The sequence below is a fragment of the Sphingobacterium sp. LRF_L2 genome (assembly GCF_965644235.1).
GTDB lineage: Bacteria > Bacteroidota > Bacteroidia > Sphingobacteriales > Sphingobacteriaceae > Sphingobacterium.
In genome coordinates this window covers 115,343-173,013 of record NZ_CBFFRI010000012.1, presented here as the reverse complement: position 1 = coordinate 173,013, position 57,671 = coordinate 115,343, and the positions used below count along the sequence as shown (strand labels likewise).

General features: G+C 40.5%; 45 protein-coding genes (1 of these 45 cut by a window edge). 6 read left to right on the top strand and 39 right to left on the bottom strand.

What is annotated here, in order from left to right; all coding sequences use genetic code 11:
- On the bottom strand, positions 1-477 hold the 5' portion of the coding sequence (locus ACSZOX_RS21230; RefSeq protein WP_437922218.1) for a hypothetical protein. It extends 705 nt beyond the left edge of the window; only the first 477 of its 1,182 coding nucleotides appear in the window; it begins with the start codon at positions 475-477; its stop codon lies beyond the left edge, outside the window.
- A gap of 432 nt (positions 478-909) precedes the next feature.
- Here ACSZOX_RS21230 and ACSZOX_RS21225 point away from each other — a divergent pair, with 432 nt between their 5' ends.
- Positions 910-1,206 carry an HU family DNA-binding protein gene (locus tag ACSZOX_RS21225; RefSeq protein WP_437922217.1) on the top strand — a complete coding sequence of 99 codons (297 nt, stop codon included), beginning with the start codon at positions 910-912 and terminating at the stop codon, positions 1,204-1,206.
- 94 nt (positions 1,207-1,300) lie between these two features.
- Here the strand turns inward: ACSZOX_RS21225 and ACSZOX_RS21220 are convergent, their stop codons facing one another.
- From ACSZOX_RS21220 to ACSZOX_RS21195, 6 genes are all read right to left on the bottom strand, one after another.
- Positions 1,301-2,155, bottom strand: a complete 855-nt coding sequence (locus ACSZOX_RS21220) for an SDR family oxidoreductase (RefSeq protein WP_437922216.1) — start codon at positions 2,153-2,155, stop codon at positions 1,301-1,303.
- Positions 2,156-2,223: 68 nt separating this feature from the next.
- Positions 2,224-2,634, bottom strand: a complete 411-nt coding sequence (locus ACSZOX_RS21215) for an Rrf2 family transcriptional regulator (RefSeq protein WP_437922215.1) — start codon at positions 2,632-2,634, stop codon at positions 2,224-2,226.
- Positions 2,635-2,799: 165 nt separating this feature from the next.
- Positions 2,800-3,744, bottom strand: coding sequence for an endonuclease/exonuclease/phosphatase family protein (locus tag ACSZOX_RS21210; RefSeq protein WP_437922214.1), 945 nt, complete (start codon positions 3,742-3,744; stop codon positions 2,800-2,802).
- Between the two features lie 8 nt (positions 3,745-3,752).
- On the bottom strand, positions 3,753-6,077 hold the full coding sequence (locus tag ACSZOX_RS21205) for a GH92 family glycosyl hydrolase (protein WP_437922213.1): 2,325 nt from the start codon (positions 6,075-6,077) through the stop codon (positions 3,753-3,755).
- A 189-nt stretch (positions 6,078-6,266) separates the two neighbouring features.
- On the bottom strand, positions 6,267-8,534 hold the full coding sequence (locus ACSZOX_RS21200; protein WP_437922212.1) for an alpha/beta hydrolase family protein: 2,268 nt from the start codon (positions 8,532-8,534) through the stop codon (positions 6,267-6,269).
- A 592-nt stretch (positions 8,535-9,126) separates the two neighbouring features.
- Positions 9,127-11,385 carry a GH92 family glycosyl hydrolase gene (locus tag ACSZOX_RS21195; RefSeq protein ID WP_437922211.1) on the bottom strand — a complete coding sequence of 753 codons (2,259 nt, stop codon included), beginning with the start codon at positions 11,383-11,385 and terminating at the stop codon, positions 9,127-9,129.
- 434 nt (positions 11,386-11,819) lie between these two features.
- Here ACSZOX_RS21195 and ACSZOX_RS21190 point away from each other — a divergent pair, with 434 nt between their 5' ends.
- Positions 11,820-12,872, top strand: coding sequence for a saccharopine dehydrogenase NADP-binding domain-containing protein (locus ACSZOX_RS21190; protein ID WP_437922210.1), 1,053 nt, complete (start codon positions 11,820-11,822; stop codon positions 12,870-12,872).
- Here the strand turns inward: ACSZOX_RS21190 and ACSZOX_RS21185 are convergent.
- Both ACSZOX_RS21185 and ACSZOX_RS21180 read right to left on the bottom strand, forming a co-directional pair.
- Positions 12,869-14,290: an RtcB family protein gene (locus ACSZOX_RS21185; protein ID WP_437922209.1), complete on the bottom strand. Its 1,422-nt coding sequence runs from the start codon at positions 14,288-14,290 to the stop codon at positions 12,869-12,871. The two genes, ACSZOX_RS21190 and ACSZOX_RS21185, sit on opposite strands and share 4 nt — an antisense overlap.
- A gap of 219 nt (positions 14,291-14,509) precedes the next feature.
- Entirely contained in the window at positions 14,510-15,733 is a 1,224-nt protein-coding gene (locus ACSZOX_RS21180) for a DEAD/DEAH box helicase (RefSeq protein WP_437922222.1), read from the bottom strand.
- 153 nt (positions 15,734-15,886) lie between these two features.
- On the opposite strand from ACSZOX_RS21180, the gene ACSZOX_RS21175 reads away from it, so the two are divergent.
- Positions 15,887-16,966: a mechanosensitive ion channel family protein gene (locus ACSZOX_RS21175; protein ID WP_437922208.1), complete on the top strand. Its 1,080-nt coding sequence runs from the start codon at positions 15,887-15,889 to the stop codon at positions 16,964-16,966.
- Between the two features lie 94 nt (positions 16,967-17,060).
- Here the strand turns inward: ACSZOX_RS21175 and ACSZOX_RS21170 are convergent, their stop codons facing one another.
- From ACSZOX_RS21170 to ACSZOX_RS21140, 7 genes are all read right to left on the bottom strand, one after another.
- Entirely contained in the window at positions 17,061-17,930 is an 870-nt protein-coding gene (locus tag ACSZOX_RS21170; protein WP_437922207.1) for a hypothetical protein, read from the bottom strand.
- Between the two features lies 1 nt (position 17,931).
- Entirely contained in the window at positions 17,932-18,309 is a 378-nt protein-coding gene (locus ACSZOX_RS21165) for a GntR family transcriptional regulator (protein WP_437922206.1), read from the bottom strand.
- Position 18,310: 1 nt separating this feature from the next.
- Positions 18,311-19,051 carry a hypothetical protein gene (locus ACSZOX_RS21160; protein WP_437922205.1) on the bottom strand — a complete coding sequence of 247 codons (741 nt, stop codon included), beginning with the start codon at positions 19,049-19,051 and terminating at the stop codon, positions 18,311-18,313.
- A 70-nt stretch (positions 19,052-19,121) separates the two neighbouring features.
- Positions 19,122-19,964, bottom strand: coding sequence for an ABC transporter ATP-binding protein (locus ACSZOX_RS21155; protein WP_437922204.1), 843 nt, complete (start codon positions 19,962-19,964; stop codon positions 19,122-19,124).
- A gap of 209 nt (positions 19,965-20,173) precedes the next feature.
- On the bottom strand, positions 20,174-20,518 hold the full coding sequence (locus ACSZOX_RS21150; protein ID WP_437922203.1) for a hypothetical protein: 345 nt from the start codon (positions 20,516-20,518) through the stop codon (positions 20,174-20,176).
- A gap of 378 nt (positions 20,519-20,896) precedes the next feature.
- Complete coding sequence (locus ACSZOX_RS21145) at positions 20,897-21,952, bottom strand: NAD(P)-dependent alcohol dehydrogenase (RefSeq protein ID WP_437922202.1); 1,056 nt, start codon at positions 21,950-21,952, stop codon at positions 20,897-20,899.
- Between the two features lie 241 nt (positions 21,953-22,193).
- Positions 22,194-22,667: an LIC11966 family surface protein gene (locus ACSZOX_RS21140; RefSeq protein WP_437922201.1), complete on the bottom strand. Its 474-nt coding sequence runs from the start codon at positions 22,665-22,667 to the stop codon at positions 22,194-22,196.
- A gap of 400 nt (positions 22,668-23,067) precedes the next feature.
- Here ACSZOX_RS21140 and ACSZOX_RS21135 point away from each other — a divergent pair, with 400 nt between their 5' ends.
- Together ACSZOX_RS21135 and ACSZOX_RS21130 are read left to right on the top strand one after the other, a co-directional pair.
- On the top strand, positions 23,068-24,036 hold the full coding sequence (locus tag ACSZOX_RS21135) for a lipid A deacylase LpxR family protein (protein ID WP_437922200.1): 969 nt from the start codon (positions 23,068-23,070) through the stop codon (positions 24,034-24,036).
- A 184-nt stretch (positions 24,037-24,220) separates the two neighbouring features.
- Positions 24,221-24,727, top strand: a complete 507-nt coding sequence (locus tag ACSZOX_RS21130; RefSeq protein ID WP_437922199.1) for an RNA polymerase sigma-70 factor — start codon at positions 24,221-24,223, stop codon at positions 24,725-24,727.
- A gap of 31 nt (positions 24,728-24,758) precedes the next feature.
- On the opposite strand, the gene ACSZOX_RS21125 is transcribed toward ACSZOX_RS21130, so the two are convergent.
- The 15 genes from ACSZOX_RS21125 to ACSZOX_RS21055 all read right to left on the bottom strand — a co-directional run bounded on the left by ACSZOX_RS21125 (position 24,759) and on the right by ACSZOX_RS21055 (position 45,725).
- The gene (locus ACSZOX_RS21125; RefSeq protein WP_437922198.1) at positions 24,759-25,910 is read right to left on the bottom strand and encodes a cytochrome-c peroxidase; all 1,152 of its coding nucleotides are present in this window, start codon (positions 25,908-25,910) and stop codon (positions 24,759-24,761) included.
- A 29-nt stretch (positions 25,911-25,939) separates the two neighbouring features.
- Complete coding sequence (locus tag ACSZOX_RS21120; RefSeq protein ID WP_437922197.1) at positions 25,940-26,959, bottom strand: clostripain-related cysteine peptidase; 1,020 nt, start codon at positions 26,957-26,959, stop codon at positions 25,940-25,942.
- Positions 26,960-27,097: 138 nt separating this feature from the next.
- Entirely contained in the window at positions 27,098-28,099 is a 1,002-nt protein-coding gene (locus ACSZOX_RS21115; RefSeq protein WP_437922196.1) for a DUF4302 domain-containing protein, read from the bottom strand.
- 15 nt (positions 28,100-28,114) lie between these two features.
- A complete protein-coding gene (locus ACSZOX_RS21110) occupies positions 28,115-29,005 on the bottom strand; it encodes a substrate import-associated zinc metallohydrolase lipoprotein (protein ID WP_437922195.1) in 891 nt (296 codons plus the stop codon).
- Positions 29,006-29,016: 11 nt separating this feature from the next.
- On the bottom strand, positions 29,017-30,468 hold the full coding sequence (locus tag ACSZOX_RS21105) for a RagB/SusD family nutrient uptake outer membrane protein (RefSeq protein ID WP_437922194.1): 1,452 nt from the start codon (positions 30,466-30,468) through the stop codon (positions 29,017-29,019).
- Between the two features lie 13 nt (positions 30,469-30,481).
- Positions 30,482-33,838: a SusC/RagA family TonB-linked outer membrane protein gene (locus tag ACSZOX_RS21100; RefSeq protein WP_437922193.1), complete on the bottom strand. Its 3,357-nt coding sequence runs from the start codon at positions 33,836-33,838 to the stop codon at positions 30,482-30,484.
- A gap of 900 nt (positions 33,839-34,738) precedes the next feature.
- Positions 34,739-35,011, bottom strand: a complete 273-nt coding sequence (locus tag ACSZOX_RS21095) for a hypothetical protein (protein WP_437922192.1) — start codon at positions 35,009-35,011, stop codon at positions 34,739-34,741.
- A 182-nt stretch (positions 35,012-35,193) separates the two neighbouring features.
- Entirely contained in the window at positions 35,194-35,838 is a 645-nt protein-coding gene (locus ACSZOX_RS21090; protein WP_437922191.1) for an Ig-like domain-containing protein, read from the bottom strand.
- A gap of 162 nt (positions 35,839-36,000) precedes the next feature.
- Positions 36,001-36,516: a hypothetical protein gene (locus ACSZOX_RS21085; RefSeq protein WP_437922190.1), complete on the bottom strand. Its 516-nt coding sequence runs from the start codon at positions 36,514-36,516 to the stop codon at positions 36,001-36,003.
- A 98-nt stretch (positions 36,517-36,614) separates the two neighbouring features.
- Positions 36,615-37,802 carry a DUF4876 domain-containing protein gene (locus ACSZOX_RS21080; RefSeq protein ID WP_437922189.1) on the bottom strand — a complete coding sequence of 396 codons (1,188 nt, stop codon included), beginning with the start codon at positions 37,800-37,802 and terminating at the stop codon, positions 36,615-36,617.
- 87 nt (positions 37,803-37,889) lie between these two features.
- Positions 37,890-39,449 (bottom strand): fimbrillin family protein, encoded by a 1,560-nt coding sequence (locus tag ACSZOX_RS21075; RefSeq protein ID WP_437922188.1) that lies wholly within the window; start codon positions 39,447-39,449, stop codon positions 37,890-37,892.
- A 109-nt stretch (positions 39,450-39,558) separates the two neighbouring features.
- Positions 39,559-41,154: a DUF6850 family outer membrane beta-barrel protein gene (locus ACSZOX_RS21070; RefSeq protein ID WP_437922187.1), complete on the bottom strand. Its 1,596-nt coding sequence runs from the start codon at positions 41,152-41,154 to the stop codon at positions 39,559-39,561.
- Positions 41,151-41,591, bottom strand: a complete 441-nt coding sequence (locus ACSZOX_RS21065) for a hypothetical protein (RefSeq protein ID WP_437922186.1) — start codon at positions 41,589-41,591, stop codon at positions 41,151-41,153. The genes ACSZOX_RS21070 and ACSZOX_RS21065 overlap by 4 nt, the downstream gene beginning before the upstream one ends.
- 8 nt (positions 41,592-41,599) lie before the next feature.
- Complete coding sequence (locus ACSZOX_RS21060; protein ID WP_437922185.1) at positions 41,600-44,680, bottom strand: TonB-dependent receptor plug domain-containing protein; 3,081 nt, start codon at positions 44,678-44,680, stop codon at positions 41,600-41,602.
- 76 nt (positions 44,681-44,756) lie between these two features.
- Positions 44,757-45,725, bottom strand: a complete 969-nt coding sequence (locus ACSZOX_RS21055) for a FecR family protein (RefSeq protein WP_437922184.1) — start codon at positions 45,723-45,725, stop codon at positions 44,757-44,759.
- Between the two features lie 355 nt (positions 45,726-46,080).
- Between ACSZOX_RS21055 and ACSZOX_RS21050 the strand changes: the two genes are divergently transcribed.
- Positions 46,081-47,406 (top strand): sensor histidine kinase, encoded by a 1,326-nt coding sequence (locus tag ACSZOX_RS21050; RefSeq protein ID WP_437922183.1) that lies wholly within the window; start codon positions 46,081-46,083, stop codon positions 47,404-47,406.
- Between the two features lie 55 nt (positions 47,407-47,461).
- Here the strand turns inward: ACSZOX_RS21050 and iolG are convergent, their stop codons facing one another.
- From iolG to ACSZOX_RS21010, 8 genes are all read right to left on the bottom strand, one after another.
- Positions 47,462-48,439 (bottom strand): inositol 2-dehydrogenase, encoded by a 978-nt coding sequence (gene iolG, locus ACSZOX_RS21045; protein ID WP_437922182.1) that lies wholly within the window; start codon positions 48,437-48,439, stop codon positions 47,462-47,464.
- A gap of 11 nt (positions 48,440-48,450) precedes the next feature.
- Positions 48,451-49,359 (bottom strand): TIM barrel protein, encoded by a 909-nt coding sequence (locus tag ACSZOX_RS21040; RefSeq protein WP_437922181.1) that lies wholly within the window; start codon positions 49,357-49,359, stop codon positions 48,451-48,453.
- Complete coding sequence (locus ACSZOX_RS21035) at positions 49,360-50,835, bottom strand: CoA-acylating methylmalonate-semialdehyde dehydrogenase (protein ID WP_437922180.1); 1,476 nt, start codon at positions 50,833-50,835, stop codon at positions 49,360-49,362. It abuts the gene before it with no gap.
- An 80-nt stretch (positions 50,836-50,915) separates the two neighbouring features.
- Positions 50,916-52,496, bottom strand: a complete 1,581-nt coding sequence (locus tag ACSZOX_RS21030; protein WP_437922179.1) for a solute:sodium symporter family transporter — start codon at positions 52,494-52,496, stop codon at positions 50,916-50,918.
- Positions 52,497-52,507: 11 nt separating this feature from the next.
- Positions 52,508-54,379 (bottom strand): 3D-(3,5/4)-trihydroxycyclohexane-1,2-dione acylhydrolase (decyclizing), encoded by a 1,872-nt coding sequence (iolD, locus tag ACSZOX_RS21025; RefSeq protein ID WP_437922178.1) that lies wholly within the window; start codon positions 54,377-54,379, stop codon positions 52,508-52,510.
- 158 nt (positions 54,380-54,537) lie between these two features.
- Complete coding sequence (iolC, locus tag ACSZOX_RS21020) at positions 54,538-55,545, bottom strand: 5-dehydro-2-deoxygluconokinase (RefSeq protein ID WP_437922177.1); 1,008 nt, start codon at positions 55,543-55,545, stop codon at positions 54,538-54,540.
- 67 nt (positions 55,546-55,612) lie between these two features.
- Entirely contained in the window at positions 55,613-56,494 is an 882-nt protein-coding gene (gene iolB / locus ACSZOX_RS21015) for a 5-deoxy-glucuronate isomerase (protein ID WP_437922176.1), read from the bottom strand.
- A gap of 68 nt (positions 56,495-56,562) precedes the next feature.
- Entirely contained in the window at positions 56,563-57,495 is a 933-nt protein-coding gene (locus ACSZOX_RS21010) for a class II fructose-bisphosphate aldolase (RefSeq protein ID WP_437922175.1), read from the bottom strand.
- Positions 57,496-57,671: the final 176 nt, after the last annotated feature.

Below are 57,671 nucleotides of genomic sequence, written 5' to 3'. Positions count from 1 at the left end.
GAGATAAGATTGCCACAGTTCCGTGAAGCCAATATCCTCCCTCTGCACAAATTCCGGTTGAAAAAAATTAGCAATTAACAAGGCTATACTTAAAGGCTTAAACGATTGAACCAGGGTAATTGTCGAATATTTGGCGTCCGCAAACATGCCTAACAATACACTACCACTCACCTCTTCCATTTGAAGTTCTTTTAAACCAGATGGTGGAGCAGGCAATTCTTTGAAATATCTTTTTCTTATTTCTGTAAATACTTTCCGATTTTCCTGTGCATAGACATATATTGGATCAAACAGGGCTTGTTGTTCTTTCGTTGACAATGTGGTATCCATTAACTGTGGTCCAATAGCCGACAAAAGATGCTGTAGAGAATCACGCGTTCGCAATCGCAAATTTTCTATCGACAGGTCGTATACCTGCGCCTTTGAAAGCAACACAGTTATAGATAATAAAAAAAAGATTAAGCTCTTTTGTACCATACCACTATTTAATTTGATCCCATTATGTATAGACAAAATTCTACTTTTTCTTATAACGATATAGAATCCTGTTTCTGCGAGTCTCGTTTTCACAACAAACAAGATGCCAACTGATGCGGCTTTTAAAGGATGGAGACTACGGAAGCACGTAGGTACCGAGCTTCATGTATCTGAAAAAGAATACAGTTTGCACAAAAAATTGAAATTAAATTTAAAATTACATACACTTTAATATTTTTTTTCTATTTTAGAACTCGCTAACGATAGGTAAAAATCTAATCACTAAAAGTAAATACGGTATCCTAAGGGGATTATTTAACGTTATTTTAAACAAAAAATCAAAAAAAACAAAAATCATTGTGTTAAAGATGTCTATGCGGTAATTATGGCACAAAATTAGTACAGGTACTATCAATCTTAAATTTAAATATAATGAACAAAGCAGACTTGATCAAGCATATTGCCAGCGAGGCTGGAATTACGCAATCACAAGCAGAGAAAGCAGTGAACAGTTTTACAGGAGCCGTTTCATCCTCTTTATCAAAAGGTGAAACTGTTACCCTTATTGGATTTGGTACATTTGGTATCTCTGACCGTGCTGCGCGTAATGGTAGAAATCCGCAAACAGGTGCAACTATCAAAATTGCGGCAAAAAAACTTCCTAAATTTACTGCTGGAAAAGCGTTAAAAGAAGCTGTAGATGCTCCTAAAAAAGGAAAGAAAAAGTAAACATAATTGTAAGAGGGTTTTTTAACCCTCTTACTTTTTATCTATTCTCAAACGAGCTATTCAAAACATTAAAATCCAAAATCTTCAGTCAGGCTTAAGACAAGTTCTCTATTGTTTGTTTGACTGTTTCAGAAAACGGCGTTGTAGGGCGTCCCAACAATGTCGACAACACATGATTATCATCAAATAAATCGCCCTTTGATGCGCTGACATCCCAACCAGCTATAGCTGCAGCAAAATGTTCTGGCACACCTAAATTCTTCAAGACTTCTGCATACTCCTCTTCACCCAAATTGTTATAAGGCAAGTCTTTTCCTGTTTGTAGGCTAATTTCCGCGGCCAAGTCCGCTAAGGTATAAGCTGTATCTCCGGCGAGCTCATAAATCTTTCCTTCTTGCGAAGCGGAAGTTAATACGATAGCAGCAGCCTCTGCATAATCTTCACGTGAAGCGGAGGCAATTAATCCTTCCCCTGCACTACCTATAAAAGCCCCTGCAGCCAGTGCACCGCCAATGGAGGCCGTATAGTTTTCTGTATACCAGCCGTTTCTTAAGATCGTATAATCAATCCCAGATTTTTTCAGTGCCTGTTCTGTAGCCACATGTTCAGCTGCCAAACTTAAAGTAGAACTATCTGCACGTAATAGACTTGTGTACACGATATGCTTTACACCTGCCTTTTTTGCTGCTTCAATAACGTTTTCATGTTGTGTTTTACGTTGCCCTATCTCGTTACCTGAAATTAACAACAACTGGTCGATACCGCCTAAAGAATCTACCAATACCTCAGCGTTGTTGTAGTCGAAATGACGTGATTCGACACCAAGGTGTTCTGCCTTCTCCGGCGTGCGAACCAACGCTACAATATTTTCTACCGAAGTTTTTTCTTTTAATTTTTCAACGACTAAACTACCTAGTTGTCCAGTCGCGCCAGAAATACCTGTCTTCATAGTATTTAAATAATTTATTGAGTGATTTATTTTGTAATAAAAAAAGTTACAATTAAAAATAAAAAAAATTAAACAAACTGTCCAGAAAAATCTTTCAAGGTCTTTCCTGCAAGAAACTTAAGCACAACTGCATCGACTTCTTCAAAAAGCGTCTCTAATTCTACATTAATTCTTTTTCCTACCGGACATTGCGGATTCGTATGCAAGTTCTTCTTTCCAAGAACGTCTGCCTTACGTACTATACGATAAATATCTGCCAAAAGTATTTCACTACTTTTTTTGCCAAGCATAGATCCTCCTACTTTTCCTTTCTTACTCGTAACCAATCCAGCTTCCTGTAGAATGCTAAGTTCCTTACGAACAACTACAGGGTTAATATTGATACTTCCTGCAATCCAATCTGAAGTAGACCACTCACTAGCGTTATGGTCTAAGAGGGTTAAAATATGCATTACCGTAGCAAATCTCGTATTATTCATTTCGATACAAATGTATAGCTAATTTTAAATGTAACAAATTTAATTGCAATTAAATTTATATCGAATACTATTTAGACCTTTTTTATGACTTTCAACACACAATTTTACATCCCCCCTCTTATTATACTCTCTATATTTTCTATCTGCAGCACCTGACTGTACTATTTACCATTCCAAATCGACGACCACTGGATAATGATCTGAAGGGATACGTACTGTATATTCTTTGAAAGACAATTCTTTCGGAAAATCTCCTTTTTTAATTTCCTTGTCTGAGTCCTTTGATTTTGGACTCCGATAAGTATCCGTCATGACCGCATACTTCTTAACCTTTAAATCGGAGGTCACGAAGATGTGATCTATTCGACTATTCGTAAATAAATTTACATCGAAAGCATTGAACGTCCCATTTAAGGCATATCGATGATCAGCAAGCACATAGCTATCTCCAACAAAATTCGATTTGGCCAAAATAGCATACATTGGGTTCTCTTGATCCACATTAAAATCTCCGGTTAAAATTGCGGTTTCATCACCAGCTATCTCTTTCATCTTTTTCAAAACCAGTTTACAGCTTTCCTCTCGAGCTACTTTCCCCACATGATCCATATGTAGATTAAAAAACCAAACCATTTTGTGCGTACGTTTATCTTCTAGTTGAACCCAGGTACAAATACGACGCAAGGCTGCATCCCAACCTTTTGAGGGCACCTCAGGTGTCTCCGACAGCCAAAAAACACCTTTATCTCTAAGATCAAATCGAGTTTTCTTATAGAAAATAGGCGCATACTCTCCTTTTCTTTTACCGTCATCTCGTCCTACTCCAACTGCAGCATATGACTCATCTAAGAGGGTATCTAATTGCTGATACTGGTGATGTAACGCTTCTTGTATTCCGATAATATCGAAATCCACATAAGAAATTAAAGAAGCAATGACGGGTGATCGGCTAGACCAGCCATTTCCCTTCTGACGATCGCTGTGGTTGTCGTATCTGATATTATAGCTGCCGACCTTCAAATGCTGGGTGACGCTTTCCTGCGCAAAAGAGAAGCTATTTACCAAAATAAGGCAAAAAGTCGCTACTGAAATATAGGTTATCTTTTTCATACTGCGTTCTATAATTTATCTTGTACCTCGTTCGAAAAAGAATAAGGTACGTCTTCCTTATTTACTCCACGTTTGTAGTTAGGCTTATCTAACATTTTAAAATTAAGATTTGCACCTTTTACAAGGTCTTCAATCCGCAAATAATTATGGCGATAAGTTTTTTTATTCCAAGTCATATCTTGAATATAATAAGCATTTTGTTGTTGATTATCTGTGGTAATCAACACTTTCTTCCCGTTCTCTAAATGTAGGGTAGCTTTTTTGAAAAGAGGCGAACCAATTACATATTCGTTCGAGCCAGGAGATACAGGATAAAATCCCAAAGAAGAGAAAACAAACCAAGCAGAAGTTTGCCCATTATCTTCGTCACCACAGTAGCCGTCGGGTGTTGCGGCATATAACTTATCCATAATCTGACGAACCCAGTATTGGGTTTTCCAAGGAGCTGCCGCATAATTATAGAGGTAAGGCATATGCTGAATAGGCTGATTACCATGTGCGTATTGCCCCATATTCATCACTTGCATTTCACGCATTTCGTGAATCATGCTACGGCTGTTCATTCCCTCGGTGCTGGGGATCACAAATACGGTATCTAACATCTGGATAAATTTTTCCTCTCCCCCCATCAAGTTGATTAGGCCTTTCGGATCGTGAAAGACACAGAAACTCCAATGCCATGCGTTACCTTCCGTGTACTCTCTCGTCCATCCGCTAGGGTCGAACGGTTGAATAAACTCCCCCTTATCATTCTTCGCACGCATTAAACGAGTTTCTTTGTCATAAAGATTTCGGTAATTTAAGGCTCCTTTTCTAAAAGGCTCCAACTCTTGTGATGACTTCTGTAATTTTTGACCAAATCTATAAATACACCAATCTGAATAAGCGTACTCCAAGGTTCGCGCGACGTTTTGATTCACATCCTTACCAAAAGGAATGTAGCCCAACTCCTTATACCAATCAACTCCAGCTCTTCCTGTAGAAGAATTGCTTGGATGCACATGATTCGCACCATGTACAACTGCCTCCCAGAGCAGTTCAGCGTCATACCCCTTTAAACCTTGCAGATAGGCGTCCGAAACGACAGAGGCCGAGTTATTTCCAATCATTGAAGCTCGATGCCCAGGACTAGCCCATTCTGGGAGGAACCCGCTTTCTTTATAAGCGTTGACTAATCCCTCTTGCATCGCTACATTCATGGAAGGATACAAGAGATTAAGCAATGGAAACAAACTACGGAAAGTATCCCAAAATCCGGTATCAGTAAACATGTACCCAGGTAGAACTTGTCCGTTATAAGGGCTGTAATGTATACGGTTCCCAGCAGCATCAACTTCTGAAATATCCCGAGGAAACAATGTGGATCGATAAAGACAAGAGTAAAAAGTTTTCAATCTTTCTAGGTTATTATCCTCTATCTCTACCTTACCCAATACTTCATTCCAATGCTCTCGTCCTTCCCGAACCACATGATCAAAACTTTTCCCCTTAACCTCCATAAGATTGATTTCGGCCTGCTCATAACTAATAAATGAAGACGCCACACGTACATGAACCGTTTCTCCCTTCTTTGTCTTGAACTGTACACTCGCACCAGCGTGATCTGTCTTTAGCTCTAGAACTCCTTCCTTTACTCTTTCTTCTGCAAATAACAAAAATGAAGAAAATGGTTTATCAAACTCAATGACAAAGTAATTTTTGAAATTTGAGGGTACACCGCCACTATTTTTAGTAGAATAACCAAAAATTTTATTTTCTGAAGGAACAACCTTAATATAAGAACCTTTATCAAAAGCATCAATGATAATCGCAGCACTATCTGTCGCCGGAAATTTCACTCTAAAAATGGCCGCTCGAGAAGAAGGGCTTAGTTCGGTTACGATATCATAATCGGCCAAGTAGGCACTATAATAATATGGTTTTGCGACCTCTGCCTTGTGCGAAAACCAACTTGCTCGATCGTCTTGATTAAATTTAACTGTTCCGACAACAGGCATCAATGCGAATTGTCCATAATCGTTGTTCCAAGGACTGGGTTGATGCGTTTGGCGAAATCCTTTGATCTTGTCCGCCGTATAAGTATAAATCCACCCGTTCCCCATATTTCCCGTTTGTGCTGTCCAGAAATGCATACCCCAAGGCCGTGCTATTGCAGGGTAAGTGTTACCATGAGACAACTCATATTTAGACAAAGTACCTACCAATGGATCTGCATAATCAGCAGGATCCATTACTTGTGCTACTCCCGAATAATTGAGCAATAATGCACTACATAAAACTACTAAAGTTTGCCAGAGGCTTCTGGATCTACAAATTGTGATAGTATCTATCATAGTTTATTATGCGTTTTAATAAATTGATTAAACGTTTTAGTTTATTAAAAGTACATTAAACTATTGGATTCCGGGTCTTGTTTCATTAAAAAAGAACACGCACTTTGTAAAAACTTTAATACGTGTAAAAAAGAAAAGCTGCCCATCTTTTTCAGACCGACAGCTTTTCCTATTAAACAATAAAGATCTTTAATTCAAATGTTTGCTAAAGAAACCCATCATCGCTTTATAGAATTCAATTTGATTTTCCTCTTTCCCAAATCCATGGCCCTCATCATACTTTACCATATAAGGCACATCCACGCCTTTTTCACGCAAAGCCTTTACAATCTGATCTGCTTCAGCAATTTTTACGCGAGGATCATTTGCACCTTGTACAACAAATAAAGGCGCTTTTATTTGATCAATATGGAAAAGAGGGGAAACATCTTTTGCAATTGCAGCTTCATCTTCATTATCCAAATCATACCAAATTTCATACAACATATCCTTGTAAGGCTTCCAATATTCTGGAATTGAACTCATCAGGGTAAAGATATTAGAAACACCAACATAGTCTACACCGGCCTTATAGAGGTCTGGAGTCTTCGTCAAACCACGAAGCACCGCATAGCCACCATGACTTGCACCATAAATCGCAATATTATTTTTATCCACCCAACCTTGTTCGATCACATATTGGATACCATCTTCCACATCGTCCATTGCTTTACGTCCAATTTGTTTAAAACCCGCGCGAAGAAATTCCTTTCCATATCCACCTGAAATACGGAAGTTTACTTGTAAAGTTGCATACCCACGGCTCGCAAAAAGTTGCGTCTCAGGATTAAATCCCCAACTATCCCGAATACCTTGCGGCCCACCATGCGGGTTCACTATAAGTGGCACTTTTTCGCCATTCAACGCTGCTTTTGGAAGCGTAATATATCCATGCAATGTTAAGCCGTCTCGTGATTTGAACGTGATAGGAAGCATTTCGGCCATATCTTCCTCCTTCAATTGAGGCATTAGATCAACGAGTAAAGTCGCCTTACCTGTTTTTGTATCGTAATGATAGTACTTTCCATACAACTTGTCGCTCTGTACAACCACCAAAAGCTGATCCTCATTATCAGTCTTTCCTGCGATAGAAAATTCATATCCCCCGAATTGCTTTTCTAAATTCTTGTAAATTTTAGTGAAGGTTTCGCTAATAGGCTTGATAACAACTTTTTCACCTTCATAACCTACAAAATCAATTTCCCAGTTTCTTTTTCTAGACAGTGAAATTAGGTTTGCATCGTATTCACTGTTTGCATAAATTTCTTTTACTATTTTCTTGGTTTTCAAATCGCACAGTACTATACTGGTTTTATCTGACTCTAAGTTCGTCAAGACATAAGCTTCATCAGGATTGCTAGAGGCATAGTTAAAGGAAATTATACTAAAGGTTTCATCCCATTTCGTTGTGTGAAAAAGTTCAAACTTGTCCGCTCCACTTGGCTTATAAAAGTACTGCGTATTAATTCCGTTGAGCATTTTGGCATAGCCTCTCAGGTTACCATCTTTATCAAACTCGTATCCGACAATAGCATTCGCAGGATCTTCGTTGGTAAACAATTTCTCCATCGCTCCAGTATTCACATTTACCTTGTAGGGTTCAAAGACCTGCTTATTATCTTTATTCATCTGGATGATGATAAAATCCTTCTGCTCTTTTAACATATTTACTATAGAAGCCTGAATATCGTCAAAGGGCGTAAGGTCAATATTACTCGATCCGTCAATATTGATAGCATATAAATGGTAATTTTCGTTTCCGCCTTGGTCCATCACATACACCAATCGTGCATCATTAATCCATCCCATTCCACGAATCAGTTCCTCTTTTTCTTCAATGGCACGAACCACTTTCCCCGTGGCAACTTCTTTGACCATGACATGGCGTTTGTTCTTCTCATCTTTCTCCCGGTAGGAAATGTATTTACCGTTAGGCGATAGTTGAAAGCCTGAAGTTTTAGGTCTTGCAAAGTAATCTTCAACTTGGTAACTAAAATTACCTTTATCTAACGCTATTAAGTCTTGTAGTTGTGTTTTGGTGGAGACCAGCGAAGTGTCGCCCGGCTTGGTGATTTGTGTCTTTTCCAACAGCAGGGGAAATTCCATGCCACCTTGACTGTATGTTCCTGAAATTTTATTTTTCTCGAGTGTACCGGTATATTTAATGCCTGCTTGGTCAATTGATAAAGACAACTGGTTCGCGTCCAGACTTACTGTCGATAAGGGGATTCCGATCGCCCCCTGAAGGGGAACATCTAATGTTCCTTCTATCTTTTCGTCGTTTTGGGTAAAGTGAAAGATCAGTTCCAAACTTGTTCCTTGGACATCCATCTTCCCCTTCCAATCCCCTTTGATTTGTGCAATAGTATTTGACATTCCCAAAATTACAAATACCATCGAATAAAGAATGTTTCTCATAGTTGATTCTATTGTTTTTTTTATAATGTACGCATTAGTCTCTGTCCAATAACCAACCGGACAGGCATCCCTTTATGTATAAATAAGATAAAGTAACATTTAGTTAGTCTACCAATTCGGCAATTTGTTACAGTTTTTTACCTATATTTTTGAATTAAAAACTACATAAAAACAAATAAACACATAAACATATATAAATGAAAAACTTACAATGATAAATTAAACATAAAATACAATAAAATCAAATCGTTTTCCATTCCAATATCTGGCTTAAAAAATAGGGTATGAGATAAAAAGAGTGCAAAGTCTCCTCTTATTTAGCTATAATTAACTCTTTTACATTTATGCAAGTGTTTTCCTTTTATCGCACCTAATCTGACAGCAAAAATTTTAAGTTCAATAAATATTAGCATTTACATACACAAAATGTTAATATAAATCTAATAAAACAATGATTTACTACACATTACAATAAAATATGGATAAAATTTTATCCAATAAAAAAAGAAAATATTCTCAAAAAAAAGCGTCCCAAACAATCTTTCTTAGATTCGGGACGCTCTTATGTGATAATCAAATTTATCGCCAGTTTCTATTCGTGCATTTCGAATGAAGGCGGTGGATTTTCAATAGCCCATTCCTTTTGAGGTCTATCCCCCATTCGCAGCAGCAGCTCTCCACCACTGCTAATTTCCTCATGTGTCAACCACGCTCTATGCAATGGCTTGCCGTTTAAAGACGCAGATTGGATATACTTATTCAATTCTCCAAAATTTTCCGCTTTAACCCGGAAGATTTCACCGGTAGAAAGTTCTACACTTGCTTCTTCAAAAAAGGGACTACCTATCGTGTAAGCAGGTAACCCCGGCGTTACAGGATAAAACCCAAGCATAGAGAATACGACAAAAGCAGACATACCTCCGCCATCCTCGTCTCCTGGAATCCCCATCAAATCATTTCGAAACCATTGACGAATGAGCTCATGAATCCGTTTTTGGGTCATCCAAGGTTGGCCTGCATAAACATATAGATAGGGAATATGTAAGCTAGGTTCATTGGCCATGGAGAATTGCCCAACATTCCCTGTATGATCAGGCAACTGGCTATAAAAATCAAACTTACTCTTACCTAAAGGCTCCCTAAATGTCTGATTTAAATTATTGATAAAATTCTCTTTACCCCCCATCAACTCAATTAAATCTGCAACATGATGTGGTACATCCCACCGATAGACCCATCCGTTATTTTCCCCATAGTAGGCCCTTGCTCCTTGTCCTCCGGCGTAACGATAATCAAATGGTTCAATGAAATTACCCTCTTTATCTTTGGGATGGAAAAAAGCGGTCTTCGGGTTAAATAAATTTCTATAATTCTTTGCATTCTTTAAGAACAAGGCCGCGTCAGTTGACTTATGAAGTGCATTTGCAAGTTGCCCTAGTGCCCATTCATCATATGAAGTTCCTAAAGTTACAGCAACAGGTTGTCTTTTTTCAAAACCATGCACTTCAGGCACGACTTCTTGCTCTCCAGGATATAAAGCGGGGATATATCCTTTCTCTTTATAGAAAGCATCTAACCATCCCGCAGGAGCCGATGACCATGGGGCCAGCGTTTTCTCCTGCACAGCACGCTTTCCGCTTTCATAGGCTTTCTCTACATTAAAACTTCGCAATCCTTTTGCATAAGCATCAGCAATAGTTACCACACCGTGATTCGAATTCATTCGTCTGGAGTCCCCCGTAATTTCGGGAAAAGTCGGCATCCAAAAGTTATCCATCTGCTCCGACATCCGCACAAAGGAATTTAACACATCCGATTCCGTAGATTCATCAATTAATAAACGGAGCGGATGCGTAGCCCGATAGGTATCCCAAATCCAATCATCTGTATAAAATGATTTTTTATCCTCATGTACTTTTCCGTCAAAAGCACTGTAATATCGTCCGTCCTCCGTAATATTGACAGGACGTTCGAAACAGCGGTATAACGAAGTATAAAACAAAACTTTATCAACATCAATCGGCGTTTCAACTTTAACGGTAGAAAGTGCTTTATTCCAAGCATTCTTGCCGGCATCTGCTACCTTTTCTAAATCAAAATTTCTAATTTCTCTTTTCAAATTTTTCTGGGCCTGCTCTATACTGATAAAGGAAATACCGTATCGAAAAGACAACTTAGGTTTATCGGTTTTAAACTGTAAAGCTACGGCGACATCTTTTCCTTCAGCCGAAACCTGTAATGGATCAATTTTTCCGCTGGCCAATCCTCCCCATTTTACTGCAACTTCATCGAACTCTCCATAAAGATAAACCACCGTATTATTTGCAAGCTGTTGAGTTGCCGTTATGCTACTTTCCTTCACCTGAACGGTTCCAGAAACTGAATTAAATACCACCAGCTTATCTTTGTTGTTCTGAAAATTTATCTTATATATCGCAGATTGGTGGGCAGGTGCGAAATCGACATCAATATTTTGATCCAATAAAGTGACTTGATAATGATAGGGTTTAATCTGTTCTCGGTCGTATGCATAATGATACACATGCTGCAAAGATCCATCCTTATTTCCACTTAATACACTTAAGTTGAAGGCCGAACGGCCACGATGGCTCGTCACGATGAGTGGCAGTCCCTTTATCTGGTCAGCCGTAAAATCGGCTCTTTCTGGATAAACGCGAAGCATACTATTTGGCAGATGTATCGTGGGAAAAGTAGGAACAAGTAAATGACTGATATTTCCGATATACGGATTTACGTATTCCACAGGCGTCTTCACTACCTGTGCTATCGTGTAGCTATGTTCCAGCTGAAAAGCCCATATACAATAAAAAATAATAAGTATTTTTTTCATATGAATATTATTTGTTTTTTAATGGCCATATGGAATATTCATGCGTGTTTGTGTTTTGTCTAACATGAATATTTCATATTTTATATTTTAGTAAATATCAAAAAGATTATCCTCTAGCCTAAAACAGGCTAAACAACCTTATAGCTAATTTTAATTTCTTCACAAAAGTATACCTTTTAGTTTTCAGGCTAAATAGACATATCTATAGTTATTTACGATCTTGTCTACTGGCCTTCCATCAGGTAAATTCGTGATACAAGATATAAATTTTCGATGTTTTGTTTTATGCTAATACGTTTTTATATGTAACAAATGTAGTAGAATTGAAATCTGTACATCATAACAAAACGATAAACTTTATAAGATTATACAGAAATTATGTAAGGTATAGTTCTGTAGGTTTTTGTTGTTTTGCTCTGTATAAAATAGTACATATGGACAACCGAAATAAAGTAATGGTTATCGGAGGGTATGGTGCTGTTGGCAAACAGATATGCCAATTTCTTTCCTCCAAGATAAAAGAGCAAATTGTTGTTGCAGGCCGCGACATTAAGCAAGCAGAAGCACTCTGCACTTCTTTACCTGGGAGTGAAGCGCGTGCATTTGACTGTTCGGATCCGAACTTCGGAAAGCTGGCGGACGTTAGCGTCGTTATGATGTGCGTTGAACTCGCTGACACGGCTATTGTAGCCTATTGTATTCGTCAGCACATCCATTATATCGACATAACTGCTAACCCAAACCTTACCAATCGCATAGAAGCCCTGGAAATGGAATTCCCGCCAATCCAGTCGTTGATACTTCTTAGTATAGGCTTAGCACCAGGTGTAAGCAACCTCCTCACCAAAAACAATATACAACAACAGCCATTAAGCACTTGGGCAGATATCAACATCCTTCTAGGTCTAGGAGAAAAGCATGGTCAAGCAGCTTTTGAATGGACATTTAACAATTTCCATCAAGAATACCGAGTACAACAAGCAGGAAAACAAAATCGATTGCTATCTTTTACGAATCCTAAAGCAGCTATTGTAGACATCAAGAGAAGGTTTTTTCTTTTCAACTTTTCCGACCAGCACGTTCTTTCTAAGGAATGGCCAGATAAACAAATCACGACACGCATGGCTTTCGATTCTCGTCTAATCACCGAACTCATACATCTTTGTAGAAAGCTTGGGGTTACAAAAATTTTCCGCTTTAAAAAGATTCAACGGTTATTATTCCATCTATTTCATCGTTACAGTTTTGGAAGTGATATCTTTTATGTGCAAGCGAAATGTGGGACCGAGCAACAACTGCTGCATACCTCCTCCTTTTCCGGCTACTCCGAAGGAACTATTACAGCAGCTGTTGCTGCAGAAATTGTTGGTGCCAGCTTAATCTCAACGAAAAAGGGAATTATGCATATTCACAATTTTATCGATGACGTCCCTTCATTTTTAAAACAAGTATCTTCTTACGACAACAGTTTTAAAATCGAACTTTAATCTTCGCGGCTACCATCATCCGCCATTCGAACTATTTTTGGAAAAAAGGTTCCCACAATATCGACTAAATCAGACTGCGCAGCCATAACGGCATGTATATCTTTGTAAGCCATGGGCGCTTCATCCATTCCGGCACCAAGTAAAGTGATGCCGTTATCTGCCAGCATTTTAACAAGATCCTTCTTAACCAATGTTTTTATGGCTTGTGTTCGGCTCATCAGTCGACCCGCTCCGTGCGAGGCCGAGTTTATGGATGCCTCAACACCTCTCCCGCGTACCAAGAAGCCCGGTGTAGCCATCGACCCTGGGATAATCCCCATTGTTCCGCTTGCAGCCGGCGTCGCTCCTTTTCTATGCACCAGCACCTCTTTTCCTTCCCACTGTTCTTTCCAAGCAAAATTGTGATGATTTTCAATTTTTGCCAGTGTATCTACTTGAAGCGCATGTTTGACCTTGGCATGAATGATCTCGTGGCAAGCCGAAGCATAATCACCGGCCAAGTTCATGGCAATCCAATACTCCTGCCCTTCAGCCGTATTAAGATCTAAGTATGCCAAATTCTTCGCCAAATAAGGAAGTTTACAATGATCTTTAGCCAATTTCGTATAGTAGTCCGCAATCGTTGCACCAAGACCTCTCGAACCGGAATGTGTCAACAAAGCTAAATAACGTCCTTTCTCAATATTCAGCAGTTTATCAGCATGTTCAAATTCCATAATTCCAAACTCGACAAAGTGATTCCCTCCACCAGACGAACCTAATTGTGCCCAAGCCTTCTCTTTTAAACCACGTAGCAAGTCATTCATTTGAAAAGCAGGATTTTCCAGCACGGCATGATCAGCTCTTTCATGTCGTAAAAATCCATGTCCAGCTCCAAATTTTGTATGGTTAGAAAGGATCTTTTTCAAGAAATCATCTTTTTCCTCTAAATAAGAAATCGGCAGATCAAAAATAGAAAGAGCCATCCGACAACCGATATCTACCCCAACACCATAGGGAATCACCGCATTATCCGTCGCCAAAACACCACCTATGGGCAGTCCATACCCTTGATGTGCATCTGCCATCAATGCCCCTGCAATCGTAACAGGTAATTTCATAGCCAGGGCCATCTGTTGTTTAGCACCGTCTTCTATTTGTTCAGCTCCATACAGTTCGTAAGGAATAATTTCTTCCTTTAATGCTATTTCATTTTTCTCAACATGTTCTTGATTTTGTAACGCACTAGCTAAGGGTTCGAATATCTTATCCGTTATGTAAGCTTCCGGGTTTTCCAATACCTTTTTAAAAAGATCAAGCATCTGCTCTCTGGTAAATCCCAAACGTTTCTTATTGATTTGCAGGGCAACACCCAACGTATAATTTTCTTTAAAGCCTAATGCAAGTAAATCGTTTCCATTGATTCTCTTATTTTCCATTTTCTTTCAATTATAGACAACTCCTTTCTATAAAAAGGGAATGTCTTGTTCAACAACACAAAGATGAGACAAGTACTGCGCAACACTTTTGCGCAATACATAAAAAAAAATAAAATATCTTAAATAAGTTGATTAAATAAACAAAAAGGCAGGACATTAGCTTCAACAGCTTTAACATTTTCCTTTTTACGCAGCTAGACTGCGTAAAAAGGATCAGCTCTAATTTGTTTTCGGTTTGTTGGGTTTGTTAAATTTTTTCTTTCTGTTGAAAGGCTTTTTTTTCTTATTTTTCGATTTAGGATCATATGCTGGTCCTTCAGGAAACCCTTCCGGCAGATCGATCTTCTTGATTTCTTGTTCAATCAGCCTTTCAATACGTGCAAATCGGTTTTGGTCCTTATCGTTGATAAAGGTGATAGCCGTACCCGTAGTTGCTGCCCGTGCCGTACGACCAATACGATGGACATAGTCCTCTGGATCAGGGGGCACATCAAAATTAACAACTAAGCTAATGCCCACAATATCGATGCCTCTAGAAATCACATCCGTTCCCACTAATACTCGTAAACGTTTCGCTTTAAAACGATGCATAACTTCTTCGCGCTGACTTTGTTCCAAATCTGAATGAAAGCCTTCCACCGAGACGCCCATTTTCAGAAGTTCTCTGGTCAACTGCTTTACAATATCTTTCTTAGAAGCGAAAATAATGACACTTTCATACGATGGATTTTCCAAAATATGTTTAATCAACGGGATCTTGCTATCATCGTAAAGCAGATAAGCCTGTTGATCTATACCTTCGCTAGGCTTAGAAATAGCGACATTGATTTCTTCAGGTCCTTGTAGAATCTTCTTAGCAAGTGTTCTTATTTTTGAAGGCATTGTGGCCGAAAAAAGCAAACTTTGTCTTTTTTGCGGAACGTGGCTAATGATACGCATAATATCGTCATGAAAGCCCATGTCCAACATGCGATCAGCTTCATCAAGAACTAAAAACTGTAAATGGCTGAAATCAAATTTTCCGGAAGATAAATGTGCCAACAAACGTCCCGGAGTCGCAACAATAATATTAACACCTTCCCGTATAGCTCGCTTCTGCTGCTCATAGCCCATGCCGTCCCCTCCTCCATATACACAAATAGACGTAGCTCCTGTAAAATAACCAAAGCCCATCACCTGTTGGTCAATTTGCAACGCTAATTCACGTGTCGGCACGAGAATAATCGTGTGAACAGATTCTCGGGGATTTTCGGCTATTTGGTTGAGGATTGGGAGCAGATAGGATGCTGTTTTACCCGTACCTGTTTGCGCGCAGGCAATAAGATCTTTTCCATTTAATATAACAGGTATCGCCTGTTCCTGTATAGGGGTTGCTTCTATGAAGCCCATGCTGTCTAGTCCTTCCTCCAACGTTTCGGAAAAACCAAATTCGGTAAATTTCAAATTCTTAATCTTGTTTTCTCTAAAAATAAGGTAATATTTTAACATTCGCAACTTGCATTAATTATCAAGAACTGCAATCGTGTACGGAATCGAATAGAGATTTTTCCAAACGGTAAGGCGATCCAACTGTTATTCCTAAAAAACAATTTGAAAATGAACGATATCACAGCACATCTAACAAGACTAGCCGATCAAATGCCATCTTGGGTCTGGAACCTGATGATCATCCTTTTCTCGATCCTTTTAGGGATTATCATCAAAGCAATCTTGGTCCCCCTTGTTCGAAAACAATCCGAATCCCAAAACATCTATTCCCTTATACGTTCCATTATTAGACATTTTAACAAAATACTAAGTTTCTTTATCCCTTTATTAGTTTTCAGCTCCCTACTCCGTTTTACGAAATTCAATACGGCGACGTTACAGGTTGTTACAAAAATAACCGAAATACTATTTATTGGTTGCTTTGCTATTCTCCTTATTCGAGTCATCCGCGTATTCGAAGATTACCTGTATTACAGATTCGACGTCAGTAAAGAGAATAATCTCCGGGAGCGAAAAATTCGAACACAAATCGTCTTCATCCGGAAATTATTGGTCAGTATCATTATATTGGTTGCTATCGCCATTATACTTTTGAGTTTTGAGAACATGCGTAAAATTGGCGCGGGACTACTTACTGGCGTGGGTATTGGTGGAATTATAATCGGATTTGCCGCCCAAAAATCATTAGGAAATCTATTGGCAGGTTTCCAGATTGCCTTTACGCAACCCATACGTATGGATGACGTCCTCGTTGTTGAAGGCGAATGGGGACGCGTAGAGGAAATCAATCTTACGTATGTTGTCGTCGCTATATGGGATAAAAGGCGATTGGTTTTACCGATTAACTATTTCATCGAAAAACCATTTCAAAACTGGACACGAACTACCGCGGAGATACTCGGAACCGTTTTTTTATATACCGATTATACCATTCCCATTGATAAGCTCCGAGACAAACTGAGCATGCTGCTTCAAGCCAACAAGCTTTGGGATGGAAAAGTCAATGTACTACAAGTTACAGATTACAAAGAGCAGACCATGGAGATACGCTGCCTGATGAGCTGTAGAAATTCAGGTCAAGCTTTCGATCTCCGATGCTACATCCGGGAAGAAATGATTAAATATATTCATCAAAATTTTCCAGATGCCCTTTCTAAAACACGTGTCAGTGTATCGAATAGTTTTTAAATAAAGCCTAGTATCACTAGTATATATGTTGTCGGAACCTCAACATGTGGTTTCCAACAACATATATTTCAAGTTTCTATCTACATCCCCTTCACTATTTCTTTCGAACTAAGCGGATTACACGTTTCAATGGTAGATCTATTGACGTTTCTTCCGAAAGACTACCACTTAATTTATGGATATCGACCACATCTAAACGTAAATCGTTACTCCCTTTGGTGTAAATTTCAAGGTCATTAATGTGTTCTTTATTTTCTTTGTTTTTATCTACGAAATTGACACTCGAATTTTCACTCTTTATCTTCAACCGATTAAAATGTGGGTTTATTAAACTGCAGGTAGCACTATCTAACTCAAGAAATAGATCGGGAACTTGCCACTGGCTAGCCGCATCTGCTCGTTCTTTATTCTCCATATTTAATATGGAATTCCGAATATTTAAATGTAGCTTATCCATTGTTGAACCAGGCGAAAAATTAAAACCTTTCAATCGATCAGCACGAACGATCAAACTGTCCGTATGTATATCAACATCACCAATAGTTACATTCGATAGATCCAATTCATCTATCTTCGGTGCAAAAATATAAAGATTATTTTGTCCATAATTTAAGGTATTTACCGGAGCATCTATTCTCAACAAGCCGCTTTCATCTACAGTCACATCTTTTGACATTTCTCCATCTCTAGCTATTTTAAGTGCATATTGCTCACTTTTAACAATATATACATTAATAGAGGATTCTTCCCCAGTCCCCACTATTTGAAGTTTCTTAAAAGGTTTTACCCGAATCGTTTTTAGATAAAAATCAGCTGCCTCACTATTTGAGGCTTCCTCTTCTATCGCTTTTCTATACTCAACTTCGTTTACCCTACCTTTAGTAACAGAAAAAGAGAGGATAAGAAGGGGAACAATGAATACCAATAGCCCCAATCCTATACTATATTTTGAACTTGTTTTCATTTTAGTTTTGATTAAAATTTTCTTGGATAAATTTATGGTATCGCTCTTTAAGCTCATCCAAACCGATATCTAATACGTAAATATTACGAAATAGCAGAGGCAACTCTTCTTCAAGAAAAATTGTTTTGCGATAAGCCTTTACCTGACTAACAGACTCCCCTGTTAGAAAAAAACCAACACCTCTTTTATTGACAATGATGGATTTCTGTTGCAGTAAATCGTAAGTTCGCATCACCGTATTGGGGTTGACCTCTAATTGCACTGCCAAGTCGCGTACAGAAGGCAATCTTTCATCCTCCTTCCAAGTACCCAACACAATATGTTCGCATACATGCTCAGCAATCTGCAAGTAGATTGCTTTATTGGTATTAAAATCCATCCTAAACCTCCTTTTCCTTTAACTTCAGAAAACCTATTCCCCAGACCAGTAAGGTGACTACTATCCCTGACAAGCATACATACTTTAGTATCGTAAACTCATCCGCTGGGTAATTTCCATATTTCACAGAAATTGTTCCTGCCGTTAAAAACTTAGCCAAATAAACGACACAGAAAAACCAAAAAGCTACATAAATAACGAGCAATATTGCCGTTTTCACATATTGAAAATTTCTAAAACCAATAGATCCTAACAGAAACAGCGCATTAAAAAGCAACGGTAAAAAGTAGAAGTACTTCATCTTTTCATTGATTTCCATTTTACAAAAATAAGCCCAGTTATCTCGTTTGAATTCCTCTCCCGTTGCTTCCGATATCCAAGAAGTCACCGAATGACCACGGTCTCTAAAGTACGTTACAAACCCGTAATCGATTACGAGAAAAACCAAAATAAAGGAGACAATTGCGACAGGCACAGAATAGAATAAAGCTGTCAAAAATTTTTCGATACGAGAAGCAGGGATCAACAACTCAAAGATCGCCTTCGGTTTCTGTCCTAAATCCGAAAAATAAGTTCCTGAGATAATTGTTCCAAAAATTAACCCCGAAATAACAAACAGCGGAAATCTAAAATCCAATAGATCAGAGAAATCACTTGCTCCAATAGATAATCCCTGATAATATTCTTTTACAGCGTAGCCATAAAATGCCGCAACGACTCCTGCCAAAATACCGAGAGACATTAAGTAAATTTTTCCAAAACTAATCCACTGTCGTTTTATAAGGAGAAATAATCTTTTCGAACTAAATGTGTTAGACATAAGCTGGGATGTTTAATAGGTTTGTTATATTTTCTTTCTTTTGAAGAACGGCATTAAAGAGCAATTCCAAATCTAATTTTGAATCATCGCCCTCTCGATTGGGTAAAATTGCATGGTATCCGCCAAGGCTCTGTTCCGCGTATATAACCTCAGCAGACAACTCTCGTACTTTTCTAAAGTCAAGTTGCGCTGTAATATGTGCAACTGCAGCATTAACTACGACACGATTGTCATCCAAAATAATAATAGCATCTATAAGGTTATCCAAGTCACGTACCTGATGAGTAGAGATGAGAATACAGCGTTCTTCGGTCAAAGCCGAAGCCATAATTTTTCTAAACTGCGCTTTCGACGGAATATCAAGGCCATTTGTTGGTTCATCCATGATAATAATACGGGTATTAGTGGCTAATCCAAAAGAAATCAGGTATTTTTTCTTTTGCCCGTAACTCATATCGGCTAACTTCTGACGTTCAGGAATTTCAAACTCTCGGATTAGCTCCGCAAAATACTGCTGATCAAATTTCGGATAAAATGGTGCGTTTGCCCGCACAAATTGCTCAGAACGGACCGACGGTAAATAAAACTCTTCAGGAATAAAGCTGATATCGGCGAGTAAAGCCGGTTGACGATTCTTGGGATTGTAACCAAGTACATCGACGTTGCCAGCATGCGGATACACCAAGCCTGCTATATTTTTCAACAAACTAGATTTGCCGGCACCATTCTTTCCTAAAAGCCCATAAATGTGTCCCTGTTTCAAACAGAGATCCATGTCTTTGAATAAAGGCCTTCCTTTATTGTAGCTAAAACTTAGGTTCTGGATAGTTATCATATTAGTGTACTATTAAATTAATACACTAATATACAAACTATTTTTAAATACCTGTATTTTTTATTGAAAACGTTTTATCGATTTTTCATGGTTAGCTCAATTTACAGAAGCGCCACTAAACGAATCAAGCCAGGATTGATTATCGTTTAGAAATTCATAAAAAAAAGCCCCCTAAAAAGGGGACTTCCTACTCATTATATTTATTGGTATTAGTTTTTCTTCGCATTGCGTTCTTCTATCCACTGGATATAAATCGGCTTCTGTTCTTCAGTAAGCTTTTCTACAATCTTCGCATCGGCGGTTGATGTTAACGCATCGACCTGTTGTTTAGCTACATCCGGTGATATCGTAGTATCTGCCTTCAGCGCCCATTTTGCTTTCGTATGCTCCAACACGATGTCATAAACCGCGGTTTGCTGTTCTGGTGTCAGTGTTAACTTTTCACTTAGCTTTTCTACTTTTTCTTTTGCTTTTGTTTCAGGTGTTCCTTCCTGTGCGAAGGTTAATGTTAATGCAAATAATAAACTTAAACCTGTAAGAATTAGCTTTTTCATAGTTTTCTATTTTTAGTTTACGATATATTTATTTTTGTCCTTTTTCTTTTGAACAACGAAATACTTACAAAAGTTCAACCAAAGTATCATTTCTGTTACATTTTAACATCCTTTAACAAAAGTATATCGAAAATCGGCTATTTCTTCGGGTTGATGATCTAATTGTATCATCTCTTTTTAAGTCTTCGTTGAGCTCCGATTAAAAAGAGAAAGGTTTCCATCCGGGCGAATGAAAACCTTTCAAAAACCAATTATAACTTGCCGCCATGCTCACAGCGGTCTGAATTATGAAGTGTTAATTTCGGAAGTTTATTCGGTAATTGCAAATTTTATTTACAATAATTTGAACAAATTTTCCGCAAAAAACGAAATCCGTTATTATTTTTCAATTGACGCCATATCAATTACAAATCTATATTTAACATCACTATCCAACACACGTTGGTATGCTTCATTAACATAATCAATATCTATAAGTTCCGTTTCAGGGAGGATATTATGTTCTGCACAAAAATTAAGCATGTCTTGCGTTTCCTGAATACCTCCTATGCTCGAAGCGGTCAATATTTTATTTCCACCCATAATCGAACGACCATTAATTTCCATTGGAGCAGCAGGAATACCCACACAAATATGTACACCGCGCGTTTTCAATAGCCCTAAATACAGATTATAATCATGGGGTACAGAAACGGTATCAATAATAAAATCAAATGAAGCTTTGTACTTTTCAAGTTCCTGCGCATCATTTGTATTTAGAAAATGGTGAGCCCCCAATAAGGTAGCATCATTTTTCTTTTTTGGCGAGTGGCTAATCATAGTCACTTGCGCTCCCATTGCTACGGCGATCTTGACGGCCATGTGACCAAGTCCGCCGAGACCAAGTACACCTACATGATGTCCTTTCCCTACATTCCAGCGTTTTAACGGCGAATATGTTGTTATCCCGGCACAAAGTAGAGGTGCAACCTTTTTGATATCCAAAGATTCAGGGACATGCAGCACAAAGTTAGCATCCGCAACGATATTATTACTATAACCGCCAAACGTCACCGAATGGTCGTGCATCACGTCTACGCTGTTATATGTCCACACTGTTTTCTTTTCCAAACAAAACTGTTGTTGATCACTTTTACAATTTTCGCAATTTCCACAGGATGCCACCATACAGCCTACACCAGCCAAATCGCCGATTTTAAATTTATTTACAGCCGTACCTACCGCAGTAATCTTACCCACAATTTCGTGACCTGGCACAATAGGATAATGAGTCCCTCCCCATTCATTATGTACTTGATGGATATCAGAATGACAAATTCCCGAATATAAAATATCAATCAAAACGTCATTAGCCCCCAATTCTCTGCGTTCAAACTCCATATATTCCAATGCTGACGCACTATCCTTTGCTGCGTATCCTTTTGATTTTATCATATAATATGCTGTTTAATTTAATCTAAAACTTCTTCTTTCTCAATTGTAAGACAAAGATAACCGTCATCTTTAATTAGAAAAAAACAAATGCTCCTTATTTACATTAAACAAACAAAGGTTCTCCGTTTTGGAAAAACCTTTGTTATATATATCTTCTTTCGAATGTCTACTTTCTAAAGAAGACCAGATTTGGCGATTCCTCTAGAGTGAAACCATATATTTTTAAAGAATATATCATATGCTACTTGGCATAGCTTTTCTCAAATTTATCAGATGCTTCATTCACCCCCCTAGCCATATTTTCAAAAGCCTTATTAATATTACTCAATAAACCAGCCTCTTCATCCGTTTCCACAAGCTGATTTTCTTTTCGGATGGCAATTAATTTTGGATAATCCTCTGTCACTATTTTTTTGTAGCCATTCAATCCATTTAAAACAGCCTTTTGAAAACCATCATCGCCGTTAAAATCACCAAGATCTTCGACTTTCTTGATGTCTTCATGAATCGATTTCTCCCAAATAATACGAACCTCTTCTGCTTTATTATAATCCGCGGCATTCATCGCTCTATTCATATCGGTGACATGCTTTTCGCTACCGTTAATAACAGTAATGATTGCATTATTATATTCCACAGGATCTTTTTTTGAACCGCAAGAAGAAAGGGATACCAAGGTAAAAATAGCAATACTCGCTAAGACTGTTTTGATCATAAGTTTAAATATTTAGAAGTAAAAAATTAAGCTGTTAAAAACATCGTCGTTATTATATAGTCAAAGATACCGCCATATGCTTTGCCGTTAAATAGCCGAAACCCGTGATTTTCATTGTACAGGAATCAAATTAGATCATTAAAACGTCAGGTGGATTTCATATATTTTATTAGAGCAAGGAGTTTTTTTATAATATAAAAGCAAATCGCTACTTTTAATCGCTTGAAAAGCACATTGCTGTCAAGCAGCATACTTATAAAATGTTATTTCCCATGAAACAAAAAGATATAGTCTCCATTACTCACCCTTAATCTCCCGTATTTGTTAGCTCGACACTTTTCATTTCCTCTTTCCATAGTCACACTATAACGCTATTCCTCCGATCTAGTTTGTCTCGACCATGTCTCTGATTCAGAAAACGATTAAAAAATGGCTTTTAGGTATCCTCATCATGTTCAACATGCTACAAGGGATTGCACAGGAATATAAGCACGAATTTGGTGTTGTGAATGACAATGATGCCTACCTTTGGTATGGACAAGATCGCTATTACAGTAATGGGCTGTTCTTTTTCTATCGTAGAGCAACAGATCAACAGAAGTTAAAACCTCAACAAGAAAAGGTTATCTATGAATTTTCATTGGGACAAAAAATATTCACCCCTTTGTCAGCCTATGTACCAGAAGCTGAACTACAAGATCGGCCATTTGCTGGATATTTATATGGAAAAGCACAGGCTAATTTTTATTATAAGCGAGAATCCGTCTGGAAAATAGGTCTCGCATTGGGCACATTAGGTCCTAATTCGTTATCCAGCCGTGCGCAAAGCCTGCTGCATAAGACTGTAGGCCTTTACGAAACCAGCGGTTGGGAACATCAGATACGAAATAGTCTTACGGCCGATCTACATGCAGAATACAGCCAGCTTCTTCTGCGTAATCGCCAACAATCGTTAGACCTTGCGCTGGAAAGCTACGTAAATATAGGCACTAGCTTTAACAGCACTGGCGTTGGATTTGTTGTCAGAACAGGACATATTAATCAACTCTTTCAAACATCCTATCAAAATTCCTCAGCAAGTCATAACAGTCGTACAAAAAAACTCGCACAACGGGAACTATATATCTATGCAAAGCCGCAATTTAACTATATAGTTTACGACGCTACGGTACAAGGCAGCCTATTTAATAGTAAGAGTCCTGTCACCTTTCCAATAAGACCATTTGTATTTGAGCAAAAAATAGGATTCAACTATTCTAGTCCTAAATTCACTATTGACTACAGCATCAGCTTCCGCACAAAAGAAATCAAGAGCAATGCCAGCGCGCACCAATATGGAAGTATCTCACTCTACTATCGCTTTAATTGATGCAGCAGTAACTACAAAAGTCATCAACAAACAACATCCCTTATCCATCCTTAACAGGAAGAACTGTATAACAAGCTGTTAAAACATTCATTTTTTTTACATTCTTATTTGTAATTATTCTAAATAACTCTATATTTGGTCATGCACTTTGGTGCCGTTTCAAAATATATTAACGCTAAAAAAAATGTGGACTTTCGGGAAGTTACGATCTTTTGAAAAACTATTTAAGTCATATTGGTACACTGTCTATGACATGTGCAGCTACTATCTTAAAGATAAAGAGACCGCAAAAGATTTGACACAAAACATCTTTTTAGATTTATGGGAACGACAGGTAAAATTTGACAGTCGGCTGGACATGGAGAAATATCTTACACGGTGTTGCAAATTTCAAGTTCTAAATCACTTTCGATATGTACGACGAATGGAAATTCTTGCCTTAGAAGATATGCCTGAAGATCAAAACGCGGATTACGACCGTCCGGATGTGCAACTTCAATATAAAGAAATAGAACAACGCATAGAAAAGCAGATGGAAAAACTAGTAGAACCCGCTCGAACGGTCTTCTATCTTAGTCGTCGTGAATATCTCACTTATAAAGAAATATCAACACGATTGGGGATCTCTGTTTCCACAGTAGAATACCACATCAGCAACTGCCTACGCGCTTTACGAAAAGAATTACTTTAGCCTTCTTCTATAATCGGACGAGAGCCAAGGGTTAATCCCTTGGCAATTGTTCCGGTCTACGCATTTTATATTCTGTTGCCGTTATAGCACCTAGAAATGCAATCACGTCCTGTATTTCTTGCTTACTTAGTTTCAAAGGTTTCATCAAGGGATCGGTTACAGGTGCCATTGGATCCAGCGCTTTGACTTCAGGTTTAGCCGTGTTCATCTGCATACCGCTATTGTAAATATTAAGCAGTCCTGTAATGTTATCGAAAAGCCCATTATGCATCCATGGTGCAGTATTCATAATGTCACGTAAAGAAGGCGTACGGAATTTCCCTACATCATCGACATTTCCCGTAACATGGTATCGTCCCAAATCTTCATACTTCCGCTTGTAATAAGTCAAGCCGATATTATGAAACTCCTCATCGGTAAAATATTGTCCATAATGACAATTCATGCAACGCGCCTTTGTGCGAAACAGATGCAGTCCACGTATTTCCTGATCGTTGAGCATTTTATATTCACCCTTCAGAAAGCGATCGAAACGACTTTGCCGGCTACTGATTGTCCGTTGAAAAGCAGCCAAAGCCTGTGCAATATGGTCGAAATTAAACTTTTCCGTACCGTAAGCTTCTTTAAAAAGTTTCTTATATCCTTTGTATTTACGCAATTTTCCAGGAAGCTTTTTTGGATCCATAGCCATTTCATCGTGTGCGGCTATAGGACTTTTCACTTGCTCTTCCAATGTCGTTGCGCGTCCGTCCCAAAAAAAAGTCTTGCGCGCGTGTACATTCAACAACGAAATCGTGTTACGCTTTCCCTCCTGATGATCATGACCTATTGATGTAGAGAGTTTATCACCCCATGAATTTTGCGGATTGTGGCAGGTGCTACACGAAATTTGATTAGAACCTGAAAGTAAAGGATCAAAAAATAACATCTTCCCCAAAACGATATCTGGACGTTCGATTAACGCAAAATAAGAACTATCGAAATCAGGCAAAGGCATTAATTCTGTCCATTCAACCCCTGTATCAACTGTCGGTTTTGGCCATAATTTGATGTTCTTACTGTAAAGATCCCTCAAACTATCCGTTTTAAAAAAAGACTCCATCCCTCCATGGCGATCTTCTTTAAATGCAATTGTTGTTAGCATCATAAAGCCAACAAACAGTAAAACTATTAATTTGTTCATTATCTAATTCTTCTCTAAACCAAATCAGCCTACTCTACCCAACTAAAAATAACCTGTGCATTTCCTGCCGAGTACCAACTCAACGATTGATAATAAGGGTGTACCCAAGTGTTATCCACATGTGGTATGTACATTGACAATCCACAATAGGTGTTGACGGCCTTGCCATTGAATAAAGCCGTGGAAGCTTTATAAGGTACACAAGCATCGATTGCAGATTTCAAATCTTGCAGATCAGCTTCTGGAAAATTCTGCGTATAAAAGTCTAAGAGGTCAAAACCTGCCGTAGGAGACCCTTCTGCGAAATCCAATCGTTGTATTTCATCCCGGATTAAAGATGTCCAGGTATGTTGATATTCTGCCAGAAAACTGCTTACCGCGGAGGCTAATATGTCCAGTTTATCGTTATCAATTACCGATATTGTTGCAGACTGGTATAATCCTGTCTGTGCTTGATAATAGTCGTAGTAAGCTTTTGCTGCACTTTCGAGCCCAGCCTCCAAATCCTCATCAAATAAATTGGCAAGCATCTTATCATAAGGCATACCTACCGAAATAACCTCTGCTGGTGATGCCACTGTATAGCGCGCATTACCTTTCAACTCATATAACACCTCCACACTGGCCATCGAACAAGCGTCGAAAAGAAGGAAATCCAAGTTCGGTGGCAATGCCGTCTTCAGGTCCTGAATATCCATTGTTTCCCCTGCATCATCGCCAAAAGATTTTAGTTTTATCGTGGGGTCGGGATGCCAGGACGTCGCATGAGACCAAAGAACCAGTCCATAGGAAGCTGCGGGCACCAACGCTTCCATATCAGAAATAACCATAGACATAATCTCCGGATCAGAGGAGTTGTGCTCGTTATAGGTTTTTATTACTGTACTGGCAATTTCACTTCCCGTATCATGCTGGATCGCATATATTGCAGGGCTGCTATTTTTCAAGCGCGCATACACTAATAACGTTCCATTTATTCCCTGATAAGCTCTTTCCATTTGGTTTATATTTGTGTAAGCATCACCGTTCAAGCTATTGTTTGCGGCCATGTATACCATTACTGTTCTCCCCTGCTCTGTATTACTTGGAAGATCATCCTTCTTACATGCACTAAAAAAAAGAAGGATGCAAACTAGTCGGAAAAATGAAATTTTGGACATCATCTATTGAAAAAAAACATATAAAACCTAATTCAAAATATACGAAGTAGATAACAGTTCCTGGCCCTGACTACCATAAGCAACGAATTCTACCGTTAATTGCGAACCATTCTTGGTTACCTCTTTCGCAACAAAATAATATGTTCCGAAGTATTCGATAAGCGACCTCACATTTGTACTGGTCGACACATTTTGGGTTACGGTAAATGGATAAAAAGATAGGGCATTATGGCCAATTGTAACGGCGGTCTGGTATCCTGTATTTGATTTGTAAAAATACATCCAAAATAAATAAAAAGGTAAAAATCCCTGTGCAGATGCATCTTTCGCAAAAGGATCACTACGACGGAAGGTCGTCAAAGAAGTCGTCGTAATCGAATTGTTGTAAATCATCGATTTCGTTTGCTCCACTCCTTGTGGATCCAAAATCGACAAGGTTACGCGCTTGCTGCTATTTAAAAACGTTGAAGTCCATTCACTCGTATTATCCAGATTAAAATACCTATCATTATCGGCCCACTTCCAATCTTCAGGTCTTCGAAACAACGTATAGCTTGTCCCTCCTTCTGCTGAATAAATGGATCCGCCTCGATAACACTGCAGCTGAATACTATCGGCACTTACCGACAACACTTTAAAAATATGATCTGTCAAATCAGAAGCCTGCGCACCTAAACGATACAACGAAGTTATGATAGATCCCGTAGTAAAAGTCAACAAAGGATACGAGGTTCCTGTGTTAATGTTGAAATACGTATCAACAGTATCCGTTAGGCCGTATACCGTTACGATATCGACCTTATTTTTAACGGTATCAAACTTCATCACGACAGGTGTATAAATCTTTTCACTCAACGAACTTTTCACCATCATCACCCAACCATTCTCAGCGGACTGCAATGCTGTTTTCAAATCTTCGATCAATTGTTCTTGCCTAGCCTCCGCTTCTGATACCGAACGAGTGATCGTATCCTTCTCGCAAGAAAGCAACAGGAATAGCCATAGTACACTATAAAAATATTTCATCATAACATCTGTCTCCTATCAATATGTTGTTTTATAAATGACAGAATCAACGACTTCATGCAAACGATGGAGATCCATTCCTTTTTCGAGGTAATAAGCATGTACCATTTCATATTTTGTCTTTAGTTTTTCATTTGCTTCAGCCATCGATTCAATTGTAGCTTTATCGTATAGTACCATCGATTCCACGGAAGTTGCAAAATCCTCTTCAGGAGCATAACCGCCATAAGGCATAAAAAATCCATCCGCATTCGCCTGCGATGTCAATTTGCCTCCATAATTTAATCCATAATACTCCCCTTGGGAAACGCGATCATACAGATAGCCACGACCATATTTATGATCTTGCTGATGGGCATGCTCATGGTAAAGTGTAGCCATCGTCTGCATTAAGGTATATGGGCTCGTTTTATCAAAATTATTGACACCTCCCATTCCCAATCTGTAAAACTGCGCATTCAAACCAGCTCCTGCTGCAGCTCCCGTTACGGTAATATCATTAAAATGCACATAGCCACCTACCATAACAAACTCACGCGGTGTTTCACTTTCAAAATATTCGGGAAACTCTTCTTTCAGTGGTTTCAGCCAAAATCCCCGCACGACAACCTGTACATAAGCCAATGCTTTTTCATAATTAGGGGGGACAAAGAATGTTGTTCCATCTAAAATACGGGGTGTATATTCGTAAATAATTTTAACGCCATAGTCGTTATAAATGGTATCACATAGGGAATCCAAGGCGTTCCATTTATCTTTCGGCTTATCAATAATAGCAAAATAATCAACAGCTTCTTCTGTGACCACGCGTTCTTCCTTTCGACAACTCACCGACGCAAGTAAACAAATGCCGATCAGCCCAAACAACATTACTTTTTTCTTTATACCTATCATATTACGTTCGTTCATGATTACTTTCCTTACCGAGGGTTTAATTCGTTCTCTAAAACCGGATTTCCAGCACGTGCACTTACCGGAATCTGTAACACTTTCCTTGGGTCGTCTGCAGTCAATACCGCATCCGGCTGTGCTGATGTACGGGATAGACGATGTTCCACCGAAAGCTTTAAACGTTTGATATCAAACCACCGCATCCCCTGTCCCAAAAATTCCTTTCGTCGTTCACTCCATATCAGGGCCAATATATCATCATCAGTCAATGCCGTCGAATTTAAGTTTGTATAAGTCAACAGCCTATTTTGACGCATCAATTCCAAATCCGCTAGGGCCAAAGTCCTATCCGCTGTCGTTTTCCGCATCAGGGCCTCTGCCCTATTCAGCAACACTTCTTCGGTGGTGAAACAATCGTAACGTGACACACCAATATTCGGTTGATTTGGCTGTTGTGCATACTTCACATGGTTAGTAATGCTGTCGATTACTGTTCCGCCAGCACTGAACAAACTGTATCGATAGTCATTCTGGGGGAAAGAATAATACACGGAATGTGCTGGATAAAACCCACACAAGCGAAATCCCGTAGGCCGTGTTAAAAACACATCGCTTTGATTCGCCAATAAGATATTTTTGTTTGTCGAAGGATTCATAAACTCCTGTGCAAAATAGGCAATGTCGTAGCTTTTTAATAAGGTTACCGCAGCAGCCATATCCCTTAATACAGCGGCCGATAGCTCCCAAGACTTATTCGCATAGGTCACACATTCGTCCCACTGTTCTTTATAAAGATACAGACGCGTAAAAAAGGCATACACGGAAGCCAATCGAAAGTGATAAGGATTGGTAGACAGCAGCTGCTCATGCTTCTCCATAAGCCTCAAGCCCTCAGCCATATCGTTCTCAATCTGTTGGTAGACAGCGTCCACTGTAGCCCGATGAAACGTCGGGTTGTTTTCCGTCGTCACTTCCAATACGAGTGGCACGCCGAGATCCGAAATCGCCGTAGTCTTATCGTAATGCTTGCCAAACAGGTTTACCAAAGAAAAATAGCTATAAGCCCTCACCACCAAGGCTTCACCTAGCAGCGCTTCCTGTGCAGCTTGATCACCTTGTGAAAGCATCACTTCGGCAATCACCGTATTTGCCAGGTATATTTTTTCATAGTAGTGTGCGTAAGCACGTGCTGGCGTAGCCGTTCCCTCCACATAATCATCTTGCCACAGATACAACGGAACATAGGTTGCCGTCAAACTTGCCTGCATCATCGACGCGTAGTGGTGATAGTCATCCGTTAGTATATCGGTAAAAAGATCCTGCCGTTCTGGATAAGCCTGCGACAACAACGCCCGATAATCTGCCACAGTTGTCAACTCCACGCGGTTGTCATAGGGCTCATTGAGGTATTTATTACAAGAAGACAAACTTCCAAACAAAACCCACAAGCCGAGTAAAACTATATGTTTTATTTCTCTCATGTCATCTTAAATTTTAAAATCCTGCAACAATCCGGAACGAATAGCTTACCGGATTCGGCAAGGCAGTACCCGTAAGCAAAAGATCAGGATCTACTCCCTTCAATTTCTTACTTGCCCAATATTTCAGATTATTCCCAGAAAAACTGACGCGGGCGCGTTTGATTTTTCCCAGCCGATCCAGCAGATGAGGCGCAAGTTCATAGGAAATCATCAATTCTGACAGCCGAATCGTACTCGCATCCGCCACGCGTAGATTACTTCGGTTATATGCCAGTTCATCCATATTAGAAACTGTGGAAAGGTAAAGACGCTGTATACTGCTGAGCAATCCTGGTACATTGGTATACGCTTCATCTCCAGGCCCCATCCAACGGTATGCTAAATCGCCTGAAGTAGCGGCATAATCGGTATAGGTACGCGAGGCAATGGGCGACATAAATACTTTGTGACCATAAGCAAACGTAAACATCACACGCAATTCTAAGCCTTTATAACCTATATTTTGTGAAATAGATCCTGTCCCAATAGGCTGACGCGAGCCCACATAACTTACCAAATTACGGTCCGTCGCACTAGAGGTAATACCTTGGGCGTCACGCCCAGCATTTGAAAATACGGGACGACCTTCGCTATCCAACGATGTATAATTGTAACCAAATAGTCCCTCCAGCGGATAGCCATCCAAGGGGTAACCTGTAGAACGTGTTATCTGTGTCAACAACGAAGACTTCAACTCCCCTCCGATTACCTTATTTTGCACATAACCGTATACAGCCTGCATGCTCCAATTCCAATCTGGAGATCCTGCAAGGTTTTTAAGTCCAAGTGTAATGTCAAAGCCTCTGTTTTGCATGGTTGCAAAATTAATGACCTTCGTTCCAAAGCCCTGTTCTAAGGCCACTGTCGACGAGCTAATTAAATCTTTATTTTTACGGTCATAAACATCTAATGCTAAGTCTATTTTATTCCATAAACCGAGCTCTAGTCCTACATTGGCAATAAAGTCTTTCTCCCAGGTCAAGCTATACAATTCAGGTGATAATATATCGATCACCTGCTCGCTATTTTCGGAATCGAGGCGCACGGCATTTGCATAAGCAGCATTACGTGTCGGGGATGTTTGGTAGGCGTTTCCACGAAGAGCATAACTCCCGCGAAGTTTCAAATATTGCAGTACAGCAGAAGATAGCATCCGCTGCATGAAGGATTCTTTATCCACATTCCAAGACAGGCCAAAACTATAGTTCGGCAAAAACCTCGAACGTACACTTTTGCCAAACATGTTACTTGCATCCAATCGTCCACCAAGTTCCACATTATAGCGCTCTCTGTAAGAGTATTGGGTCGATAAGTAATAGCCTAGCAAATATTGATTAGTAAACGTCTCCTCATACAGCTTTTCATCCGTTTGCTCCACCTGAAGCAAGGCGAGGTCACTTGTGTTCACCGTACCTCCTGAATAATGCATATAGCCAATATATTTTTGGTAGGTTCTATCCACCCTATCGTTGTTGAATTCGAAACCTGCTGTAATATCCAAAAGATGATCGCCCCAACTGTCCTTGAAGTTCAACGAATGACGCATATTATATGACCGTCCCTTATAATTGTTGGTCCTTCGGAAACCTCCTTCTGGAAGGATACTTTCATAATATGCATTAGGATCTGTAGGATCACGATATAACAATTCATTCGCCTCACGTAAAGCATCGTTGTAGTCTACGCGGTAAGCATTTGCTACATTTGACCTCTCTGTGATAATGTGGTCCGTTCCCGAGCGACTAGCACGGGCTGCCAGGGTAAGGTCGTACCGCAAATTAGAGAACAATTGATAACTCGGCCGGAGTTGTACACGCCATTCGTTTACATCCAGTGCGGTAAAATTTTCGTTAAGTTCTTCAATGATATTGAAATCGGCGTAGTTATTTAGGTAATACTTATACGAGCCATCCGCATTATAAGGGTACATCGATCGCGCGGTAGATATCGCATAAATCGCTGGATTGATTTCAAAATTACGAGCCACATCGGAATAAACCGTTCCGCTATTGAAAGTACCAGGAGCCATTTGGTTTCGGTGGTTCCAATTCACGTTTAAATCAACATGCAATTTGCTGGTGATATCAGATGTTAACCGGAAATCAGTCGTCATCCTATCCATGTTATGTCCAATAGTCTGCCCATTATCGTTGGCATAGCTTCCTGAAAGATGATAGGTATAACGCTCTCTTCCCCCCGAAAAAGATAGCGCATGTTCTTGTAAAATGTTATTTCGGAAAAGTACGTCAAACCAATCTGTGTTAACAGCTGCCGATTTATCCAATTCGGCATAGGCCTCCTGTTGATCAATTTCCCGCAAAGCGTAGCGTCGGTAAGCATCAGTAAACGCACCAGTAGCAGATGGCCAATTGTTATCCGAAAAATACCCTAAGTCATAGAGTTCCTTGTAGAAATCCATTTCCTGACCAGAATTCATTACATTATAATTTTGAATACTGGGTTTAATGCCCAAGGTAATAGACGTACTAAAATTAATATTTCGACTGTTCTTTTTTCCACTTTTCGTCGTAATCGAAATCACACCATTCGCAGCTCGTGTTCCGTAAAGCGAGGTTGCCGCACCATCCTTTAGGATAACAATATCTTCGATATCTTGTGCATTTAATCCTGCAATAGCCGAGCCCAGCAAAGAAGCTGGATCCCCCGAGTACAATTGGCTAACCGATACATTCGCCGGCGACGAAATAGGCACACCATTGAGTACGTAAAGCGGTTCTTGGTTTGCACTAATAGATGCATTACCACGTATCCGTATCTTGGGAGTCGCCCCAAAAGTTCCAGAAACATTTTGTACACTCACGCCCGCAGCAGCCCCCTGTAGCATCCGTGATACATCGACATAGCCCGAGCGATCGATGTTTTCTTTTCCGACCTGGCTTACCGAACCGGTGAAACGACTTTTGTTGATTTTTTGGTAGCCGGTAATTACGACTTGTTCAAGCGAGCTATCATCGGGCGATAGGGTGATTTCAGGTGTAAGCATATGTGCGGAGAATTCCCTCTTCAGATAACCGATATGGGAAAATACAAGGACCGACTCTGCGGAGGCGACCAACAACCGAAAGGTACCGTCGGACGAAGACATAACCGTATTTCCCGTCCCCTTTTCTGTTACAGACACACCTAGTATGGGCGTTCCATTATCCGCTACGATACGACCTGAGGCAATGTACTGCTTTTTCTGGAGCAGAAATGGTTTAGAAAATGTGGCAAGTGTATCGGCCCTGGACAAGCCGCCCCAATAGCAAGATGCCATATAAAAGCCACACAATACATATTTAATATATTTATTCACGTTATTTTTAATCATTACAATCCGAACTTAATGTACTTCACGGTTTTTAATCACCATACATTAGAATAAGGGGAAAACATTCTCATCAACTTTCCTATAAACAATATGACCAATGGAATGATTCCCAAGATTATTCCAGCGTTATATCTTTTACTTTTATTATTTCGATACATCAAAATAGTGGAAAGACAACATACAATAGAACCAAAGTTGGCTAGCGCAACAGCTCTATTTAACCAAGGAATCAATTCTGCTGAGAGCACTGAATGAGTAAAATATGTAAAATTCTTTTCTTGGTAAAGACCGGTCTTCAAAATAGTCCATATTAATATTGGTCCCCCAAAAGGCATAAACAGGAAAAGACAAAGCTGAAGCAGGCACATTGTCCATAAGACATAATATAAAACTTTCATAAACCAATATTTAATCATTACAATCCGAACTTAATGTACTTCACGGTTTTTAATCACCATACATTAGAATAAGGCGAAAACATTCTCATCAACTTTCCTATAAACAATATGACCAATGGAATGATTCCTAAGATTATTCCAGCGTTATATGTTCTACTTTTGTTATTTCGATACATCAAAATAGTGGAAAGACAACATACAATAGAACCAAAGTAGGCTAGCGCAAAAGCTCTATTTAACCAAGGAATCAATTCTGCTGAGAGCACTGAATGAGTAAAATACGTAAAACTCTTTTCTTTGTAAAGACCAGTCTTCAAGATAGTCCATATAAATATTGGTCCTCCAAGAGGCATAAACAGAAAAAAACAAAGCTGAAGCAGGCACATTGTCCATAAGACATAATATAAAACTTTCATAAACCGATATTTAATCATTACCATCCGAACCTAATGTACATAACGGTTTTTCACCGTTTAAAACAGCTATAATAATTAGCGGTATTTTATGCATTATCAATCCATCGGTATTTTTTCTTTCTACTATCTTCATCGTCAAACACCTCTATCCAGCCCAACCGTCTCAAAAGTTTGATACATAAGCTAACTGTCGCCCAACTGACGGGATTTCTTTCACGAAGTGCCATCCACACTTCTTCTGTATTACTAAATTCTCGGCATCCACTGAGGTATTCCGCTACGAACCATCTTTTTTCTGTCAACATATATCCTTGTGCCTCGAAGGACTTATTTATCAATTCAAAATTTATCATTTGCATAGCACTGTTTTTCGTAAAAAAAATCTTCGCGATCAACAGTATGGCTTTCCAGACTGTTTGTGCTCCTTAAAAGAAAATAGAAAGCTGTTTTTATTAAAACCAAGAACTTGATTATCGGGCTGTCAGTAGAGCAAATCAATGACAACCCAATAATCAACAGCAAAAACTTGTGTAATGAGGGCTTACCAGCTCCCTCCATCTGGAATGTCATCAAGTCCAGATCCTGGTGTTACTTCACCTGCACCTACGGTTACCTTGTAGGTGGCCGTTACGGTAGGTTGTTCCTTAATCTTTACTGTAATAGTAGATTCGCCGACATTTCTACCTGTGATCACCCCACTTGCATCTACAGAGGCTACTGTTTCATTCGAAGAAGAAAATTCAAGCGTGTAAGTCGCGCCAGAAGGCCCTACCGCAGGGGTTAATGTTAGCGTATTTCCGATTTCCAGATTACCCGTTGTCTCGGTTAGGCTCATTGTATAGTTCTCGACCGTAACGGTAGTCGAAGCAGCAATCTGTTGCGAAATGCCATTTTCAAACAATTCTACACGGACCGTAGCAGTTCCGGTTCCCACAGCTGTCAAAGAACCTTTTTCATCTACAGTTACAATATTTGTGTTACTACTTGTCCACACTAAATCATAAGGTCTATTTGCATTCGTTGGACTTATCGTAATGTTCAATTGCTGTGATCCTCCCACAACTAACCCTACTGTAGATTGTAGAGTGATCTGTTGAACAGCAATAACAGATTCTTCATCGCTTTTACTACAAGAAGTAAATCCTGTTAAGAAAGCAAAGGTTATCACATAAAGTATATATTTCATCTTTTATTTTTTTTAAGAGGCCTGCCTCTTTTCCCATTTTAATTTTTTATTTCCGTCTTGCATTTACGTTACAGCAGGGCAGCAAGACAACAAGCCCTGTCGGTAAGTATCTTTACAGCCAGCAACCCGAACGCCTTAAGGATAGTGCCAGCTTAATAAAACTTAGTGTTTCTGTACAACGATACTGTTCGTTGCGTCGTTTTCGGCCAATTCATCCCAATAGGCATCTACCCCACCAGTATAGTTAAACTGGATCTGACGCAAGGATAATTCTACACCATCCTGTACAGCAACGACCTGACCATTCGGTTTCAAAAGCAATTTGATGCCCTTACCTGAATGCAAATCCGCCCAACGTTCAAAACCACCCACGTTTTCATCAAGATCGATGTAAACTGTTACCGTTCCAGCGGGCGCCGTGTAAGACAAGTTCCTCCCGTTAGCAAAAAAAGAGGTAGCTTCTGCAGCTGTATAGACGAGAGCAGTCTCTTGTACCGTAAGTACAGGATTCAGATTTCTTTCTGCATGCACAGACAATGTGGTCGAGAACAAAGCCGCTGCAAATAGCATCGCTTGTCCGGTTCTAATTATCATTTTTGAGTTCATCTGTTTATTTTTTATTTTTGTTCGCTCGATGGAGTTGAGATGATGTGCGTCATCAAACTCCAATCCTTGCATTCGTATTTTAATTTATATCAAGCCTTACCTTGTGGTAAGTTTGTTGGGAGTCGTAAGGCAAGGTCTTTTTACCTTACGACTTTACCAAAAATCAAGACCTATAAAGTAGGCGTACTTCCACCGTATGTAAAGTCATTGCTGGAATTATTGGTATCCTGCAAAACACCATTGACCTTTTTACGTTGGTGACTTTTTCCATAATAGTTGGTATTATCAATGCCCGTTTTTCCAGCATCGATACTACTCCCCAGCATATTTTGAATCCAACTTGCTGCAGGCGCAATATTTACCCCGTCTGAGATCCAACTGTTTGGAAAGGCATAAGTATTTGTAACCGTTGTTGGATTTCCTGCTGAGTTTAGATACGTTGGCGAATATTTATAGTTAGCCAAGAAAGTTGCATTATCTACCGGAATATAGCCGATAGCATAGCTGCGATTGCCTGCTTGTTGAATCACCCAAATATTTGGTGTGTAGGAGAAAATAATTTCCATATCGTCTACACTCGGATTATCTTGGTCGTTAGTCGCTCCTGGATTATACCATTCAAAATCAGCACCTGTTAAATCCAATCCACCTGTATGATTTTGGGCTTGGTTCGCTAAAATAATCGATTCACCAGCATAAATATTGTAATCGATCCCCTCTGGTACCCGCCAAAGCGCAAAGGCCGCAAAGGCCGTGTCACGGATTTCAGGTGTATAGACACGATTGTTCGTGTTGAGCAATCCAGCCTCTGCAATCACTAAACCAGCCGCGTTAACCTGAACATTTGATGTATTGGTAATCTTGAAGAATTGATCCCGGATTCCATTTCCAGAAGCCGCATTGTAGATTTCTTCAATTTTAAAATCAGCCAAGGGATTGACGGATAAGGTAAGCGTTAGTGCTTGTGCTTCGCTACTGCGGAAAGATGGAGACAATTGTTGCGTCGCACTCACCCGACGGTTTTGCGTGCGACCATTGATCAATTGCGGAATGTAGCCCGAAATTTCCACTTCATAGTCTGCCTGCGGTAAATCAGCTGTTACCGTACCGTCGCCATTCGCCGTTACAATATGTGTTTCACCTGTCGCTAGATTTTTGAAAATAGCTCGTGCACCGAGCAGTTCTTTATTTCCCAATTGGTCGGACAAGCCAAAGTTTAGCGTATAACTTTGCAAGGCTACGGTCTCTGTTGTAGCTGCCTCTTCATTAAATGCATCTTGTTTCTGACAAGAAGTGATACTCACGGTGCCTAATAACAAGCCTACGGCCATTAGACTAAATAGTTGATTCTTTTTCAATTTGTTAAATTTATGGTGTATTTATGGAGCACGTCTCCTGTTGGCGTTCGGGACTGTGCTGTATTATTTTCTTTATTCGATGTTGCATTAAAAGGTAAGAAAAGGACGTAAAGGGTTCACCTTGTTATCCGCTCGTGTAGCTCCTACAGGTGAAATATTTGCCAAGGTCACCGTAAAAACGTTCCGTGTAGTCAGACTCGATGAAGCATTTCCAGTATTATACTCCGTACTCGTCCAATAGCTTTTTTCTATCATTGATGCTCCACCAATAGCAGTTAAACTTGCCTCGATATTTTCCGTATGATTATTCAGGCTATATAATTGGTTTACTGCAGGTGTATACCATTTACCTTGTGCTGCCGGGCCGTTTGTAACCCCTTCCGGTGCATAATCCACAGACTGTAAAATAAAGTTCATGTCCTTGTAACCGTCTTCTGTTCTTTTAGCGGCTACAATCTGAGCATGGGACTGCCCCGCCCAATCGGCTTGAGTACCGCTCAGAATATTATTAGCACTTGATGCGCCTGGTAATTCTGGTATTTTGAATTGATAGATTTTTCCGTTAAGCCCATTGTTAACGTCCTGTAGCGAAGCTACGAAACCATTGATCGCACCACCTTCCTGTCCTGCGTACACAACAATACCTACCGTTTTCTTTGCCGTATTTTGTACGGTTGACCAAGTACCATCCGCATAGTAGTAATCACCGATATTAACAGCCAGTTTATTCTCCAATGCAAGCGTGCTTGTATAGCGTTTTCCAGCTTCTAGCAGCATTCCTGTTTTATCGAATTGATACGTTCCTTTATCCGTTGTAACAACGACAGAAACTGTCTTATCGGTCCAATCTGCCGGAATAACCGCAACGCGTGCCTGAAAAGATTCACCTGCCGCCAGGCTGACGTTCTGGACTGTTGTAATCTGCGCTACACTTTGATTCGTTTCCGCAGCTGTTACTTTCAAACGATCACTGGCATCTGCCGTTGTAATATTCAATGTACCTCCCGTTGGAATACTTGTACCATCTGCACGGAGAATCTTGATTTCTTTAACTTCCTGTGTTTCTGCTCCAGTTGGCAAACTGATTGTAAAGTCGGCGATAGCCATCACATGTTTAAAATCCAAGTTGGTATCTTCCGCACCAGCCTGCACGGCCGTCAATGGATCAGCCACCATCACATCGTAGGTCGCTAAATGTGTGGATTCCTTCCCGTCGATGACCTGTTCGGCTACCGATACCGGAATTTTTGTAGGATCCGTACCTGCCGAAGCGTTGTAGGGATAATACGCATAAAAATTCATATCCCAATCTGCACTCTGACTCAATTCACCTGAAAAAACCGCTGATTTACCGCTGTTGGTAATATCAGCATCTTCCTTAATTGAAAAGGTTGCATTCGCATTTTTCGCTTCGTTGTCCACAACGCTAAACAAGCCGATCTTATCCCCCGTAAGCCAAGTTACCGCCAGCTTATCTTCTCCTTCGCTATATCCCGTCCGGAATGTTGGCCCACCGTTCGTTGCGGTCAACTTAAAATTCACCTTACCTGCGGTATCCTCTTGCGTATTGATTCCCAGATTATCCTTCTGACAGGAAGCAAAAGCTCCCACCAAAAGCAAGGCATAAATCATGTTTTTGTTCTTCATGATACGTTTCATTTTATATTATTACTTTTTTATTTATCTTATTTACCTATAATTAAGCAACTTCCTCTAACAAGATCGTTCAGCTTCGCGACGAACCCGCTGTTATTTTTTAAAGTGCTAAGCCTAGTTTAACTTGGTAATACTGTGTTTTAACCTGATCGACATACCAACCTCTCTGGTAGCTTGGTTGTACAAAAAGGGATTTGTTCGCAAACAATTGCCATTCCCAGCGAAAGTCCGCTTTTATACTGTAATTATCATTCGCCAAGAAGCGGTAGTTTGCCTGTTCCACCTCCGCGTTCAACCTATCAAGTGCGGTATAAAGAGCTATGCTTGTTCCAGACAAGTTCGATAAGGTATTGGAAATATCCATATCCGCGGCAACGGCCTGCGTATATTGTCCACACAGGTTGAAAAACAAGAGGTGCTTACGTATCACGCGGGATACGCCTGCTTGTAATGTATAGTTCAGGTGTTTCCACTCCAGGAAACGCGCGGGATCCCGATAGTCGGTACGGTTACTTTGGTAAGTCCACTGCGGCTTTACATACCATCGTTCTTGATTTCCCCACTCGTACAAACCCTCCACAGCCAGCTGGTGGATATTTTCTTGGTAGTAAGGAATCATACCACGGTTGGAGAGCGGTATAACACCTGTAGAATTTCCCTCATCATAGTTCGCTACCAGAATTTCCGATCCCACCCGATGCCGATAGTCGTAACCTGCTAAAACGGACCATTTCTGTTTATCCTGTATATCCATCCATCCAGCCTGAGTTTTTAAACGATCTTCCTCCATTCTTTGCATCGTATGTAGTGCAGATGCCCCTTCTAAAATCTTATCTAGTTTATCGTACTCATAAGCAATCTTCAATAGTAATCCCTTTCCATAGCGCGGATAAAGGTCAAGCCCTACTTTCGTCGTATTCGCTTCATAGGAATAGCCGGACTCATTCGTCGAAAGGTGCAGAGCAGTGCCGAGGCCCGTCATACTTATTACCGGGGTGGTGTTACGAACGAACGTGTTGGACAATTCCGTTATCGTTTGTGCCTGTTTGTAGAAATTATACCCGGCATGGAGCCCTACTGCATATCGGGGCAACTTATAAGCTCCACCTAGTGTCACTTCAAAATCGCTGATCCGGTTTCTCACCCGCGGGTCTTGCCGTCCATATTCCTGCTCATTTCGTAAGGATCCCGAAATACCCCAGAGGTATTTTTGTAATTCCTTCGCGTATCCTCCGGCAAAAGCATAGGTTTCACCTTTTAAATCTCCAGCACCAAGGGTATCAGTTGTGGTATAGGGATAAATCCGGTCATAGTCCGAGCTCAGGTTCCAATTGATCCCACGACGCGTTCCCGCATCGTAATAGGCACTTCCCCAAGCCCTTGTATTTTCACTTTGCGCCAAAAGCGAGTTTAATGAAAAGCCAAATCCTTCACGTTCGTTCCCCTGCTGCTGTATTAGGGCTTCATCCTGTTTGGAACTGTACAGCTCCACAACCATCTGTGTATACGAAAGATTGGAACTGTAAAAACGAATCGCCGGATTTACTGCACGTTGCAGCTGTAGGTCCAACATAGGTGACAAGCGTTCCTGTGATCGCTCTACCACTGAAAGCTTCGAACTATCTTGCTCCTGTCCCTTAAGAGGGAAAAACAACGCAACAATGGCTATCGTCAACAAACTGCCTAAATATTTCATTGCGTGCTCCTTTCCAAAGGCAGTGTTGCCCTCATTTCAGGATCCAACATATTCTGTGAACGAGAAGAAATTCCCGCAATATGTCCATTCACATAACAACTTACGGGTACGGTAATTTCTTCAGCATTTAACGTATAGTGCATGTTTGCTTTAAAGATTATAGTATAATAATATCCTTTCGGGATGTGTACACCCGACTCCACATCTGTGATCGAATATGTTAACATTTGGTTCCAACGGTTGTAGTCGATCATCGTTAGATTAGCTTCCGAAAAGGAAATAACTGTACCTTCCGGAAGGTTCAATTTACTCGTATCTACATCAAAGGAAAGATGGATTTCCTCGGGATCTGTATATTCAGTTGAGCAGCTGCTGATGCTGACTAGTACCAAGGCTAAAAATGTATACGCTATATAATTCAGTAATCTCACTATCATTGTATTGTCTACTTGAGTTTAAGTTTAAGTTCCATGCCGAAATACGGTGCACCATTTGCATTTTTCACGTAGACACCTGTCTGATCCAGATAGCCTGGATTGTAGTCTGCGAAATTGAGTACAAAAAGCGACAAGCGCAGCCAATCCCCAAAATCCTTGCTGCCGCGGAAATGGCCTTTTATTTGAAACCTATTTTCCAGTACTGTGCCCACAAACTGATCTGGATAATAGAGGAAAGAGAGGTATAAATCTTGCTTATCCGCTTCGGTATACTCGTGTAAGACATTATCAGTCGTTAAGTAGTAAGAAGGATAACCTGGATTATTATCCCATTGGTTGCTCAGGCCTTTCCAATAAGTCTCTGCGGTAAGCGATAACGTAAGCCCAAAACGTTTGATATAGGTATCTGCTGTAAAATTTGTACTTGTCCGCGTACGGTAGAAACCATCGCGCCAATTTGGATACAGTGCTGCATACTTTTGAAAGATCACCACATCACCAACACTGGGATTATTTTGAGAATTCCCCGTAAACCACATTGCTTCACTGTTGAGGTAATCATTTTTAAAGTATGCACCTGTCACTGTAAATCGAGTTGAAATAACAGGATATCTGGGAGTCCTAAAACTAAATTCCAATCCTCTTTTCGTCAGTTTTGTACCATTTGTTTGTCGAGCAGTACTAACGAAAACATTCCTTTCTGTATAGGACATTTCTGACAAGTCAGGCTTGGTTGGATATTGCGGCTGACTAAATGTACCATAGCTTTGATAGTAATAAGATGTCGGTTCGGACGAAAACCGAAACCCATTTGTCAAAATTTCATCAAACCAAGTAATCGAAAAGTGATGATCTTTCCATGTTGCATCTAAACGGAGTTCTTTCTTCTTATTTCTTGCATACATCAGCTCATAGTTTACGCGATCCACCTCATATGTCCGCAGTTGATAATAACTATATTCTGGCTGGCTGTTTGCATGCTGAAACTCAATAAAATCTTGGTAAAGAATATCGGGGTACAGCATAGACATTGTCGGCATTTTCGATAGCCAACCAATCCCTCCAGTAACGGCTAACTGTAACGGACCATCATTCACATCGATATTTGGAAGTTCCCATTGTAGGTTAATACGCGGATCCGTATAGAACTTACCATTTAATTTGTACGTTTGATCCAAATTTAACATAGTCCCACCTCGGAGACCTGCCTGTAAAATAAACGTATTGCCGTATAACTTTGGAAACTCTATCTTTTCTTCCCCATAGTAAGACAAATGGTGCATTGCCGGTGTTGTATCGTATCGATACGGTCTAACAGCGAATCCGTTACTAATAGGTCTTGAAATATCAAAGATCTGTCCTGCACCAAAATTTTTGTCTGTTTTCCACTCTATCCCAACCTGTAAATTATGTAAAATATTATGTGTATTGAATTTAAACGCATTCCGTAATGTTGCATATGCATTTAGAGGACGTCCGTCCACTTCTAAAGACGCTAAATATGTTGCAGGTAACACGATAGCTTCTCCAACACCTGTCCCTTGATAAATGGGAACAATTCCACCTTGCGAACGATTGCTTGGCCAACGTTCTTGATAAATATTATCCACGGAATACCGAAGTCCCACATTAAAATCTACTGCTTCTATAATTTTTTCACGAGGAGACCAAGATAAACGAGAAGAAAAACCCATTGCTTTGTACGTTAACTTATATTTTTCTTGATCAAGCAATTGTTCACGGTCATTCTTCCAATCATCGAACTGTCCAGAGTAATCTAGAGCTACGTTCCATCGAATCTCATTTCCATTGCTGCTGCTCCACCTTTTATCACTTCGTACAGATAGATTATAGCGATCATAAGTATTTAGGGGATCTACCGGATCGCTTTTGCCATCAAGATAATCCACATCGGCATTTAGTATCCAGTTATTTTTTAAGTTAATGCCCTTCGAGATACTGATTAATTTCGAAAATTGGTCCGCCTTGAAACGGGCAGTAAGCGGAACAGCCTTTTGTCGACGCTCAATCTTAATTACCCCACTTGTTAAATCGCCATAACGTACCGATGGAATCCCTCTAATGACCTCTAGGCTTTCAATATTATCAGTTGTTAAACTTCTCATATCTACGCCAAAATTTACATATTCTTTTGTGGTCGTCTCGACATAGAGCTGTCCTGTAGTTTGGCTCACGACTTGATCGGATGCTTGTCTATTTGCATCCATACTCAAAGGAATATCATCGATAACGAACAACGTACCTAAAGATGAAATTGTATAATTTCTCCCACGATTATCAGGGGGATTTGCCTCACGCAAATTCGCTAAATTTGGTAAAGTTAAAGATGGCTCTATAGCCTGTCCACCAGGCAATAAGGACATTAAATCGCTAATACTGGTAGCCTGCATATGATCAATCGCTTCGCGATTAATAATAGAAGAGCTTGTCATTCCTCGTTGTTCCACACCTGTTACGTAAATATCCTCGACAAGTTGACTTGCCCCCAAAAGCTCTACATTAATTTCTTCATTTCCTTGCAACGACACTACTTTAGGGGTATTATAGTATCCGACATAAGAAGCGCCCAGTCGATAGGCGCCACGTGCCACAGCTGCAAATACAAAGGTTCCATCACTTCCCGCGACAGTACGGTAATACCTGCTTGTATCAATTAACGATTGAAGGTAGACGTTTGCATAGCCTAGGCGTAGCTTTCCCATAGGCTCTTCCACTACGCCCACCACACTTGCGTATTGTTTTTGTGCAGCGGAAGCAACCAAGCGTCTGACGATGACATCCTTACCATTGCGCGTAAACCGAAGATTGGTTTGTTTCGTGATATCATCCAATAATTCTTTTACGCTAGCCGATTGCTTCGCCAGCGTAATTTTTTTGTTCAACTCGTCCCCTAGGTCACTGTATACAAAATTCACATCGGCTTGGGTGTTCATCTCTTGAAAGAGTTCTTTGACCAATATTGATTTCGCCGACAACTGTACACTTTGCCCCCATCCCATTATAGGTAAGCACAAGAGCAGTATTAAAAATAGTTGCTTTACCGTACTCAAATCCTCTTTATGATACATTTGTTTATTTAGATTAAATATAAACGTAAGGTCAAAAAAAGAGGAACCCATCTTTTGACGATGGATTCCTCCTTCTTTATTTCTTAATAAAAATTGTTTTGTTGTTTTCCTCAAAGTGTACGCCAGTACTTTCTTCCAATAAGAAAAGAATACGTTTCAACGGCATATCACTAAAATTTCCAGTTACTTGAATTTCTTGTACAGCATCTACATCACCTGCAAAAGTGACATTAAAACGCGATGCTAATAACGGCAATACATCCGTTAAATGACTCTGTTCAAACTGCAAGCTTCCTGTATGCCAATAGCCAATATAGGATACATCCCGATTTTCATACAACTTCAGCGCACCACTTTCTTTCTGATAACTGATTTTATCCCCTGGTTTCATCCGATGTGCACGTCCATGTGGATCAGAAAATTCTACAGCACCTTCTTTCAGTATTACAGCGATCTTTTTATCGTCTAAACGATTCGTTACATCAAATGCTGTTCCTAATACTTTAACCTGTGTACCATCCGTCTGCAACAAGAATGGTTTACTTGTATCCTTTGCGACCTCCAGATAAGCATGTCCATATTCCAAGGAGATCCGTCGTTCATTGCCCGTGAATTGTTTCGGGTAAACCAACTTCGATCCTCCATCCAAATAAACCATTGTGCTATCCGACAGTTGTATACTTCCACGTTGTCCTTTCGGGATTTCCAATGTCATGAGTTCTTCTTGCACAGGAGCCAATAATTGCATTGGTTGATTTAAATAGCGTCCTACCCCAACAAGCAAAAGCAACAAAGGCAAGACAACCCTTGTTCCCCACCACCATATTTTTAATTGCCTAGCTCCTTCCTCGGTAAAACGAAGGAAAGAACGCCAATGTGTAGACAATGGGTTAGATGAACGATATTCTACCAGACGTTCCGTCTGCAGCGTATCATCAAAGAGGTTATCCTCTTTTTCTAGCCACTGTTCCACTTTTTGGCATTCCTCCTCCGAGGCACGACCTTCGGCATATTTCTTTAACAACTGCGGATTTATTCTGTCCATACATAAGGATATAGCAGAACTCTGGCCTTACCCCAGTCAAAAAGTTACATTTTCTTTAAAAAAAAATATAAACAACTGATTTACAAAACAATAATTTCAATTATTTTTATAACTTTAGGTCATCAAAAGAGCTATTATTCCCTCTTTTAAACGTGAAAATTATCCTAATGTGGATGCTTTAGCATGATTCTTGTATTAACTCGAGCTGAAAGTTGACAAGGTCGACGAACAAACACATAAAAAAAACTATATTTGTCAAACTGTAATCTTGATCTTGTGAAAAATTCATCTGTATTCTATTAACCTGCTTAAATCAGTATGTCACTTCAAGAAAATAAATACGGGTTCTAACTTTATGGAGCTATTTAAAAGAACCAAAGGGATACTTATTCATCTTTGGCAGAAAATAGAATGTATTGGCGTCGATAATGACATGCCCTATCTCTTAAATCGTCGCGTAAGAATGGTGAACATGATCTCCCTCTTTTGCTTTGTTATTCCTTTTCTTTATGGGATAGCAAATATACAAGGGGATCATTACCTGTTAACTATTGTAGACTGGACCTTTTCAATCGCGAGTTTGTTCGTATTTCGTTTAAACTATATTCGGCAACATAAATTGGCACAGGTCTATCTCTTGGTAAGTACATCGATTTTTCTAATCTGCGTCAATTTTCTATCCTTTAATATTGCAGAATATTACTTATTATGTGTACTTATTGTCAGCTTGCTTGTTTTTCATCACATCTGGATACAAACAATTGTTACTACAATCTTGGTGACAGCCATACTCGTCCCTAAGTTTTTCTCGAGTTATTTACCAATGGCTCATGTCCTTAATAAGGACAGGCTGCTTGTCAATGTACCTCTGGCGCTTTTTTTTATTTTAATCGTACTGCGTCATTTCAAGCAAATTCAGAAAAATTACCAAGAGGAAATCAAACAGCAACATCTCCGTCTGTCTACGCTAAATAAAGATAAAGAGCAACTTTTTGCTATCATTGCACATGATGTACGCTCGCCACTGGCCACGGCAACGAATATGCTTAAAATGCTTATCAACAATGAGCTTCCTGCGGCTCAACAAACGGAGAAATTAAATTTGGTACAGAAACAATTGGTTTCCTTGACCGACAATGTAGACAATTTACTTTATTGGAGTAGTCAGAATTTAAAAGGGTTAATTAGTCGTCCTGTACACCTTCATCTCCATGAATTACTGTTTGAGCTTCTACAGAGTATGGTACTACAGGCGGAAGTGAAAAATATACGATTTCAATTAGATATCCCCGCTAAATTACGTCTTTTTGCAGATCCCGAACAAGTTCGTATCATCTTGCGAAATATCTTAAACAACGCGATAAAATTCAGCCATGAAGGTGGAGAAATCAGCATATGTGCCCAAAATCAGGGTACTGCAGCAAAGATTTCCATATCGGATAAGGGTGTGGGTATTCCACGGGCAAAATTGAAAGCACTATTTAACAATCTTCAAGATCCATCGTATGGTACGTTCGGTGAACGTGGCAGCGGTCTCGGATTGGTACTCATACATAACCTTCTGGAAGCCAATCGAGGGAAAATACAGGTGAAGAGTGCTGTCAACGTTGGTACAACATTTACTATTGAACTTCCCCTTCGGAAGACAGAAATCGAGGCCGCTCACGCGCTCTTAACCTAATCAAAAAAGCAGGAGACGTGCTTTCGACGCTCCTGCCCTGCTGTTGTTTAGTAATCTATAGTTGTATGGGTTTTCCTTCACGGACCGACTGTAGCGCTGCCACAGCAATTCTAGCTGCCTGCAGACCATCTTCTCCTGCTACAGGAACAGCAACGTCATCCTTACATGCTCGAATAAACGCTTCCATTTCCGTGAGGTAAGATTCGGTATAACGATCCATAAAGAAATTGAGTGGAAGCGAAGCCTGCGCCCCTTCTTCATTAAAATATTGATGGTTATCGGGTGTATTATTGTCCACTTTAGCCATACCTGCTGCACCAAACACTTCCACCCGTTGATCGTAGCCATACACGGCTTTGCGACTGTTATCTATCACAGCCATCGATCCATCTTCAAATTTGAGCGTAACCACCGCAGTATCGATATCACCAGCTTCCTCAATCTCTCCACCAAGTAATGCCGCCGCTTCGGCGTATACCTGAACAACCTCTTTCCCCATCATATAACGCGCCATATCAAAGTCGTGTATCGTCATATCCAGAAACATTCCGCCTGAACTTTTTAAATAAGCCAACGGCGGCGGGCCTGGATCACGGCTCGTGATTTTCACCAATTGCACCTCGCCCATCTTACCTTCTTCAACCAGACTACGAAGTTTCAAAAAATTAGGATCAAACCGCCGATTAAACCCGAGCATTAATTTAATACCCGTTTCTTGAACAACTTGTAAAGTCTGTCGAATCCGATGCAGCGAAAGATCGAGTGGTTTTTCACAGAATACATTCTTGCCGGCCCGCGCACATCTTTCCACAAAATCCGCATGCGTATCCGTCGGTGAGCAGATAATCACGGCGTCAATATCAGGATTATCGATCAATTCGTCGATCTCGACAAAGGGGAGGTCTGTAGGTAGACCATCTCTACGTAGCTCGGCAACCTGTGTTACTTCCGCCTCTGGAAGCCGTTGCATAATATTGTTGTAATGTATTTTTCCTATTCGTCCAAGGCCAATAATACCAATTCGTAATTTCATAATCGCGCTGTTTAGATTCCTAATTCTTGTAAGTATGTTCGGTTATTTTGTGCACAAATTTTCGGTGTTCCCATTCCAGGTAACACATCTTGTTCTACTACTATCCATCCCTGATAATCGTTTTCTTTCAATACAGAAAGTACCTCTCCAAAATCCACGTTGCCTTTTCCTAATTCGCAAAATATGCCCCTACGTACGGATTCAAAATAATCCCACTGCTTTTCTTTCGATTGCTCGCCTAAAGCAGGTTCGTAGTCTTTGAAGTGCACATGCCAAATACGGTCTATATATTTTTTCACGCCTTGTACCGGATCTCCACCTGCAAATGCAAAATGTCCTGTATCGAAGCATAAGCCCAATAGCTGTGGATCCGTTAGACGCAATAAGGTCTCCAACTCCGTTGGTGTCTCCACATAGCCCGCTCCATGGTGATGAAACACGGTACGTAAACCGGTCTGTTCCTTAACAGCTTTCGCTACGGCATTTGCACCGGAGGCAAAAATTTCCCATTGCGCTGCTGTCAGCCCCTGTTCCTGTTTAATGCGTCCCGCCGCATTCGTCCGCTCAGGTACCGTGCCATTTTCATCTGCTAAGACAATAAAAGCATGCGCATATCCTGCATCTTTGAGAAGTTGCGCAACGCGTACAGCACGTGTTACACCAGATTCGAGTGCTTCTGGGCTGGCTAACGCTACTGGTACGAATGCGCCGATAAGATCCAACTTATGAGCATCCACCACCGCGTGCAGCGCGCCAGGTTCGGTGGGCATAAATCCCCAGTCTCCCAATTCCGTTCCTACATAACCTGTATCTCTTATTTCTTGTAATACTTGCAAATGATCCGGAGCTTTCGCTTCCAAATCAAATTCCAATGCTCCCCAGGAGCATGGTGCATTTGCTACTTTTATTTTCTCCATCATCTAGAATTTTCTTGACCATTCTTTTGGCCAGCGTTCGATCACCACTTTTGTTTGCGTAAAAAATTCAATAGCATGGCGTCCCTGCCCGTGTAAGTCACCAAAGAAACTATCATTCCATCCACTGAAAGGGAACTGTGCCATAGGGGCTGCCACGCCAATATTAATACCTATATTACCCGCATTAGCTTCACTCCGGAATTTACGGGCATTGGCTCCACTGCCCGTAAATAAACAGGCCATATTGCCGTAGTTGTTCCGATTGATAAAAGCAATTGCTTCCTCCACATTTTGGAGATTAATCAAACTCATTACCGGACCAAATATTTCTGTCTTTATCAACTTTCCATCCAGCGGAACATCGGAAAGAATGGTCGGTTTTAAGAAGTTGCCATCTTCGAACCCTGTTATAGCAGGGCTACGTCCATCCAGCAACAAAGAAGCACCTTCCGCCACACCACTTGCGATCAATTGTTCAATACGTTGCTTGCTTTCTTTGGAAATGACAGGTCCCATTTCTACATTATCTACTAGGCCATAACCCGTCACCCTTGATCTTGCGGCCTCATAAAGCGCGTCTTTAATTTCTCCTCCCCGATCGCCCACCAACACAATGTTTGAAGCTGCAAGACAACGTTGCCCAGCACAACCATAAACGCTGTCTGTAATAATTCGTGAAGTAGTTTCCAGGTCAGCATCAGGAAGTACTACAACTGGGTTTTTAGCACCTCCCTGTGCCTGTACACGCTTCCCATGCTGTGCTCCCTTGGCATAAACATAACGTGCAATCTGTGTAGACCCTACAAAACTAATAGCCTTCACCAAAGGATGTTCCAATAAAGCATCGACCGTTTCTTTGCCACCATGCACCAAATTCACGACCCCCTCAGGTAAACCAATTTTCTCGATCAATTTCATTACCTTCTCCATCGTAATAGGAACCTTTTCAGATGGTTTCAACACAAAGGTATTTCCACACGCAATCGCATAAGGTAAAAACCAAAACGGAATCATGCCGGGGAAATTAAATGGTGCAATACAGACACATACGCCCAAAGGTTGTCTAATCACAAACTCGTCAATACCACGTGCAATGTTCTCTGAAAACTCGCTCTGCATGAGCAAAGGAGTTGCACAAGCCGTCTCCACATTCTCAATTGCCCGTTGCAATTCGCCAATCGCCTCAGCCTTTGTCTTCCCAGATTCTTTCGTAATCGTCTCCGCCAAATCATCTAAATGTTCTTCCAGTAAAACTTTCAGCCTGTAGAGCGGTTGCACACGCTGCATGACAGGAACCTGTGCCCAAGCGGTAGCAGCGCCTGCCGCAGCCTGCACAGCTTGGTCGACGTCTTTGACCGTTTCCGAACCATAAGGTACGTCGGCAATATGCTCTTGCGTGGCCGGATTCAATACCGCAATCGTTCGCACTTCCCGGCTAACGTGCCAAGTCCCATTAATGTAATTCTTTAATATTTCCATCGTTGTATTCTTTACTTTTCTTTTCAATTCCTAACAAGAAGCTTTCGCTCTATAGCTTATTTTATGCTATTATTTTGGGCTTAAACATTTCCTAGCAGCACATATATGGCAACTGTAATCAACACCAACATCAACGCAAAAGGCTTTGCATAGCGCCAAGCAACCATAGGGATAGGCGCATGCTCTTTTTGGTTTTCATCAGGTGCTGGTCTAGGGTAAAAATGAGATACGACAAACATCACCGCCATATTCAACAAAAACTCGATACCCCATAAATGCACGAAATGAATATTCACTTTAAAAATGAAGGTGCAAAGGACATAAAAAACCAAGCCAACAACCATCGCTGCTTTAGCTCCATGTGCCGATATTTTCGAGAAGAAGAAGCCCCCCAACATGATCGATGCAATAGGGATAAAGAAAATGCCGTTCAGTTCCTGCAACAATTGATACAGTCCATCTGGGGCATTAGCGACGAAAGGTGCCGCTACAATGGATGTAATTGCTAATACGCTAGCTGCCAGACGTCCCATAGTCACCAACTTCCTATCTGTTGCTTTTTTATTAATCAATCTTTTATAAACATCAATGCTGAATATCGTTGATGCACTGTTTAAAACCGCATTGAATGTGCTCAGTACAGCACCGACAACAATAGCAGCGAACAAGCCTAGAAGAGGAACAGGCAAAATCCGTTTTACCAATGCTGGGAATACCATATCCTGATTTTCGTAAAAAGAATCTTGAAAATAATAGAAACCAATAACCCCAGGCAATACAATAATAAAGGGGACTAAAATCTTTAACAGACCTGTATACAGCAACCCCTTTTGAGCTTCTTCAAGATTCTTCGCACCGAAGACCCGTTGAATAATGGTTTGATTCATACACCAGAAATACAGCTGGTTAATCATTAAACCTGTAAATAGTGTGCTAAAAGGAAGCACCGAATCTTCAGATCCAATGACATTAAATTTCTCGGGACTATTTTCAAATACTCGGGACATTCCAGTTAACGGATTTCCATCACCTATATATATCAATGCCAACACCGGTATTAATAATCCTGCTAGCAAAAGACCATAACCATAGACTACATCGGAAACAGCTACAGCTTTGAGCCCGCCTACTACAGCATATGCAGCGCCCAATGTGCCCACCACAAAAACAGTCAACCACAGGCTATTCGCTTTACTTATCCCCAGTAATTCCGAGGTATTAAAAATACTTTCTAGGTTGATTGCCCCGGTGTAAAGTAAGATGGGGAGCAAGGTTACTGCAAAAGACACCAAAAGAAACATAGCTATAAGTGAACGGGTTGCCTTGTCGAAGCGCCGCTCCAGGTATTCGGGTATCGTAACGACCCCCATCCGCAGGTATTTTGGAACAAAATAGACCGCCGCCAAGATTAAGGCCAATGCAGAAGTAACCTCCCAGGCAATAATGATAAATCCATTCTTATAAGCCGATCCATTCATGCCGACCAAATGTTCCGTCGAAATATTAGACATAATCATCGACGCGGCAATGACAGGTCCCGTCAGGCTGCGTCCTCCAAGAAAATAACCATCCTGAGAGGAAAGGTTATCCTTTCGCATCCTGAACCAGGCATAGATTCCAACAAAAACGGTGAAACCGATGAAACTAACAATAGTAATCATAACAAAAACAATTAAAAATGATAACGCTGGTTCTTTTTATTCTCCCGCATCTTTTGATGCGCCTCCTGCACTGCCTGCTGCTGCGAAACTGCCGCAATAGGAACCTCCCACCAAGCATGTCCATATCCAGCCATCTTTCGCTCGGGCGTAGTTTCTACATAGATTACCGTCGTACAATCAGAATCTTTAGCCATTTGCAGGGCCTTTTTAAATGTATCAGGCGAATGAGCCGGCAATACTTGAGCACCAAGACTTCTCGCATTTTCGGCCAAATCGACAGGAAGTAAATCTCCGTCCAATTGTCCAGATTCCACATCACGGGATCGATATTGAGTTCCAAAGCCTTCCAAGCCCAAGGATTTCGAAAGCCCCCCTATACTGGCATAACCGTGGTTATTAATCAAGATAATGGTTAGTTTAATACGCTCTTGAATTGCCGTAATTACATCAGCAGACAACATCAAAAAGCTCGCATCGCCTACCATAACGTAAATCTCGCGCTCTGGACAAGCCATCTTTGCTCCCAATCCACCCGCAATTTCATATCCCATACAAGAGAATCCATACTCCAAGTGGAATCCTTTTGGATCCCGCGTACGCCATAATTTATGTAAATCACCAGGTAAACTACCCGCTGCACACAAGACCACATCTTCCGGTGCAGAAAAATTATTTACCAATCCAATAATTTCGGCCTGCGAAAGACGATCTTCCGCTAACGGTAAAAATGCTTCGGACACCTTCGCATCCCAACTCCTATTAAATGCCGTAATTTTCTCGCGATAGCTATCCGTCACAGAATAGCTTACTAGCTTAGCCTGCAATGCTTCTATTGTGGCCCGCGCATCACCGACGAGAGGTAGGGCAAATTGCTTATACGCATCAAACGCAGTCACATTGATATTGATAAAAGAAACATCAGGATTACGGAATGCCGTATTCGATGCCGTTGTGAAGTCACTGTACCTCGTACCTATACCTATGATTAAATCTGCTTCCGCACTTATGGCATTTGCACCTTCAGTTCCTGTAGCACCCATAGCCCCCAAGGATTGCGGATGATCATAAGGCAAAGCACCTTTGCCGGCAAATGTTTCCGCTACAGGAATTCCTGTAGCTTCGGCAAATCTTTTCAAGGCTTCGGTGGCATCACTATATATAACGCCCCCTCCTGCCACAATAAGCGGTTTCTTCGCCGCACGTATTTTCAAACTGGCACGGTTTAATAATTCATGATCAGGGGTCGGTCTGGCGATATACCACACCTTCTTTTGGAAAAGCTCCGTTGGGAAATCATATGCTTCAGTTTGCACGTCTTGTGGTAAGCAAAGTGTCACAGCTCCCGTATCCGATGGAGAAGTCAACACCCTTAGTGCCTGCGGCAATGAGGCGATCAATTGTTCTGGGCGTGTGATGCGATCCCAGAAACGTGATACCGGACGAAAGCAGTCGTTTACCGAAATATCAGGTGCGGAAAAATATTCCAATTGCTGCAACACAGGATCGACATGCCGTGAAGCGAAAATATCCCCTGGTAATAACAAAACCGGGAGCCTGTTTATAGTGGCGGCCGCCGCACCGGTAAGCATATTTGTTGCGCCAGGTCCAATAGAAGAGGTACATACCAAAGTAGACAGCCTATTTTTCATTTTGCTGTAAGCCGCAGAGGCATGCACCATCGCCTGTTCATTTCGAGCCTGATAATACCGAAAATCAGGATACTCAAACAAGGCCTGTCCCACTCCGCCCACATTACCATGTCCAAAAATGCCAAAACAGCCAGCGAAGAACTTATTGCTATTGCCATCCCGTTCGACGTATTGTTGATCCAGGTATCGAACGATTGCTTGCGCAACGGTAAGCTTAATCGTATTTTTTATCATATAATTAGTATTTTAAGGCGATATGAGATGTCTCATTTTTAGACTTGTTCAGTCTTTTGCAATACAGGACATTTCATTGGTTTGCCTATTCAGTTTATGGTTAGCGAAACAGGTTTGATCTAAAGCCAACCTGCTTCCTTGTTGCTCTTTAGTTGTATCTAGAAACCTCCGTGCTGATCAATAAACGCCAAGGATTCCGCCAGCGTCGGCATAAAATTGGCGCAGCCGGGCTGCAAAACCACCTGTGCACCGCTAGCATTCCCCATACGGCAAGCTTTATACCATCCCCAGTCATGGAGATAGCCATAGATAAATCCAGAGGCAAAGGCATCTCCCGCGCCCAGAACATTTAACGGAACCACCGGAAATCCTGGGACATCAGTTCGCGTGCCATCCGCTTCGTATACCGAAGCACCATTCGCCCCCCGCTTTACAACCAATGTTTTCACGCCCAATGCAAGAACTCCCGCTATCGCACGGTCGACATCTCCTTTGATAGTGGGCGCTGATATTTGCTGATGCTCAATGGTTACTTGTGAAGCATCCTCCAACATTGCTGCCAACAATTCTTCCTCCGTACCTATAGCAATATCAATACGTTGGAGGAGTGCACGTATCATAATTCCGAAAGAACGAATATCGCTCCACTGGTCTGCACGAAAGTCAATATCCAATAGCGTGGTTGTACCACTTAATCTCGCCTGTTCTGTTGCGTAGAATACTGCGCTACGACTAGGCTCAATATGCAACGCAGTTCCAGAAATTTCCATCAGCCGCACCTTTGTCAAATCAATTGCACGAACGTGGTCAATAGTAATCTGCGAATCCGCAGCATTGTTTCTATAAAAAACCAATGGGAAGTTATCAGGTGGTTTTATCCCGAGCAGTACTGCGCTACTGCGCGCATGCGGGATTCGTGGTATGAAAGCGGTTTCTATCCCCTCTTTTTCCAGAAAATTCAAAATAAAATCACCGACTTTATCTTCACCTACGCCCGTAAGAAGCGCTGCCTGAAGTCCCAAACGACTACAGCCGGTTGCGATATTCAACGGAGACCCACCCACAAAAGCATCAAAGCCCGTGATGTTAATGAAATCCGCTCCAATATCCTGAGAATATAGATCGATAGAAGACCGACCAATAGTTAAGACATCATATTTTTTCATTTATATCGTTTTTTATCATTGTTGTATGGAATATACTATTGGCTTCTAGCAAAAGGTATACATCATTTTATTTTGGATTCATTTCAGCGGAAACCATAGGAATCCGACTATCAATACCTTTCCATGTATTAAATATCCATTGGTGATCGGGGTCAGCAGTATTCGCTAGAGATTGATCGGATCCCGTTAAAAAATTAAGATAATAAACGTTATAACCATGACCGGCAACAACCGGATGATAGCCCTTTGGGACCAACACGACCTCATCGGTTTTGGCTAAAGCAATTTCATCCAAAGATCCATCAGCGGTATATACACGTTGCATCGCATAACCTTGCGGTTTATCTATCTTATAAAAATAGGTTTCCTCCAATCTTGCTTCCAACACCTTTCCTTTCTCATCAACTTTTCGTTCATCGTGTTTATGTGCGGGGAAAGAGCTCCAATTTCCAGCAGGAGTATAAACTTCCACAACGACCAATCGATGACAAGGAAAGCCTGGTTCGAGCAACTCATTAATTTGTCTAGTCGCATTGTCGCCTCCACGAATTTCTATTTTTATTTCTTCAGGTGTTCTAAAAACGGGTTCATAATCCCGATCGGTTTCGCACCAACCATAGGCAATATCCAACAATTCGGTATCTGCATACAGTTTGAATTGTGTGTGTCTAGGAAGGTACAGTACATGAGGCATTCCAGCGAACACGTCGACGCGACCATTTTCCGTTTTCCAATTCCCACGATTACTTTCTACTGTAAAATTGCCACTCAACAATACGATAGCATACTCGTAATCTCCGGTATTGACTTCCCAAATTTCGCCTTTCCTCTGTCGGCGCGCTGCAAAGTTTAAATAGGCCCAACCCGCTTCTTCACTGGTGATATATTGATAATTTTCCGCCGTTTTATCGGCAGGCACAAGTAGTGGATATTTCTCAGATGTCTTCATATTTATTTCGTTGTATTCAACAATTCATTTCTTATGTAATACGCAGCCCTATAGCGTTAAGAGATCTGTTACAGGGGATGTCTACCTGCGGATCCCAATTGGTGAAACTTCTGTATACAAAATTGTTCAAGGGCTTCGGTGTACAACTTACCAGGTACTATTGGATCAAAGATCGCGGGCTGTTCTTTAAAAAATTCACGGTGTACCCTTGTCCACAGGATCCGTAAATCAGTCGCTACATTTACTTTACAAATCCCCAAAGGTATTGCCCGTGCAATCTCTTCGTCAGAGACGCCACGCGCGCCCACTTCCAATAGACCTCCAGCATTATTGATTCTTTCCACATCATCCGCTGAGACAGCAGAACCACCATGCAAAACAAGCGGAAAACGAGGAAGTTGTCTTTGGATGTCGGCTAAAATATCAAAACGAATACCTTGATCGCCTTTAAATTTGTAAGCCCCATGACTCGTTCCAACGGCTACTGCTAGACTATCACAGCCTGTGCGTTCAACAAAAGCAGCTGCATCTGCAGGACGTGTATAACGAGAAGACGCTTCATCCACAACCAAATCATCCTCCACACCACTCAAAACACCTAATTCGGCCTCTACAACGATATCTTTAACTTGTGCCTTTAGTTTTATCGCACGTGTACGTTTGATATTTTCTTCAAAGGAATCGTGAGAAGCATCAATCATCACCGAAGCGTATCCGCCATTCTCCAAAGCATGAAGAATATGAGCTTCGTTTCCATGATCCAAATGAACTGCATAAATGACCTCAGGATAATTTTTTGCAACAGCAGCAATCATTTCCAACAATACATTTGCACCGGCGTAGTTTCGAGCCACAGGGGTCGTCTGAATAATGACAGGAGAGTCGGCAGCACGTGCAGCGCGAAAAACACCTAAAACCTGTTCGAGCGTAAAGACATTTATAGCAGCTATGGCATACTGTCCGTAGCAGTGTTCAAATAATATATGTGGCGAGACAATCATATACTGGTTTATATTGGGTTTTCGTTATACAAGTAAACGAGAAATTAAGCTAGTATGCAAACTTAGTCGTGCAAAGGTTTGCACAAGTAAATTCACAAAAAAAGTGGCACTACAAATACATGTGTGCCACTCTATATATAAAGGAACAGTGTTTCTTCGTTAGTTAACAAACAATA

Coding starts and splice junctions, on each gene's coding strand:
- ACSZOX_RS21175 (WP_437922208.1), top strand. CDS start 15,887: ATGAACGATATCACAGCACATCTAACAAGACTAGCCGATCAAATGCCA.
- ACSZOX_RS21070 (WP_437922187.1), bottom strand. CDS start 41,154: ATGAAATATTTAGGCAGTTTGTTGACGATAGCCATTGTTGCGTTGTTT.
- ACSZOX_RS21190 (WP_437922210.1), top strand. CDS start 11,820: ATGGACAACCGAAATAAAGTAATGGTTATCGGAGGGTATGGTGCTGTT.
- iolG (WP_437922182.1), bottom strand. CDS start 48,439: ATGAAATTACGAATTGGTATTATTGGCCTTGGACGAATAGGAAAAATA.
- ACSZOX_RS21030 (WP_437922179.1), bottom strand. CDS start 52,496: ATGATTACTATTGTTAGTTTCATCGGTTTCACCGTTTTTGTTGGAATC.
- ACSZOX_RS21195 (WP_437922211.1), bottom strand. CDS start 11,385: ATGAAAAAAATACTTATTATTTTTTATTGTATATGGGCTTTTCAGCTG.
- ACSZOX_RS21210 (WP_437922214.1), bottom strand. CDS start 3,744: ATGAAAAAGATAACCTATATTTCAGTAGCGACTTTTTGCCTTATTTTG.
- ACSZOX_RS21200 (WP_437922212.1), bottom strand. CDS start 8,534: ATGAGAAACATTCTTTATTCGATGGTATTTGTAATTTTGGGAATGTCA.
- ACSZOX_RS21060 (WP_437922185.1), bottom strand. CDS start 44,680: ATGTATCATAAAGAGGATTTGAGTACGGTAAAGCAACTATTTTTAATA.
- ACSZOX_RS21035 (WP_437922180.1), bottom strand. CDS start 50,835: ATGGAAATATTAAAGAATTACATTAATGGGACTTGGCACGTTAGCCGG.
- ACSZOX_RS21075 (WP_437922188.1), bottom strand. CDS start 39,449: ATGAAGAACAAAAACATGATTTATGCCTTGCTTTTGGTGGGAGCTTTT.
- ACSZOX_RS21125 (WP_437922198.1), bottom strand. CDS start 25,910: ATGAACAAATTAATAGTTTTACTGTTTGTTGGCTTTATGATGCTAACA.
- ACSZOX_RS21050 (WP_437922183.1), top strand. CDS start 46,081: ATGGAGCTATTTAAAAGAACCAAAGGGATACTTATTCATCTTTGGCAG.
- ACSZOX_RS21110 (WP_437922195.1), bottom strand. CDS start 29,005: ATGAACGAACGTAATATGATAGGTATAAAGAAAAAAGTAATGTTGTTT.
- ACSZOX_RS21055 (WP_437922184.1), bottom strand. CDS start 45,725: ATGGACAGAATAAATCCGCAGTTGTTAAAGAAATATGCCGAAGGTCGT.
- ACSZOX_RS21085 (WP_437922190.1), bottom strand. CDS start 36,516: ATGCAAGGATTGGAGTTTGATGACGCACATCATCTCAACTCCATCGAG.
- ACSZOX_RS21100 (WP_437922193.1), bottom strand. CDS start 33,838: ATGATTAAAAATAACGTGAATAAATATATTAAATATGTATTGTGTGGC.
- ACSZOX_RS21130 (WP_437922199.1), top strand. CDS start 24,221: ATGTGGACTTTCGGGAAGTTACGATCTTTTGAAAAACTATTTAAGTCA.
- ACSZOX_RS21120 (WP_437922197.1), bottom strand. CDS start 26,959: ATGGCCGCAAACAATAGCTTGAACGGTGATGCTTACACAAATATAAAC.
- ACSZOX_RS21225 (WP_437922217.1), top strand. CDS start 910: ATGAACAAAGCAGACTTGATCAAGCATATTGCCAGCGAGGCTGGAATT.
- ACSZOX_RS21215 (WP_437922215.1), bottom strand. CDS start 2,634: ATGAATAATACGAGATTTGCTACGGTAATGCATATTTTAACCCTCTTA.
- ACSZOX_RS21095 (WP_437922192.1), bottom strand. CDS start 35,011: ATGCAAATGATAAATTTTGAATTGATAAATAAGTCCTTCGAGGCACAA.
- ACSZOX_RS21170 (WP_437922207.1), bottom strand. CDS start 17,930: ATGAAAACAAGTTCAAAATATAGTATAGGATTGGGGCTATTGGTATTC.
- iolD (WP_437922178.1), bottom strand. CDS start 54,379: ATGATAAAAAATACGATTAAGCTTACCGTTGCGCAAGCAATCGTTCGA.
- ACSZOX_RS21165 (WP_437922206.1), bottom strand. CDS start 18,309: ATGGATTTTAATACCAATAAAGCAATCTACTTGCAGATTGCTGAGCAT.
- iolB (WP_437922176.1), bottom strand. CDS start 56,494: ATGAAGACATCTGAGAAATATCCACTACTTGTGCCTGCCGATAAAACG.
- ACSZOX_RS21065 (WP_437922186.1), bottom strand. CDS start 41,591: ATGATAGTGAGATTACTGAATTATATAGCGTATACATTTTTAGCCTTG.
- ACSZOX_RS21040 (WP_437922181.1), bottom strand. CDS start 49,359: ATGATGGAGAAAATAAAAGTAGCAAATGCACCATGCTCCTGGGGAGCA.
- ACSZOX_RS21155 (WP_437922204.1), bottom strand. CDS start 19,964: ATGATAACTATCCAGAACCTAAGTTTTAGCTACAATAAAGGAAGGCCT.
- ACSZOX_RS21105 (WP_437922194.1), bottom strand. CDS start 30,468: ATGAGAGAAATAAAACATATAGTTTTACTCGGCTTGTGGGTTTTGTTT.
- ACSZOX_RS21150 (WP_437922203.1), bottom strand. CDS start 20,518: ATGAAAAAGCTAATTCTTACAGGTTTAAGTTTATTATTTGCATTAACA.
- ACSZOX_RS21140 (WP_437922201.1), bottom strand. CDS start 22,667: ATGATCAAAACAGTCTTAGCGAGTATTGCTATTTTTACCTTGGTATCC.
- iolC (WP_437922177.1), bottom strand. CDS start 55,545: ATGAAAAAATATGATGTCTTAACTATTGGTCGGTCTTCTATCGATCTA.
- ACSZOX_RS21115 (WP_437922196.1), bottom strand. CDS start 28,099: ATGATGAAATATTTTTATAGTGTACTATGGCTATTCCTGTTGCTTTCT.
- ACSZOX_RS21090 (WP_437922191.1), bottom strand. CDS start 35,838: ATGAAATATATACTTTATGTGATAACCTTTGCTTTCTTAACAGGATTT.
- ACSZOX_RS21145 (WP_437922202.1), bottom strand. CDS start 21,952: ATGATAAAATCAAAAGGATACGCAGCAAAGGATAGTGCGTCAGCATTG.
- ACSZOX_RS21205 (WP_437922213.1), bottom strand. CDS start 6,077: ATGATAGATACTATCACAATTTGTAGATCCAGAAGCCTCTGGCAAACT.
- ACSZOX_RS21160 (WP_437922205.1), bottom strand. CDS start 19,051: ATGTCTCTCGGTATTTTGGCAGGAGTCGTTGCGGCATTTTATGGCTAC.
- ACSZOX_RS21010 (WP_437922175.1), bottom strand. CDS start 57,495: ATGATTGTCTCGCCACATATATTATTTGAACACTGCTACGGACAGTAT.
- ACSZOX_RS21220 (WP_437922216.1), bottom strand. CDS start 2,155: ATGAAGACAGGTATTTCTGGCGCGACTGGACAACTAGGTAGTTTAGTC.
- ACSZOX_RS21185 (WP_437922209.1), bottom strand. CDS start 14,290: ATGGAAAATAAGAGAATCAATGGAAACGATTTACTTGCATTAGGCTTT.
- ACSZOX_RS21135 (WP_437922200.1), top strand. CDS start 23,068: ATGTCTCTGATTCAGAAAACGATTAAAAAATGGCTTTTAGGTATCCTC.